The organism is Ornithinicoccus hortensis (assembly GCF_006716185.1).
Taxonomy (GTDB): Bacteria; Actinomycetota; Actinomycetes; order Actinomycetales; family Dermatophilaceae; genus Ornithinicoccus; species Ornithinicoccus hortensis.
Window position 1 is genome coordinate 1,941,160 of the sequence record NZ_VFOP01000001.1, and the last position, 54,984, is coordinate 1,996,143.

Genomic DNA, 54,984 nt, shown 5'->3' on the forward strand with positions numbered 1-54,984 from the left:
CCGAGGGGGTGGACGTCCCCCGGCTGTGCATCGGGGTGTACGCCACCTCCACGTCGACGCCCCTGTTCTTCGCCCAGGCGATCGGCCGGTTCGTCCGGGCCAGGCGCCGCGGCGAGACCGCCTCGGTCTTCCTGCCCAGCGTGCCGCTGATCCTGCAGCACGCGGCGAACCTGGAGCTGGAGCGGGACCACGCGCTGGACCGCAAGGGCCGGGCGGAGGAGGGCGATGAGGGGATCTGGGCCCCCGAGGAGGACCTGCTCGCGCGGGCCCAGGCGGCGGAGCAGGCGATGGACTCCACGGGCAGCTTCGAGGCGCTGCAGTCCGACGCCGAGTTCGACCACGTGCTCTTCGACGCCCAACAGTTCGGGATGGGGGCCATGCCCGGCAGCGAGGAGGAGCAGGACTACCTCGGACTGCCGGGACTGCTCGAGCCGGACCAGATGAGCCACCTGCTGCGGGAGCGGCAGCGCAAGCAGCAACGCAACGGTGGCGGCCGGGAGGCCGCGGCCCGGGTCTCCGCCCACCGGGCGCTGGCCCAGCACCGCAAGGAGCTCAACACCCTGGTCTCGGCATATGCCCGGAAGTCGGGTCAACCGCACGCCGTGGTGCACGCCGAGCTCCGGCGATCCTGCGGGGGCCCGGAGCTGGCCACCGCCACGACCGAGCAGGTGACCCAGCGGGTCGAGACCATCCGCCGGTGGATCGTGGGACGGCGCTGACCCATCCCGATGCCGCGCGGCTGCGGCCGGGCATTGCTACCGTGCCGGGATGAACGTGCCGGCGCCGCGGGGCGCGACCGGTCCGGAGACCGCCCAGACGCTCGACCGCGGCCTGCAGATCCTGGAGTTGCTCGGGGGACCCACCGGACACGGGGGCCTGACGATCAGCGAGCTGGCCGGCCGCCTCGGGGTCGGGCGCGCCGTGGTCTACCGACTCGTCGCGACCCTGGTGGCCCGGGACTTCGTGAGCCGCAGCCAGGACGGGCGGGTCCGGTTGGGGGTGGGGCTCACCCGGTTGTCCGTCGCGGTGCGACCGATGCTGGTGGAGGCGGCCCGTCCGGTGCTGCGCGACCTGGCCGACACGGCGGGCGCGACCGCCCACCTGACCATCGTCGAGGGGGCGGAGGCGGTGGCGCTGGTGGTGGTCGAACCGAGCTGGACCGACTTCCACGTGGCCTACCGGGTGGGGACCCGTCACGCGCTCACCCAGGGTGCGGCAGGGCGTGCGGTCCTCGCCGGCCGGGAGGGGCTGGACGAGACCGTCCTGACCCACGGCGAGCTCCAGTCGGGGGCCTACGGCGTCGCGGTCCCGGTGCTGGGGATCCCGGGGCTGGAGGCGTCCGTGGGCCTGGTGTCCATGGGGTCGCTAGAGGGGGCGGAGGTGGCGGCGGCGGTCCGTGCCGCGGCCAGCCGGGTGGCGCTTGCCCTCGGGGCGGGAGAAGCCGCCCAGGACGCGGGCCGTCCGTAGCAGGTGGGTCGTCCCGGGGACACGGACGGCGTCCGCGGTGGCCCGTTCCGGTTTCGGGTGCTCCGCGTGACACTCTTGGACCATGACACGTGAGGCAGGTTGGTACGACGATCCGCAGGATCCACAGATCATGCGTTACTGGGACGGGGTGCAGTGGACGAACCACACCAGCCCCAAGCACAAGCCGGACCTGGGTGACTCCTCGATCGGCTCACCCCCTCCGCAGGCCGGTGCGCCGGGTCAGCAGGGATACGGGCAGGGCCAGCAGGGCTATGGGCAGCAGGGGTACGGGCAGGGCCAGCAGGCGCCCTACGGCCAGCAGGGCCAGCAGGGCTATGGGCAGCAGGGGTACGGGCAGGGCCAGCAGGCGCCATACGGCCAGCAGGGCCAGCAAGGCTACGGGCAGCAGGGCGCCTGGGGGACCCCGATGCCCGGCGGCGGTGCGTATGCGGGGGCCGGTGGCCCGACGACCCCGGACGGTCAGCCGCTGGCCGGGTGGTGGATGCGGCTGCTCGCGCGCATCATCGACGCGATCCTGATGGGCGTCGTGATCGGTGGCCTCGCGTTCACCGTGGTCGCGCCCGACCTGATGGACAACATGGGGCAGTGGCTGGACTCGGTGTTCGACGCGGCGGAGGCGGGCTCCACGGTGACCCCGGCCGTCCCGGAGAGCATCAACTCCGACCTGCTCAAGGTGGGCATCTTCTCCGGCGTCCTCGGACTGGCCTACGAGATCCTGATGCTGAAGTACGTCGGGGCGACGGTGGGCAAGCTGGTCGCCGGCCTGCGGGTGCGGTTGCGGGACCAGCCCGGGCCGTTGCCCTGGGCCACCGCGGCCATCCGCGGTGCCATCTGGTCCGGCCCGAGCCTGATCAGCGGGCAGAACTTCCTTGGCACGCTGGCCGGCCTGTTCACCATCCTCAACGGGCTGTGGCCGCTGTGGGACCCCAACAAGCAGGCCATTCACGACAAGGTCGCCAAGACGAACGTCGTGCGCAAGCGCTGACGATGCAGTTCACCGAGCGGGAGCTGACCGCCGCGGTCGAGGCCGCGGCCCGGCTCACGATGGCGGCCAGCAGCCCGCCGTGGCGCCGCAAGGACGCGGACACGGCGTGGGAGGACGCCCCGGCGCTGAAGAAGTACCAGTACCGGGCCGCGGCGGGCGAGGTGGTGCTGCCGGCCCTCACCGCCCTGCCCGAGCGTCCCGTGGTCGGTGCCCGTCCGGAGTTCACCGAGCAGGAACTCGGCGAGGCCGCCGAGGGCGTGGTCCGCCACCAGGTCGAGGCCCGGCGGGAGGGCGCCTGGGAGAAGCTCTCGGACCGCAAGCGGGCCGCACTGGTGGCGTCCACGGTGGCCTTCGTCCGGGCCGCGCTCGCTGCGATGCCGGTGCGGCGCGACCCGGACGACCCGGAGAACTTCGTCGTCCCCGACCACCTGTAGGCCGTGGGCGGGCAGCCGCCCACCCACGGTCGGCCCGGTCGGCTTCCTCAGACGGCCGGGCGGATGGTCCCGGAGACCTCGCCCAGGCCGATCCGGGACCCGTCCGGTCCCGGGGCACTGGCCGAGATCGTCACGGTGTCGCCGTCCTCCAGGAAGGACCGGGTGGAGCCGTCCTCGAGGGTGATCGGTTCGGTGCCGTTCCAGGTCAGCTCGAGCAGCGACCCCCGGCTGGCGGGGTCGGTCCCGGACACCGTGCCGGAGGCGAACAGGTCGCCGTCGGACAGGGCTGCGCCGTTGACGGTCAGGTGCGCCAGCATCTGGGCGGGGGACCAGTACATCGTCCGGTAGGGCGGGCGGGAGACCAGGGTGCCGTTCAACCTCACCTCGAGGTCGAGGTCCAGGCCGAACGCGGACCCCTCGCTGCCGCGCAGGTAGTCCAGCGGGGTCGGGTCCTGGCCGGGCAGCGGCACCCGGGCGGCGGAGAGGGCCTCCAGGGGCGTGATCCAGGCGGCGATCGAGGACGCGAAGGACTTGCCCAGGAACGGGCCGAGCGGCACGTACTCCCAGGCCTGGATGTCCCGGGCCGACCAGTCGTTGAAGAGGGCGACGCCGAACAGGTGGTCCGCGGCCTCGTCGACGCCGACCCGGGAGCCCACCTCGGTGGCGCCCCCGACGACGAAGCCGACCTCGGCCTCGATGTCGAGCTTGACGCTCGGGCCGAAGACCGGTGCCGGGTCGTTCGGGCCCTTGCGCTGGCCGGTCGGTCGGACGATGTCGGTGCCGGAGACGACCACCGTGGAGGACCTGCCGTGGTAGCCGATCGGGAGGTGCTTCCAGTTGGGGGTGAGCGCGTCCCCGTCGGGGCGGAAGATCCGGCCGACGTTCGTGGCGTGGTGCTCGCTCGCGTAGAAGTCGACGTAGTCGGCGACCCGGAACGGCAGGTGCAGGGTGATCCCGTCCACCGGGTGCAGGTGGGGCTCGACCGCGCCCCGGGAGGCCGGGTCGGTCAGTGCCTGACGGGCCCAGGCGCGCACCGCGGACCAGGTGGCCCGGCCGGCGGCCAGGAGCGGGTCGAGCGATCCACCGGAGACGGTGTCCGCCCACTCCGTCCCGGCGGCCGTGGCGGCCGCCCCCAGGTCCAGCACGTGGTCCCCGATCCGGATGCCGAGGCTGCGGCGGTCGGGTGCGGCGCCGGTGCTGAACACCCCGTAGGGCAGGTGCTCGGTCCCGTAGGGGTGGTCGGCGGGAAGGTCGGGCCAGGTGGCGGTCATCGGTGGTCGGGCTCCTCGTGCCGTGGGGGACAGGTGGTGGTCGTGCGGTGCTCAGTCGCCGATCAGGCCGAGCTCGTGGAACTCCCCGACGGGGTCGAGCACACCGCAACAACCGTAGGAGGTGAACCGGCTGCGCGTCGCGCCGACCTCCTCGTCGGTGAGCGCGCTGAGCGACTCCACCAGGGTGTCCGGGTCCCGGACCAGCAGCGTCTCGACGAGGTCGTCGACCTCGTGGCCGGTCATGCCGCGGTGGGTCGCGAGCAGGACGTTGAGCGCACCGTGCTGCTCCTCGGTGCGGCCGTCGGGCAGGTCCACCGTCCGCGCGACGGCGTGGTGCAGCCCGCCGGTCAACTTGAACGGGAGGTCGAGACGCAGGCAGCCGAGCAGGAAGCCGGCCAGTTCCTGCGCGGTCGGTGGCGGGAGGTCCCCGGCCGACTGGGTGCGCAGCTTGGCGCGCAGGTCCACGGACTGGTCGGTGGCGCTGGCCAACGAGGCGAGGGCCGCGCGCTGTCCCTGGGGGTCGCGGCCGACCTCGACCGCGAGGGGGAGGTCGTGGCGCAGCGCGTGGGACCAGTCCGGCTGGTGGGCGACCTCGAGCCCGACCAGGGTGATGCCCCCGGTGCCGCGCAGGATGCTGAGCGCGATCTCGACCTGGTCCAGCGAGGTGCCGGGGCGGGCGATCAGCACGACCGGCAGGGGCCGGCGCACGGGGGTCTGGCCCATCACCTCGAGCAACTGGGCCGCCGCGGAGGCGGGGATCAACAGCGGACCCACCAGGTCGGCATACGGCCCGCGTCGCCGTGCCAGGTAGTCCGACACGGCGGTGTCGACGGCCGCCGACCCCGGCGGGAACACCGCGGCGTCGTCGATCAGCCGGGCGAAGAGGGACCGCTCGGTGTGGTGCTCGGCCTGGGTCGGGGTCCTCGTTGACACGATCGGCAGGCTACTGCATGGTGAGAGAGCCGGAGACACTCGTGTCCGGTAATCGGACGCGCAGATCCAGGAGCGAGCCATGGCCCACTACCGCAGCGTGGGGAACGTCCCGCCGAAGCGGCACACCCAGCACCGCACCCCAGAGGGGGAGCTGTACTACGAGGAGCTGATGGGCGAAGAGGGCTTCTCCTCCGACTCCTCGCTGCTGTACCACCGCAACATCCCCTCGGCCATCGCCGACGCGGCGGTCTGGGACCTGGGCGACATGGCGACCGTGCCGAACCACCCGATCACGCCGCGCCACCTGAAGCTGCACGACCTGTTCGCATCCGAGGAGGAGCGCCAGGGCGTCGACGTCGTCACCGGCCGGCGGCTGGTCCTCGGCAACGGCGACGTCCGGCTGCTGTATGTCGTGGCCGACACCGTGAGCCCGTGGTACCGCAACGGCATCGGCGACGAGTGCGTCTACATCGAGCGGGGGGCCGCGCGGGTCGAGACGGTCTTCGGGGCGTTCGAGGTCGCCCAGGGCGACTACATGATGATCCCGCGCGCCACCACCCACCGCTGGATCCCCGTGGTCGAGGGGGACGAGGGCTTCGCGGAGCCGCTGCGCGCCTACGCCATCGAGGCGAACAGCCACATCACCCCGCCCAAGCGCTACCTGAGCCGGTTCGGCCAGTTGCTGGAGCACGCGCCCTACTGCGAGCGCGACCTGCGCGGGCCGGACGGGCCCCTGCTGGCCGAGGACGTCGGGGAGGACGCCGCGGCCCACACCCAGGTGCTGATCAAGCACCGCGGGTCCGGGGAGCACTCGTCCGGGGGCCTGGTCGGCACCGCCTACACCTACCCCTACCACCCGCTCGACGTGGTCGGCTGGGACGGCTGCCTCTACCCGTACGTGTTCAACGTGGCCGACTTCGAGCCGATCACCGGGCGGGTGCACCAGCCGCCGCCCGTCCACCAGGTCTTCGAGGGCTACAACTTCGTGATCTGCAACTTCGTGCCGCGCAAGGTCGACTACCACCCCCTGTCGATCCCCGTGCCGTACTACCACTCCAACGTCGACTCCGACGAGATCATGTTCTACGTCGACGGCGACTACGAGGCGCGCAAGGGCTCGGGCATCGGCAAGGGCTCCATCTCGGTGCACCCCGGTGGGCACGCCCACGGGCCGCAACCGGGGGCCACCGAGAAGTCGATCGGCGTGGACTACTTCGACGAGCTCGCGGTCATGGTCGACACCTTCCGGCCGCTGGAGCTCGGTGAGGCGGGTCGGGCGGTCGACGACGGGCTCTACGCCCGGTCCTGGATCAAGGGGCTGAACCCGCAGGGTCCCGACGGGGACAACCCCGGCAGCGGCGAGGTGTTCAGCACCAGCTGAGCGCCCCGGGACCCCGCAGGTTCGGGGTCAGGCGGACGAGGTGCCGACGGTGACGCCGGCGGCCCGCAGCTCCTGGATCGCCGCCTCGGTGGACTCGGCCGCGACCCCGGCGGTGAGGTCGCGCAGGACGGTGGTCTCGAAGCCTTCCCTGGCGGCGTCGAGCGCCGTGGCGCGCACGCAGTGGTCGGTGGCGATGCCGACGACGTCGACCGCCTCCACCGACCGTTGCCTGAGCCAGTCGGCCAGGCCGACCGCGGCGCCGTCCACCTCGGCTGCCCCCTCGAAACCGCTGTAGGCCGCCTCGTACTGGCCCTTGCGGAACACCGCCTCCACCCGCTCCAGGGCGGGCGCCAGCTCCGGGCGGAAGCCCGCGCCCGGCGTCCCGACCTGGCAGTGCACCGGCCAGGAGTCCACGAAGTCCGGATCGTCCGACCAGTGGTCGCCCGGGTCGATGTGCCAGTCCGCCGTCGCGACGACGTGGTCGTATGCCGGGGCCGGCCGGTCCGTCCCCTCCCGGTGCCCCGTCGCGTAGCGGGCGATCGCCGACGCGACCTCCACCCCACCGGTGACGGCGAGGGAGCCTCCCTCACAGAAGTCGTTCTGGACGTCGACGATGATCAGTGCCCTGGCCATGTCCCCACCGTAGACCGGAACGGCGCCGACGACCTGGCCGTCCCGGGACGGTCAGTCGTCCTCGACTTCGGCCCGCGACCGCTCGTCCTGGTAGAGGGTGCGGATGGCCGGGTCCCCGGGGGACAGCCGGTGAGCCCGCGTCGGCAGCTCGGCCCGGGACATCGCGTGGTGCTCCCGGGCGGTCTCGGCGTCGGTGGGGGCCACCACGGTGCCCTGGCGGACCAGCTCCGCCAGGAGCAGCCGGTCGTCGCCGTCGTCCTCCGGCACGGTCCCGATCCCGAGCACCTCCGCCTCCGCGACGCCCGTGGCATTGCGGCGCCGGAGGGCGAACTTGCGGCCGCCGACCGAGACCTTGTCCTTGCTGGCCTTGGCCACGCCCTCCATCACGCCCTCGCAGTTCTCCCGGGCGACCAGCTTGTAGACCATGCCCGCCGCCGGTGCACCCGACCCGGTGACCACCTTGGTCCCCACGCCGTAGGCGTCCACCGGAGCCGCCTGCAGCGCGGCGATAGCGTACTCGTCCAGGTCGGAGGTGACCACGATCTGGGTCCCGGTCGCGCCGAGCCCGTCCAGCTGCCTGCGCACCTCGTGGGCCTGCTCGACCAGGTCCCCGGAGTCGAGCCGGACCCCGCCGAGCTCGGGACCGGCCAGCTCGACCGCGAGCTCGACGGCGGCCGTGACGTCGTAGGTGTCCACCAACAGCGTGGTCTTCAGGCCCAGGCTGTCCAGCTGGGCCCGGAAGGCGTCCCGCTCCTGGTCGTGCAGGAGCGTGAAGGAGTGCGCGGCGGTGCCCATCGTCGGCACGCCGAACGACCGTCCCGCCTCCAGGTTGGAGGTGGCGGTGAAGCCCGCGATGTAGGCGGCGCGGGCCGCGCTCACCGCGGACCACTCGTGGGTGCGCCGCGACCCCATCTCGAGGCACGGCCGGGTGTCCGCCGCCGCGGTCATCCGCGAGGCGGCCCCGGCCACCGCGGAGTCGTGGTTCAGGATCGACAGGGCCAGCGTCTCGAGCACGACCCCCTCGGCGAACGTGGACTCGACCACCAACACCGGCGAGCCGGGGAAGAAGCACTCACCCTCGGCATACCCCCAGATGTCGCCGGAGAACCGGTAGTCCGCCAGGAACTCCAGGGTCGGCTCGTCCACCACCCCGGTCCGCCGCAGGAAGTCCAGCTCGGCCCCGCCGAAGGTGAAATCGGCCAGCTCCTCCAGGAACCGTCCCGTGCCGGCGACCACGCCGTAGCGGCGGCCGTGCGGCAGCCTTCGGGCGAAGACCTCGAACACGCTGCGTCGGTGAGCGGTCCCGGCGGCCAGGGCCGCCTGGATCATGGTCAGCTCGTAGTGGTCGGTGAGCAGGGAGGTGCGCGGGCTGTTCAGTTCGGTCACCCGCAGCACTCTAGGGTGAGTCGGTGATTCTCGGGGTACAGGTGTGGGCGCTCCTGGTGATTGCGGTGGCCCTGTTCGCCGGGACCACGGTCCAGGGGCTGGTGGGGCTGGGCCTCGGCCTCGTCGGTGCGCCCATCGCCACCCTGGTCGCCCCGGAGCTGATGCCGGGCGTGCTGCTGTGGGCCGCGGCCCTGCTGCCGAGCCTGCAGCTGGCCAGCAACCGGGAGCAGATCGACTGGCGGGGGCTGGCCTGGGCGCTGCCGGCCCGCATCCCCGGGACGGTGCTCGGGGTCTGGCTGGTCATGGTGTTCACCGAGCGGGCGCTCTCGGTGGCGGTCGGGGTGATGGTGCTCCTGGCGGTGCTGCTCACCTGGCGCACGGTGACCGTGCCGATCAGCCGCACCAGCCTCCTCGGGGCCGGGACCATCTCGGGCGTCACCTCCACCGCGACCTCGATCGGTGGCCCCCCGATGGCGATCCTCTACCAGCACCGGACCCCGACCCAGATCCGCAGCACCCTGGCGGTGTACTTCGTGCTCGGCGCCGTGTTCAGCCTGTCCGGCCTGGGCATCAGCGGGCAGCTGCACGCCCGGGAGTTCTGGCTCGCCGTCCTGTTCACGCCGTTCCTCCTCGGCGGCCTGTGGCTCTCCCGGCACCTGGGTCGGCGGGTCTCCCCGATGCGGATCCGCAGCACCATGCTGCTGGTCTGTGCCGCGTCGGCGCTGGCCCTGCTGGTGCGCAGCCTCGCGGGATGAGGCCGCCCGGCCGGCCGTAGAGTGGGCGTCGTGTCCACCGACGTCCCTGTGCCGCCGAGCGGCCCCGCGAGCCCCGGTCCGCAGGAGGCCGGGCAGGTCGCGGTCCTGGACCGCCCGGAGGCCGACGTCCCCTGGGTGACCCTGGTCTGGAACGACCCGGTCAACCTGATGTCCTACGTCACCTGGGTGTTCCAGACCCACTTCGGCTACTCCCGGGCGAAGGCCGAGACGCTGATGATGCAGGTCCACCAGGAGGGCCGAGCGGCGGTGTCCCACGGCACCCGGGAGAAGGTTGAGGCGGACACCGAGGCGATGCACTCCTACGGCCTGTGGGCCACCTTCCAGAAGGACGACTGAGTGGCCAAGGCGTTTCACCGCGAGGGGCAGCGGGTGGTCGGCAGGATGGATGCCGAGGAGATCCTCGTCGTGGTCCACCTGCTGACCCTCACCCGCGACTTCGTCGCCCCGGAGCGGGAGGGCACCGGTGACCCGTTCCTGGACCTGATCGCCGGGCTGGGCGAGTCCGACCCGGACCCCACCGAGCCCAGCGACCCGGCCCTGCGCCGGCTGCTGCCCCCGGCGCACCGGACCGACACCGACCAGGCCGCCGAGTTCCGCCGGCTCACCGAGCACAACCTCCGCTCCCGCAAGGCCGCGAACCTGGCCACGGCCATCGCCGCCCTCGACGCGGCCGCGCCGCCGAAGGTCGACCTCGACCTGGACCAGGCCCGGGCGCTGTCCGTGGCGCTCACCGATGTCCGGCTGATCCTGGGGGAGCGCCTGGGGCTGCGCACCGACGAGGACTCCGACCGGCTGCACACCGCGCTGGAACGGGCCCTGTCCGGCGAGGAGGACCTGGACCCCGCCGTCGCCCAGCAGATGGCCTACTACGACTTCCTCACCTGGCTGCAGGAGACGGTGACGCTGGCCCTGATGGACTGAGCGTCGGCGGCGTCGGCGCCGGGCCTAGACTCGGTCGCACCATGAGCGACTCCACGACCTCCCGTCCCGTCCGCCTGCGCGTCGCGCCCTCGCCCACGGGGGACCCGCACGTCGGCACGGCCTACATGTCCATGTTCGACCTGGCCTTCGCCCGCCAGCAGGGGGGACAGTTCGTCCTCCGGATCGAGGACACCGACCGCGCCCGCTACCAGGCCGACAGCGAGCAGCAGATCTTCGACACCCTGCACTGGCTGGGGCTGGGCTGGGACGAGGGGCCGGACATCGGCGGGCCGTATGCGCCCTACCGCCAGTCCGAGCGGCTGGACACCTACCGCCCGTATGTCGAGCGGCTGCTGGCCGAGGGCAAGGCCTACCACTGCTGGTGCACGGGGGAGCGCCTGAAGGAGATGCGGGAGCGCCAGCAGGCGCTCAAGCAGCCCACCGGCTACGACCGGATGTGCCTGGGGAAGACGGCCGAGGAGCGGGCGCAGCTGCCCGGCTACAGCGAGACGCCGGTGGTGCGGATGCTGATCCCGGACGACGCCCCGACGACGTTCACCGACCTGATCCGTGGCGAGGTGTCCGCACCCCGACCCGACGACCAGGTGATCCTGAAGGCGGACGGCTTCCCGACATACCACCTGGCCGTCGTGGTCGACGACCACGAGATGGGGATCACCCACGTGGTGCGTGGCGAGGAGTGGATCTCCAGCACGCCCAAGCACGTGCTGCTCTACCAGTGGCTCGGGCTGCCCGAGCCGGCGTTCGCGCACATGCCGCTGCTGCGGGATGAGAAGAAGGCCAAGATCTCCAAGCGCAAGAGCCCGTGGGCCCGGCTCACCTGGTTCCGCGAGCAGGGCTACCTGCCCGAGGCGCTGCTGAACTTCCTGGCACTGCTCGGCTACCCGCCGGTGATCGAGCGGGGCGAGGACGGACAGCAGGTGGAGCGCGAGGTCTTCGACTTCGCCGAGTTCACCGAGCGCTTCGACTGGGCCAAGGTCAACACGGTCGGCCCGATCTTCAACCTGGAGAAGCTCAACTGGCTCAACGGCCACTACATCCGGGAGCTCGAGGTCGGGGAGCTGGCCAGCCGGCTGCTGCCCTTCCTGCAGGACGCCGGGGTGCTCGGGCCGCAGCCGACGCTGCCCGAGCTGGGCCGGCTGCGGGCCGTCACCGAGCTGGTGCAGACCCGGATCGTGACGCTGACGGAGGCCGTGCCGCTCATCGCGCCGTTCTACACCGGCGACGCCGACCTAGAGATCGCCGAGGACGCCCGCGGCCAGCTGAAGGACACCGCGGAGCAGGTGCTGACGGCGGCGCTGGCGGTCCTGGACCCGATCGACGGCACCGCCGGCACCCCGTTGGGGGAGGGCGTGGAGTGGACCACCGAGCGCATCGAGACGGCGCTGCGCGAGGCGCTGGTCGACGGTCTGGGGATCAAGCCCAGGTTGGCCTTCGGCCCGCTGCGCACGGCCGTCTCGGGGGCCCGCGTCTCCCCGCCGTTGTTCGAGTCGATGGAGATCCTCGGCAAGGCCTCGACGATGGCACGGCTGACGCGCCTGCGTGACGAGCTGGCCGCCACGTCGGACTGACCGGGAACCGTCCGGGCCGGACGCGGCGTCCCAGAGCCGTGAGCAGCGGCCCCCGAGAGGAGCAGTCCATGCGTCAGGTCGTCCGGTCCCCGCGAGTCCTTCTCGTGGCCGCGTTGCTCCTCCTCGTGGTCGGCGGCGCCGTGCTGGGCGCCTCGATGCGGGCCCAGCACGAGGCTCGTGGCGACCTGAACTGGTTGCGGGTGGCCAACGACAACCTGGAATTGGTGACCCAGGCCCGGGTCGATGAGACCCGCGGCCAGCAGAGCCTGGCCATCACGCCCGCGGACGACGCCGCCTACGCCAAGCACATCGACCTGCTCCGGGACCTGGCGGCCGATCGGGCCGAGCCCGGGCTGGCGGAGCTCCAACGCCTGGACGCGACGCTGGGCACCCCGCAGGAGTCGGAGTCTGTCCTGATGGGGCTGACGCTGACCCTGGACGGGCTGCGGGAGGCGACGACGGACCCGGTCATCGACCGGTTGGAGGCCGCCGGCACCCGCGCCTGGTGGGCCTTCTGGGCCACCGGCCTGTCGGTCGCCGGCCTGCTCGTCGGCGCCCTGGTCCGCGGCGGCAGGGGGGATTTGGGAAGTCCCTCATCGGACCGGTAAGGTAGGCGATCGGTCCGCCACCCGGAACTCCTTCTGGAGGAACGGCGGTGGTACCCCCTTGGGGTATGGTGTAATTGGCAGCACGACTGATTCTGGTTCAGTTAGTCTAGGTTCGAGTCCTGGTACCCCAGCGCCGCGACAGCGGCCGCACGGTGATTTCGGACTTCCCGATCCGGTGCGGTAATGTGTCGGCTCGGCTGCCCAGCAGCCGAACAGCTAGGGCCCCGTTGTGTAGCGGCCTAGCACGCCGCCCTCTCAAGGCGGTAGCGCGGGTTCGAATCCCGTCGGGGCTACCACTCGACCCCCGGTCGGCAGACGCCGACCGGGGGTCGTCTGTTTCTGCGGGCAGGTCGTGCGGGCAGGCGGCGGAACGGAACCCGTCCGGACTTCTGCCGCCAGGTAGTGGCCGTGGGTGCCCCGTTACCTCTACCTTTGGGTGAAGTCGATCACTCACCGTGACGAGGGTTCGACACCCCGGCAGGACGGAGCATCATGAACAAGGCTGATCTTATCGAGCGGCTGTCCGAAGAGTTGGGCGGAAGGACCCTGGCCACCACCGCCATCGAGGCCATGGTGGACGTGATCATCCGGCAGGTCGCTGCCGGGGGTCGGGTCACCATCACCGGGTTCGGCACCTTCGAGCGCGTCGATCGGGCACCCCGCACCGGCCGGAACCCCCGCACCGGTGAACTGGTCCCGATCGAGGGCACGAGCAGCCCGCGGTTCCGCCCCGGCACCTACTTCAAGGAAGTCGTCGCCGAGCCGGACCAGTTGCCGGCCGACGGTTTCGTCGGGGGCCGTGCCCCCAGCGGGAGCCGTTCGAGCTGACCGGGTCCGGGACGGTCAGCGGATGACCTCGCCCGTCCCGATCCCGACGAGCCACACGCGGGTCACCCGTGTGCCCTCCTGCTCGGGGTCGCCGTCGATCTCCAGGCTGAGGCGCTGCCCCACGCGAAGGTGCCGCAGCCCGCTCGCCGCGAAGACCGCGTCGTCGAAGGGCAACTCGCGCCCGGAGTCCAAGAGCACGCTGCCGTGGTCGGTCGCGGGGTCGAAGGAGTGCACGCTGCCCTGCATGGCCTCACCCTAACCGGCCGTCGCGGGCCGACCGGGTGATCCGGTCGAGGTGCGTGGTCCCCGGACGGTGGCCAACAGCGCGGCCGTATGCCGACCCGGTCCCAGTGCCGCCACCTCGGCCAGCGCCGCCGCGTCGTCGACGTCCCGACGCAGCCGGGGCAGCTGGAGTGGGAGGCGCACCGCGCCGGGCAGGTCGGCGTGCCGGGCGGCCGAGTCCGGGCCGAACCGGGGGCGCAGCGTGCTGCCCGCCGCCGCCGTCAGCAGGACCGTGCCGCCGCCCTCGGCGTCCGGCACCACCGCCACCGGGTGGGCCAGGCAGGCGGCCAGCGCCGCGCCCAGGTCCTCGGGGCGCAGCGCGGGGAGGTCGCCGAGCAGCACCCCCACGGGTCCGGTGTGACCGGTGCGGGCGGCGTCGAGCCCGGCGGCGACCGCGGCGTTGAGCCCGGCACCCGGGTCGGGCACCACCACGCAGCCGAGGCCGCGGGCGGTCCGCACCGCCGCCTCGTCGGAGCTAACGACGAGCACGTCCGCCGGGGGCAGCGCACGGCATACGGCCTCGAGGGTGTCCCGCGCCATCGCCCGGGCGAGGTCCGGACGGGTCAGCGGGGGCGGCGGTTCCAGCCGGGTCTTGGCCAGCCGGGCGTCCTTGACCGGCACCACGAGTCGCCAGGCGGGGAGGGGGGACACCACGCCAGTATCACCGCTCGGTGCTGCCAACCTGCGCCGGCCGGTGACAAGATGTGCCCGTGCGCCGTATGCCGAAGCGAACCAAAGTCCCCACGTCCTACGCGGCTGCGATCGCGACGTTGCGTCCGCCGCTGATGGCGCTGACGACGCGGGACTGGTCGGGAGGGGAGAACCTGCCCGAGAGCGGCGGGTTCGTCGCCGCGGCCAACCACCTCTCCGAGATCGACCCGCTGATCGTGGCCCACTACCTGGTCGACCACGGGTGCCCGCCCCTGTTCCTGGCCAAGGCGTCGCTGTTCAAGATCCCCCTGGTCGGGCCGGCACTTAAGGGGCTTGGCCAGGTGCCCGTGCACCGCGGCACCAGCCGGGCGGTCGACGCGCTCGCCGAGGCGGAGCAGGCGGTCCTGGACGGCAGCTGCGTGGCGATCATGCCGGAAGGCACGCTGACCCGGGACCCGGACCTGTGGCCGATGCGGGCCCACGTCGGGGTGGCCCGGCTGGCGCTGGTCACCCGGGCCCCCGTCATACCGATCGCGCAGTGGGGTGCCCAGAAGCTGTTGGCGCCGTATGCCAACCGGCCGACCGGGCTGTTCTCCCGGCACACCATGCAGGTCACGGCCGGTCCGGCGGTGCCGCTGGACGACCTGTTCGGGCGCGAGGACGACGCGGGCGCGCTGCGCGAGGCGACCGACCGGGTGATGGCCGCCATCACGGTCCAGCTCGCGCGGTTGCGGGGGGAGGAACCCCCGGAGAAGCCGTTCGTCTACCGGCGCACCGGCCAGGAGTCCGGACGGGAGAGCCTCAAGAAGGCACGGCGGTCGGCCCACCCGCCGGCTTCCGCGGAGTCACCGGAGTCACCGGGTGCGACGGATTCGTCGGGTTCGTCAGGTACTGAGGGGGAGCGGGAATGACCACCGCCGCGGTCTTCGGCAGCGGCTCGTGGGGCACCGCGTTCGCCGCGATCCTGGCCGACGCCGGGTGCACCGTGCGGCTGCAGGGTCGCCGACAGGAACTGGTCGACCGGATCAACCGGGACCGGGTCAACGCCGACTACCTGCCCGAGCTCAGCCTGCCCGACGGGATCCGCGCCACCACCGACCCCGCGGAGGCCGCCGACGGCGCCGACCTGGTCGTGCTGGCGATCCCCTCCCAGACGCTGCGGGACAACCTGGCGACCTGGGCGGACGTGCTGCCCGGGGACGCACCGGTGGTCTCCCTGATGAAGGGGATCGAGCTGGGGACCGGGTTGCGGATGAGTGAGGTGATCAGCGAGGCGGGCCACGTCGAACCGGACCGGGTCGCAGTCGTCTCCGGCCCGAACCTGGCGCGGGAGATCGCCGCGAAGCAGCCCGCCGCGAGCGTCGTCGCCTGTGCCGACATCGGCACCGCCGAGGTGGTGGCGCAGGCGTGCGCGGCGCCCTACTTCCGCCCCTACACCCAGACCGACGTCGTCGGCACCGAGATCGGTGGTGCCGTCAAGAACGTCGTGGCGCTCGCCGCCGGGATGGCCGAGGGCCTGGGGTTCGGGGACAACACCAAGTCCACCATCATCACCCGCGGGCTGGCCGAGACCGCACGGCTGTCCGAGGCGCTGGGTGCCGACCCGGCGACGCTGATGGGGCTGGCCGGGGTCGGCGACCTCATCGCCACCTGCATGTCGCCGCTGTCCCGCAACCACTCCTTCGGGCTCAACCTGGGCCGGGGCATGTCGGTGGCCGAGGTGGTCGCGGTGACCAAGCAGACGGCCGAGGGCGTCAAGTCCTGCCACTCGGTGCTCGAGCTCGCGCTCCGCAACGAGGTCGACATGCCGCTCGCGACCGGGGTGACCGCGGTCGTCGAGCAGGGGGTCCACCCGCGCCAGGTGGCCGAGGCGCTGATGGGACGGCCGCGCAAGCACGAGCGGCAGTAGGCCCGGCGACGCTGGTCCGACGCGGTCGCGGCGCCGACCCGGTCGGGGCGCGCCGACTGCACGCGTTGTTGCCGCTTTTCGCGCCGGAAGCGTGCACAACGCGTCCGCTCGGCGCTAGGAGGTCGGTGCCGGGGCCGGCCGTGTCCCGACGGGTCGGGGGAGTCACCGCCGGATAGGCTCGGCGACGATGGACAGCACGCCCACGCCCCAGAGCCCCCCGCCCGCCAAGCGCCCACGGGTGGCCATCGTCTTCGGTGGTCGCTCGCAGGAGCACGCCATCTCCTGTGCCACCGCTGCCAGCGTGCTGCGGGCCATCGACCGCGAGTCGTATGACGTCATCCCGGTGGGCATCACCCGGGACGGCTACTGGGTGCAGGCTGCCGACGACCCCGCGGCCCTGGAGATCAGCGGAGACCGACTGCCTGAGGTGGCCGACACCGGCACCCAGGTGGTGCTGCCGCTCGGTGTGCACGACCGGACGCTGACCGTGGCGCGTCCCGGTGAGGTGCCGGCGACCCTGGGCGAGGTCGACGTGGTCTTCCCGCTGCTGCACGGACCCTTTGGCGAGGACGGGACCCTGCAGGGCCTCCTGGAACTGGCCGACATCCGCTACGTGGGCTGCGGGGTGCTCGCGTCGGCGGCGATGATGGACAAGGCGATGATGAAGACCGTCTTCACCAGCGCCGGCCTGCCCGTCGGTCCCTACGTGGTGATCACGGACGCGCGGTGGCGCACCGACCGGGACGGCGTGCTCGCCGAGGCGGGCGCCCTGGACTTCCCGGTCTTCGTCAAACCGGCCCGGGCCGGGTCCTCGGTCGGCATCAGCAAGGTGACCGGACCCGAGGGACTGGCCGAGGCAATCGAGAGCGCACGGGAGCACGACCCCAAGGTGCTCGTGGAAGCGGGCATCGACGGACGTGAGCTCGAGGTCGGGGTGCTGCAGGGACGCGACCACGCGCCCCCGCGGGTCAGCGAGGTCGGCGAGATCGCGGTCACCGGTGGTCACGACTTCTACGACTTCGGCGCCAAGTACCTCGACGAGGGCAACGTCGAACTCTCCTGCCCGGCACAGGTGCCCGACGAGGTCCGGGAGGAGATCCGGCGCATCGCCGCGGTGGCCTTCGAGGCCGCCGGGTGCGAGGGGCTGTCCCGGGTCGACTGCTTCTACGCCGACGACGGGCGAGTGCTGATCAACGAGATCAACACCCTGCCCGGCTTCACGCCCTACTCGATGTATCCCCAGGTGTGGGCGGCCTCGGGCATCGCCTACCCCGACCTCATCGACGAGTTGCTGCAGCTGGCGCTGAACCGCCCGCTCGGTCTGCGCTGACCCGACCAATCTCAGGCCCGACCTGCCGGTCGGTCGATGTCGCCCGGTCGCACGTCCGGTGCGGGTTGGGGGCCGCCCGGTCGGACGTCTGGTGGGGGTGTGGGGCCGCCCGGTCGGACGTCCGGTCAGGTGCAGTGGGGGCCGGTCGGGGGGACGACCTCGGCGGCGGCACGGAAGGCCGACAGCAGGAGGGGCTCCGGGGCGTATGCCGACGGCACCAGGACCTCGATGCCGGGTTCGCGGCCGAAGGTGGTGAAGGCGTAGCCATCCTCCAACTCATGGGCCACCCAGTCCACGCCGTCCGCGTCGATGCAGGGGTCGGTCGTGGGGCCGGGGGAGGTCGCTCCACACCGGGCGATGATCGCCGGGTCCCCCCAGGCCGCTACGCCCTCGGACTGCACGGCCACCTCGCGCGGGGTCTGGCCGCCCACCGTGGCGGGCCAGGCGGCAGCGACCTCGCGGCAGACGGCGGAGTCGGAGTCCGCGAACGGCGTGGCCTTCACCGCCGAGGAGCATCCCGCCACGACCAGGAGGAGCCCGGCCGCCGCGAGCGGGCGGAGGGCCGTCAGCGCAGATGGACGACGGTGCATGTGGTGGTGCGCGTGATGTGCGGCACCTCCTGGATCTTGGCGATGACCTGTCGACCGAGGTCGTCGACGGACTCGGCCTCGATCAGCGCGATGACGTCGTACGGGCCGGTGACGTCCTCGGCGGACCGGACACCCGGCAGGTCGCCGATCGCGTGGGCGACCTGCGAGGACCTGCCCACCTCGGTCTGCACGAGGATGTACGCCTGAACCATGGGAGCCTCCTGTAGGGCGGGGTGCGTTGGGCGAGACGCTACCGTGCCGAGAGGATCTGCCGAACGAGAGGACCGGTATGTCGCAGGGCGAGTCGGGTCGACGGTCCACGCCAGAGCCCGGCGGGGCCCAGGGGCCCACGCTGGGCGAGCTGGGCGAGGACGGGATCCTGCGCGTCGTCTTCGCCGCCTTCCGGGACGAGGAGGCAGCCGGTGGGCGGGTCCTGGTCGGGCCGGGGGACGACACCGCCCTGCTGGCCACCGGCGGCGCCGTGCTGGCCACCACCGACACCGTCGTGGCGGGGCGGGACTGGCGGGACGACTGGTCGACGGGCCGGGACGTCGGGGCCAAGGTGGTGGCCCAGAACCTGGCCGACCTGGCGGCGATGGGCGGGGCCGGCACCGGACTGCTGGTCACCCTCGTCGCCCCTGGCCACACCCCGGCCGCGTGGGTCGAGGACCTCACCGCCGGTATCGCCGCGGCCGCCCGGGCCGCCCGCGTCCCGGTGATCGGCGGGGACCTGTCCTCCACCGAGGGGCCGGTGATGGTGTCCGTGACCGCGCTCGGGGAACTGACGGTGGCCCGGCCGGTGCTGCGGTCCGGCGCCCGCCCTGGGCACGTGCTGGCGGTGGCCGGCCCCGTCGGACGGTCCGCGGCCGGGCTGGAACTGCTGCGCGCCGGGTGGGACGGGACGACGCGGCGCGACCTGGTCGACTACCACCGCGCCCCGACCCCGGACCTGGCCGCGGGGCCCGCAGCGGCCGCGGCCGGGGCGAGCGCGATGATCGACGTCTCCGACGGGCTGGTGCGGGACGCCGGTCGCCTGGCCCGTGCCAGCGCCGTGCTCATCGACCTGGACGCCGACGCGGTCGGGGCCCACGCGGCGGCGCTCACCCCGGAGCTGCCCGAGGACGTGGCGCTGGACTGCGTGCTGCGGGGTGGGGAGGAGCACGAGATGCTCGCCACCTTCCCCGACGGCGCGCTCGGGGCACTGACCGGGTGGATGGTCATCGGACGGGTGCGCGAGGCTGGAGCCCAGGGGGAGGCGCCGGCGCCCGGGGTGCGCTACCGGGGAGAACCGCTCGCCGGCGGGGGATGGGACCACTTCGGCGGTTGACGCGCGACGCGGGCGGTGGGGGACAACGAAAGACCGGCACCCCGATCCGGGTACCGGTCATCGCGTCGCGGCCGTGGCCGCTGGGCTCAGCGGGTGGTGACCTTGCCGGCCTTCAGGCAGGAGGTGCAGACGTTGAGACGCTTGGGGGTCACGCCGCTCGGGCCGACCAGCGCACGGACGCGCTGGATGTTCGGGTTCCAACGACGCTTGGTCCGGCGGTGGGAGTGCGAGATGGTGTGACCGAAGCTCGGTCCCTTGCCGCAGACATCGCAAGTGGCAGCCACGGTGTTCTCCTGAGGTCGAATGTGAGCAAGTGCAGGTCCGTCCCCGCGACGAGGCGTCGCAAGGTCCGGGGAACCGGTCAAGCGTAGCCGACAGGCACTCCGCACACCAAAATGGGCGGGCGCTGGGGACGGCGTGTCCGGTCGGTCGGGCCCGGCCGCTACCCTGCGGGTGCGGGACCGACGTCCCCGCGATGGCGGGAACGATGACCGAGACCGATGGTACCGCCCGGTGCCCCGACCGAGGGAGCGAGGTGAGCGCGTGACCGATCCGGAGACCCCTCAGCCCCCGGTGCGGCTCGACCTCGCGGCCGCCCGGCGGTGGGCGCTGAGCGCCCGCTCGATGCTGGCCGACGCCCGGGAGAGGATCAACGCCCTCAACGTCTTCCCGGTGCCCGACGGGGACACCGGCACCAACATGTTCCTGACGATGGACGGCTCCCTCGACGTGCTCCGCGGGCACCACCAGGCCCGTACCGGCGAGATCAGCCTCACCGAGGGGCTGGCCCTGATCGCCCGCGGCATGCTGCTCTCCGCCCGGGGCAACTCCGGAGTGATCCTGAGCCAGCTGGTCCGCGGCCTGCACGAGGCGGTGGCGGCGGCCGGGCCGGACCTGACGGAGGTGGGCCCGGAGGTACTCGCCGACGCCTTCGCGCGGGCCGACCGGTTCGCCTGGGACGGCGTGAGCACCCCGGTGGAGGGCACCATCCTGTCGGTGTCCCGGGCGTCCGCCCTCGGCGCCGCGGCGGCGCTGTCGCCGGCGGCCGCGACACCGGACGGGCGCACCGTGCACGCGGTCGCGCAGGCGGCGCTGGAGTCGGCCCGCACCGCCCTGGCGCGGACCACGGAGCAGTTGCCGGTACTGGCCAGCGCCGGGGTGGTCGACGCCGGCGGCGCTGGTCTGGTCGTCGTGCTCGAGGCGCTGGAACGGGTGCTGGGCGAGACGGGGGAGGACGACCCGCAGGCCCTGCAGGACCTGCGCCACTGGCAGCTCGCCGGGGCACGGGCGGAGACCGCCGGGGCTGGGTCAGGGGGCGCCGGGGCACCATCCGGGCACGGTCCGGCGGGTGCCGGTCATCCGGGGGCCGACTGCTCGATGGAGGGCGGGGGCTATGAGGTGATGTACCTCCTCACCGGGTCCGACCCGGAACGGGCCCAGCACCTGCGCAGCCACCTGACCAACGTGGGGGAGTCCGTCCTGGTCGCCGGGGGTCCGGCGGAGTGGCGGGTGCACGTGCACCTCTCCGACACCGACGTCGCCCTGGAGGCGGGGGCGATGGCCGGCCGGGTCGAGCACGTGACGGTCATGGCACTGCCGGAACCGCTGGTCGGGGGCGGGGCCGGGGAGGTGGCGGCGCGGTCCGGCGACGGGGGGCCTGCTGCCGGTCCTGCCGAGGGTCAGGAGGCACCCCGGCCCGCGGTGGGCGTGGTCGCCTGCGCGGCCGGTGAGGGCATGCTCGAGATCCTGGCCGGCGCCGGCGCCGAGGTGGTCCGGTCCACACCCGGTGACCGCGCCTCCACCGGTCAGCTGCTCAGCGCGATCTGGGCGACCCGGGCCGGGTCGGTCATCGTGCTGCCCAACGACCCGGACACCCGGTTGGCCGCGGACGCCGCCGCGCAGGCGGCCGTCGAGGACGAACTGGCGGTCCACGTGGTGCCCTCGCGGGCGAGCGTCCAGGGGTTGGCGGCACTGGCCGTCCTCGACCCGGAGGGCAGCCTGGAGAGCAACCTGTCGGCGATGACCGAGGCGGTGCGGGCGACCCGGCACGGGGCGGTCACCGAGGCCAGCAAGGACGGACACACCCCGGTGGGGCCCTGCCGCCGGGGCCAGGCCCTGGGCCTGGTCGACTGGGACATCGCGGTCGTCGCCGACACGGCGGCCGAGGCGATCGCCGGCGTGCTGCGCCTCCTGCTGGCCGGGCCGGGGGCGGACACCGCGGGGCCGGGCGGGGACGCCGCGACCGCCGAGCTGCTCACCGTGGTCGTCGGGCTCGACGCCGACCGGGAGGCCGGGCTGGCGGTGGTCCGGGACGTGGCGGCCGCCCACCCCGGGGTGGAGGTCGAGGTGCTCGAGGGGTTGCAACGGACCTACCCGTGGGTGTTCGGGGTCGAGTGATGGGGGTGGCGTGATGGACGGACCCGGAGTCCGCACCGGGTTGGAAGCACCCCTGCGACCGGTCCTGGGCAAGCTGGCCGAGACGCTGGCCAAGCAGCGGCAGATCGGCACCATCGGGGAGCTGCTGGACTTCCTGCCCCGCACCTACCTGGACCCCTCCCGCGCGACCGACTTCACCCGGCTGCACGAGGGGGAGTATGTCGTGCTGCTGGCCGTCGTCCGGCACGCCAGCACCCGGCGGATGAAGGCCCGGCGCGGCACCATGCTCACCGTGGTCGTCGCCGACGAGCAGGGCGGCGAGCTGGACCTGACCTTCTTCCGCCCCTACGGCCACGAGCGGGCCCTGGTCCCCGGCCGGCGCGTCGTCTGCTCGGGGACGGTGACCCACTACGGCAGGCGGCTGCAGCTCACCCACCCGGAGTACCAGGTGCTGGGCGCCGACAGCGGCGCGCCCACGGCATACGGCGAGGGACCCATCCCGGTCTACACGGCGATCAAGGGCACCACGTCCATGAAGGTCTCGGGCGCGGTCGACCTCGCGCTGCACGCGATGGGCGAGGTGCCCGACCCGATCCCGGCGGCGGTGCGCCTGCGCCACGGACTGCCCTCGCTGGAGGAGGCCTACCGGCTGGTGCACCAGCCGAGCGAGGAGTCGGACCACCGGCGCGGCCGCTGGCGGCTGAAGTGGCAGGAGGCCTTCGTGCTGCAGGCCGCGCTGGCCCAGCGGCGCCGCTCCAGCCAGGCGGTCCCAGCGACCCCGCGACCGGCGGTCGATGGAGGCATCGCCGACGACTTCCGGGAGCGACTGCCGTTCGACCTCACGGAGGGGCAGGAGCAGGTGCTCGCCGAGGTGACCGCCGACCTGGCGCTCGAGGTGCCGATGCACCGGTTGCTCCAGGGGGAGGTGGGCTCCGGCAAGACCGTGATCGCGCTGCTGGCGATGCTCCGGGTGGTCGACGCCGGTGGTCAGGCAGCGCTGCTGGCCCCCACCGAGGTGCTGGCGACCCAGCACCACCGCTCGATCACGGCCATGCTGGGCCCGCTCGCCGAGGCCGGGCTGCTGGGCGGGGCCGACCACGGCACCCGGGTCGCGCTGCTGACCGGGAGCCAGTCGGCGGCCGAGCGCCGGGCCAACCTGCTGCAGGCGGCCAGCGGCGAGGCGGGCATCGTGATCGGCACGCACGCGCTGATCCAGGAGCACGTCCAGTTCGCCGAGCTCGGGCTGGTGGTCGTCGACGAGCAGCACCGCTTCGGCGTCGAGCAGCGGGACGCGCTGCGGGCCAAGGCCGAGACCGCCCCGCACACCCTAGTGATGACCGCGACCCCGATCCCGCGCACCGTGGCGATGACCGTCTACGGCGACATGGAGACATCCACGCTGTCCGAACTCCCCCGGGGGAGACAGCCGATCAGCACGCACGTGGTCACCTCCGACCGCCCGACCTGGATCTCCCGGACCTGGGAACGGGTCGCCGAGGAGGTGGCCGCCGGGGGCCAGGTGTATGTCGTCTGTCCCCGGATCGGTGACCCGGACGACCCGGACCTGCCGCACGGCAGCACGGTCGGGCCCGGCGGGCCGGTCGGCGCGGCGGGGGGCGTAGGTGACGACGAGGGGCTGGACCAGGTCGTGGACGAACCGGCCGGTGACGGTGCGGACGGCGCCGGTGACGGCGCGGCCGCCCCGCAGCTGCACGGGGTGCACCAGGTGGAACGCGCCCTGCGCCAGCTGCCGGCCACCCGGGACCTGCGGATCGCGATGGTGCACGGCCGGCAACCGGCCGAGGAAAAGGACGCCGTCATGCGCGCGTTCGGCCTCGGCGAGGTGGACGTGCTCGTCGCGACCACCGTGATCGAGGTCGGTGTGGACGTGCCGAACGCCACGCAGATGGTGATCCTGGATGCCGACCGCTTCGGCGTCTCCCAGCTGCACCAGCTCCGGGGGCGCGTCGGACGGGGCGGCAAACCGGGCCTGTGCCTGCTGGTCACCCAGGCCACCTCCGACCAGGCCCCGGAGCGGTTGACCGCGGTCGCGGGCACCACCGACGGGTTCGAGCTGGCCCGGTTGGACGTCGAGCTGCGCCGGGAGGGCGACGTGCTCGGCGCCTCCCAGTCCGGCGGACGCAGCACCGTCCGGTTCCTGCGCCTGGTCCGGGACGAGGATCTCATCGTCGCGGCCCACGAGGCCGCCTGGGAAGTGGTGGAGGCCGACCCCGAGCTGCGGCGCCACCCGGGGCTGCAGCAGGAGCTGGCCAGGATCGACGCCGAGCGCGCCGCCTTCCTGGAGCGGGGGTGAACAGGCCGTGACCCGGATCATCGCCGGGGCGCTGGGCGGTCGCCGGATCCGGACGCCGCGGGGGAGCGCGACCCGTCCGACCACGGACCGGGTGCGCGAGGCGCTGTTCGCCCGCCTCCAGGCGTGGACCGACCTGGACGGGGCGCACGTCCTGGACCTCTACGCCGGCTCGGGGGCCCTCGGCCTGGAGGCCGCCAGCCGCGGCGCGGCGACGGTCCTGCTGGTGGAGTCCGACCGGTCGACCGCGGCCCTGCTCCAGGACAACATCGCGGCCCTGGGGGTCGGCGACCGGTGCCGGGTGCGTCGGGACCGGGCGGAGCGGGTGGTCGCCGGCGGACCGCTCGGCACGGCCTACGACCTCGTACTCCTCGACCCGCCCTACCCGCTGGGGGAGGAGGGGCTCGCGGAGGTGCTGCGCGGCCTCGTCGGGCAGGGCTGGCTGGCCGAGCGGGCGCTGGTCGTGGTCGAGCGGTCGTCCCGGTCGGCCGGGCCGACCTGGCCCCCCGGTCTCGTGCCGCTGGACACCAAGACCTACGGGCAGACCACGCTGCACTACGCCGAGGAGTCGGCGCCGCCTCCGGACGGGGCGAGGGAGGCGACCAGCCCGAGCACGGCACCGAGCCCGTGAACCGGGCCGGCGGTGCGCGGCAGCAGCAGGGTGCGGATGCCCAGGCTCGCGGCACCACCGTCGTCCCGCCAGCTGTCCCCGACCATCAGCGACTCCTCCGGGCCCACCCCCAGGCGGTCCAGGGCCTGCTCGAAGATGCCGGGGTCGGGCTTGACGCTCCCCACGGCATACGACATCAGGACCGCGTCGACCAGCGGGGCGATCCCGGTCTCGGCCAGCCGCCCGGTGACGTCGAACCCGATGTTGGACACCACGGCCGTGCGGACTCCCCGGCGGCGCAGCTCCCGCAGCACCGGCACCGTGTCGTCGAAGGGCTCCCACCGGTCCGCCATCGTGCGGTAGAGGCCGGCCGCCAGGTCGGTGTCGATCCCGGGGCAGCGCGCCACGGTGGCCTCGAACACGGCCCGGTGGCGCCGCGGGTCCGTGTCGCGCTCGGCGTGCGGGTCCACCTCCCGCGCGTGCTCCCAGACCCGGTCCAGGAAGGCCGCGGCCTCCGCGGCGCCCGCGGCGCCCAGCCCGGCGACCGGGTCGCCCCCGCGCCCCGTGTCCGCCCAGCCGTCGGCGAGCCACCCGGCGGCGTCACCGCCGGTCACCAGGGTCTGGTGGAAGTCGAACAGGACCGCCGTGATCGGGGGCGCCGTCACCGGGAGACCAGGGCGTCGCGCACGGCGTCGGGGACCAGCCCGGTGACGTCGCCGCCCATCGAGGCCACCTGGGTGACCAGCGAACTGGAGACGTGCTCCAGGGCGGGGTCGCCCGGCAGGAAGACCGTCTCGATGCCGGTCAGGTGCCGGTTCATCAGGGCCATCGGGAGCTCGTAGGCGAAGTCGGTGCCGCCGCGCAGCCCCTTCACGATGGCGCCCGCACCCACCTCGGTGGCCACGTCGACCAGCAGCCGGTCGTGGAATGCCTCGACCCGGACCGGGAGGCACTCGGGCAGCGAGCCGCTGATCAGCTCGAGGCGTCGCTCCACCGGGAACCGGCCGGGTTTGTCCGGGTTGTGCAACACCGCGACCACGACCTCGTCGTAGAGTGCGGCGGCACGCAGGATGACGTCCAGGTGGCCGTTGGTCACCGGGTCGTAGGAGCCGGGGCAGATGCAGCGGCGGGTCATGGGCCCAACCTACCGGGCACCGGCCCCGGGGGATTTGAGGCTAGGCCCGTTGCTCCGGTACCGTGGTCCCTCGGCCTGCGCCTCGTGGCTCGGGCCGATCCACACGACTGTACGAGGGGTCTCATGCACGCGCAGGACGCCGCCCGGCCCTGGGTCTTCGACACCCGGGAACTGATCAGGCGGCCTGGCACCATGAAGACCCTGTCCAGGGTCGTGTCGGCTCCGGACCGCATCGGGACGGACGTGATCGCCATCGAGGCCGGGCAACCGGTCGAGCTCGAGGTGCGGTTGGAGTCCGTCGTCGAGGGTGTCCTGGCCAGTGGATCGGTCTCGGCCACCGCCACCGGGATGTGCGTGCGGTGCCTGGATCCCGTCGAGGAGGACCTCGACGTGACCTTCCAGGAACTGTTCGCCTATCCCGACCGGGCGGCCCACCACCGTGAGGTGGGGGACGCCGAGGAGCAGGACGAGGACCACCTGCTCGACGGGGACCTGATGGACCTGGAGAGCGTGGTGCGGGACGCGGTGGTGACCGCCCTGCCGTTCCAACCGGTGTGCCGGGACGACTGTCCGGGACTGTGCTCCGAGTGCGGAGCACGCCTGGCCGACGACCTCGACCACCAGCATGACCTGATTGACCCACGGTGGTCGGTCCTGAGCGAACTCGCCCAGGGTGCCGCCCCCGACGACGAGAAGAGGAACTGACGTGGCTGTCCCGAAGCGGAAGATGTCCCGCTCCAACACCCGCGCCCGCCGCTCGCAGTGGAAGGCCGCCCCGGTGGCGCTGACCAGCTGCCCGCAGTGCAAGGCCCCCAAGCAGCCGCACGTGGCCTGCCCGTCCTGTGGCACCTACGCCGGCCGCCACTACGGCACCGCCGAGCGCACCGAGCACCAGGGCTGACGAACGAGCCTGGCCCAGCGATGACTTCCGGAGACACGACACCGGCCGGTCACGCCCAGGAGCCCCAGCAGCGTCCCGTGACGGACCTGTCGGACTACCTCACCGAGGTGGTCGGTCAGGCCTGTGACGAGGCGCTGCTTCGGCGTGCCCTGACGCACCGGTCCTACGCCTACGAGAACGGCAACCTGCCGCACAACGAACGCCTGGAGTTCCTCGGCGATGCCGTCCTCGGCCTCGTCGTCACCGACACCCTGTTCCGCGCGCACCCCGACCTGCCCGAGGGGCAGCTGGCCAAGCTGCGGGCCGCGGTCGTGAACTCACGGGCCCTGGCCGACGTGGCCCGCACCATCGGTCTGGGCGACTACGTCCTGCTCGGCCGCGGCGAGGAGTCGACCGGCGGCCGGGACAAGGCCTCGATCCTGGCCGACACCACCGAGGCGGTCATCGGCGCCGTCTACATCTCGGTCGGGCTGGCCGCCGCGGACACCTTCGTGCACCACCTGCTCGACCCGCTGATGCAGCGCACCGCCAACCTCGGGGCCGCCCTGGACTGGAAGACCAGCCTGCAGGAACTCGCCGCCAACGGCGCCCTCGGGTCGCCGGAGTACCGGGTGGAGGACGAGGGGCCGGACCACGACAAGGTGTTCACGGCCAGCGCCGTGGTGGCCGAGGAGGTGCTGGGCACCGGCACCGGCCGCTCCAAGAAGGAGGCCGAGCAGAAGGCGGCCGCCAGCGCCTTCAGCACGCTGTCGGAACGGGCCGCCGAGATGGTGCAGACCGAGCCGTCGGCCGAACCTCCTGCCGGGTCGGACGACCCGGACACCCCCGACCGGCCCGCGGCCGACTGAACCCCCGTGCCGGAGCTGCCTGAGGTCGAGGTGGTCCGCCGCGGACTGGCCGACCACGTGGTGGGGCGCACCCTGGGGCGAGTGACCCTCACCGGCGCCCGGGTCGCCCGCCGGCACGTCGCCGGACCGGGGGACCTGGCCGACCGCCTCGCCGGGGCCCGGGTCGAGGCCGCCGACCGGCGTGGCAAGTACCTCTGGCTGGTGGTCGTGCCGCCCGCCGACGACCCGCACGCCCTCGTCATCCACCTCGGGATGAGCGGTCAGCTGCTCGTCGAGGACCCGCGGGCGCCGCGCGAGAAGCACCTGCACGCGGTCTTCGACTTCGCCGACGGCGGATCCCAGCTGCGTTTCGTGGACCAGCGCACGTTCGGTGGCCTGGCGCTCACGCCGCTGGTCGCCGACCCGTATGCCGTGGGGCCGGCGCGCGAGGGCGCGGCGGCGGCCCACCCGCACGGCGTCCCCGAACCGGTCGCGCACATCGGCGCCGACCCCCTCGAGCCGGGCTACGACCAGGCGGCGGTCGTGCGCCGGCTCAAGACCCGGCATACCGCCATCAAGCGCGCCCTGCTGGACCAGGGCCTGGTCAGCGGGATCGGCAACATCTACGCCGACGAGGCGCTCTGGCGGGCCAGGGTGAACGGCCGGCGGGAGACGGCGTCCCTCACCAAGCCGGTGCTGGGCCGGGTGCTCGACGAGGCGGCCGCCGTGATGCGCTCGGCGCTGGACCAGGGCGGCACCAGCTTCGACGCGCTCTACGTGAACGTCAACGGGGCCAGCGGCTACTTCGACCGCTCGCTGAACGCCTACGGGCAGACCGGACGGCCCTGCCCGCGGTGCGGCACCCCGATCCGGCGCGAGGAGTTCATGAACCGGTCCTCGCACTACTGCCCGCGCTGCCAGCGGAAACGGTAGTCGTCGACCGCTCGCTACACGGTGGCCGCCATAGGCATGGAGGTATGTTCACACCGGTCGAGCGCGAGCAGCTGCGCAAGGAGCTGATCGAGACTCGCGTGAGCGATTGATCCGCTGCGCGGCAACACCGTGAGCTGTTGGTGGTCGGCCTCGCCGAGGCGGTCGAACTGCTCGGCAGCGACATCGGTCGCTCGATGCGTGACTACCAATCCTTGGTACCATAGCGGTATGGCCCAGAACACGTCGATCAGCCTGGATGACCACTTCACGGATTTCCTCTCCCGTGCGGTCTCGTCCGGGCGCTACCGGTCCGCGAGCGAGGTCGTCCGTGCCGGTCTCCGGCTGCTGGAGGACCAGGAGACGCAGCTGGCCGCGCTTCGCGAGGCCCTCATCGCCGGCGAGGAGAGTGGAGCGGCGCAGCCCTTCGACTTCGACGCCTTCATCGCGGCGAAGAAGTCGTGAGTCGGTACCGGCTCACTCCGGCTGCGCAGCGCGACCTCTCCTCGATCTGGGACTACACGGAGGAGCGCTGGGACGTCCGCCAGGCGGAGACATACGTGACCGAGATCAGAGCCGCGATTGAGCGCGTCGCGGCTGACCCCGGCCGTGGGAGGGCCTGCGAAGAGATCCGGGAGGGCTACCGCCGGTACAGCATCGGCAGCCACCTGCTCTTCTACGTCGAGAGCGCCGACGGCGTGGACGTGATCCGGATCCTGCACCAGCGGATGGACCCGGCACGACATCTGTGAGGCAGGCGGGCTGCCCTTGGTCCGCCGACGGCCCGGTGAGTCAGTGGAAGGTTGCCCACGCTTGGACACGGATGGACAGCGGCAACGGTAGCCGGGTGTGCACCGAGTACTTCGAGGAGGGTTCTCGTGCCGGAGTTGACTATCCGACCGTCGATCGGTGCCGATGAGTACCCGGCGTTGGTGGCGATCTGGCGCAGTGCGGTCGACGCAACTCACGGCTTCGTGCACGAATCCCACCGCGACGAGATCGAGGCGCATCTGGCGTCGGAGTACCTCCCATCCGTCGCCCTCTCCGTCGCGGAGATCGGCGGTCTGCCGGTGGGGTTCGCCGGCACACTCGACGGCAACCTGGAGATGCTGTTCGTGGATGCCGCGCGGCGCGGTGATGGGATCGGGTCCGCGCTCCTGGCCCACGTCGTCCGACATCAGGACGTGTCCCGGGTTGACGTCAACGAGCAGAATGCGGCGGCGGTCGCCTTCTACGGCCGCCGCGGCTTCGTGGTCGCGGGTCGGAGCGAGGTCGATGAAGCGGGCCGGCCGTATCCGCTGCTCCATCTGCGTCTCTCCCAGGCGCAGCCGTCGGCCTCCACGGCCTCCACGGCCGCCACGCCGAGACGCAGGTAAGACCGACGGGCGATCTTCGGGCTTTACGCCTAAGGTAATCGTCACATCAGCACTTTATGACTGCTAGCCTCGTCATAGGTGACGGGAGTGTTTCATGGCTGGATACCGCATCGACCGAGAACTCACCGAGTTCGGCGAGCACGTGCGCGGCTGGCGTATGGTGCTCGGTCTGACAGCGCAGCAGGTGTCCGAGCGTGCCGGGATCACCCGGGACACCCTGCGCAAGATCGAGACCGGTGACCCGAGCGTGGGCTTCGGGAACGTCGCGCAGGTGCTGCGCGCCCTCGGTGTTCTCGATCAGGTGGTCACGGCCGTCGACCCGCTCGGCAGCGACATCGGCCGGCTACGCGCAGGCAACCTCGCGAAGAAGCGCGCGCGATGACCACGGTTGAGGTCCTCGTCGACGAAGCGGACAGCCTCTCGCCCGCGCAGGCCCGCGAGCGGATGGTGCGCGTGGCCGAATCGGTCGCCGGGTGGCGCGACGCCGCTCGGAGAAACGGCATCCGCGAGCAGGAGGTCACTTTGATGGTCGAGTCCATCGAGACGCGCTTGGACGCGGTGATCGCCACCGCGAGGTCGGCGGAGCCGTGAGCAGGGCGTGAACGTAGCCTCGACACCGTGAACAGCAATGTCGACGTACGGCGGGATGGGGCGACCACTGGAGGGACCCGGTGACCGGCCCCACACCCGGGGATCAGGCGCATCGCGCCCTTGTCTTCGTCCGGGGGCGGGTGCAGGGTGTCGGGTTCCGCTGGTGGACCCGGGCCCGGGCCCTGGAGCTCGGGCTGGTCGGGCATGCCCGCAACATGCCCGACGGGAGGGTCGAGGTGTGTGCCCAGGGCGAGGCGGACCAGATCGAGGCCCTCGTGGACCTGCTGAAGGAGACCCCGAGCCGGCACCGGCGCCCCGGACGGGTGGACTCCGTCGTGGTGCAGTGGCACGAGCCGCGCGAGGACCTGACGGGGTTCGCCGAGCGCTGAGCCTGGCGCCGGCGCCACGGAGGTGTCGGCAAGCAGTGGCCAGCCTGACCAGAAAGCCGGTTCCCCGCCGGTACAGTGACGCAGAGTCCGCCGCACTAGGAGACGTTGCCCGACGTGTATGTCAAGAGCCTGACCCTCAAGGGATTCAAGTCGTTCGCGTCGGCGACCTCGCTGCGGCTGGAGCCCGGCATCACCTGCATCGTGGGCCCCAACGGGTCGGGCAAGTCCAACGTCGTCGACGCGCTCGCCTGGGTGATGGGGGAGCAGGGGGCCAAGTCGTTGCGCGGCGGCAAGATGGAGGACGTCATCTTCGCCGGGACCTCCGGCCGCGCGCCGTTGGGTCGCGCCGAGGTCACGATGACCATCGACAACACCGACGGCGCCCTCCCGATCGACTACACCGAGGTCACCATCTCGCGGACGATGTTCCGCAACGGTGGCTCGGAGTACGCGATCAACGGCACCTCCTGCCGGCTGCTGGACGTCCAGGAACTGCTCTCCGACTCCGGCATCGGCCGGGAGATGCACGTCATCGTCGGCCAGGGACAGCTCGATGCGGTGCTGCGCGCCACCCCGGAGGAGCGGCGCGGCTTCATCGAGGAGGCCGCCGGGGTGCTCAAGCACCGCAAGCGCAAGGAGAAGGCGCTGCGCAAGCTGGAGACGATGGAGGGCAACCTGACCCGGCTCGGCGACCTGACCTCGGAGATCCGTCGTCAGCTCGGACCGCTGGGCCGGCAGGCCGAGACCGCCCGCCGTGCGGCGACCATCCAGGCCGAGGTCCGCGACGCCCGGTTGCGGATCCTGGCCGACGACCTCGTGCAGCTGACCGCCAACCTCGAGCAGGAACTTGCCGACGAGTCCGCCATGCTGGCGCGCCGGGAGAAGGTCGAGGCCGACCTGAGAGCCGCCCAGGCCGCCGTCGCCGAGCTCGAGCAGGCCTCCGAGCAGCAGCGGCCGCGGCTGACCGAGGCGCAGGACCAGTGGTATGCGCTGTCGGCGCTCGTCGAGCGGCTCGGCGCGACCGGGGACCTGGCCGCCGAACGGGTGCGCCTGCTCAGCAGCGAGGAGGAGGAAGAGGACGCCGCCTCCGGTAGCGGCCGGGACCCCGAGCAGCTGCGCCGCGAGGCCGCCGAGATGCGGACCCAGGAGCAGGCGATCGTGCAGCGGATCGCCGAGGCGGCCCGGGAGCTGGCCACGGCCGAGCAGGAGCGGGCGGACGCCGAGGAGGCCCACCAGGCCGAGCAGCAGCGGCTGGCCAGGCTGGCCCGCGCCGCGGCGGACCGCCGCGAGGGACTGGCCCGGCTCGCTGGGAAGGTCGGTGCCCTGCGCAGCCGGATCGAGGCCGAGGAGGCCGAGATCGGCCGGCTCCGGGACGGCCTGGGCGCCACCGCCGAGCGGGCCAAGGCCGCCGAGCAGGAGTTCGCCGCGCTGGAGGCCACGGTGCTGGACGCCGAGGAGGGGGAGGAAGGGCTGGACCAGGAGCACGAGGCCGCCGAGGCCGCCCGGGCTCGGGCGGCCGAGGACGTCGAGTCCTGGCAGGAGAAGCTGCGCGCCGCGGAGTCCGAGCGGGCCGGCCTGACCGCGCGCTGCGAGGCGTTGGAGCTGAGCCTGAACCGCAAGGACGGTGCCGCCGCGTTGCTGGCCGACGACTCGGTGCGCGGGGTCGTCGGGGCCGTCCCGGGTCTGATCACCGTGCAGGAGGGGTTCCAGACGGCGATCGCCGCGGCCCTCGGGTGGGCCGGGGATGCCCTGGTGATGGAGGACCTCGCCAGCGCCGGGAGCGCCGTCGGGGTGTTGCGGGAGGGCGACCACGGTCGGGCGGCACTCCTCGTCCCGGAGACCGCCCCCACGCAGTCCGGTGCGGCACCGGACACCGAACTTCCGGCGGGTGCCCGCTGGGCGGTCGACCTCGTCGACGTCGACGGGCGGGCCGGATCCGCCGTGGCCGCCCTGCTGCGCGGCGTTGCGGTGGTGCCGGACCAGGCGGCCGCGACGGCCCTCGTCGCCGCGGGGTCGGGACAGCTCACCGCGGTCACCGAGGACGGCGACGTCTACGGCCCCGGCTGGGTCCGCGGGGGCAGCAGCGCCGCACCCAGCCTGATCGAGATCCAGTCGGCGCTGGACGCCGCCCGGGAGAGCCTGGCCCGCGTCGACCAGGACCGGGAGCGGGCCACCTTCGAGCTGCACGGCGCCGGGGCCGCGCTCGTCGAGCAGACCGAACGCGCGGAGTCCGCGCTCGGCCGGCTGCACGAGTCGGACGCCCGGATGGCGGCCGTGAGCGAGAAGCTGGGCCAGCTCGGCACGGTGATGCGCTCCGCCGCCGGGGAGCGAGAGCGGTCCGAGAAGGCCATCGCCTCGGCCGAGCAGGGCGTCGCGCAGCGGCGCGAGGAGCTGGCCGCCCTGGAGGAGCGCCTGGCCGACGCCGAGGCGCAGCCGGATACCGAGGAGCCGGCCACCGACGACCGGGAGCGGCTCGCCATGGAGGCGGCCAGGGCCCGCAGCCGGGAGACCGAGGTGCGGCTGTCGTTGCGCACCCAGGAGGAACGGGTCCGGGCCATCACCGGACGGGCCGAGGCGTTGGAGACGGCCGCCCGCGACGAGATCGCCGCCCGGGAGCGGGCCGCCGCCCGCCGCGAACGCCGCCGCCAGGAGGCGCGCGTGGCCACCGCGGTCCGCAGCGGCGCGGCATACCTGCTCGAGCAGGTGCAGGGGATGGTGGGCCAGGCCGCCGAGCTGAGGGACCGGGCCCGTGCCGAGCAGGCCGAGCGCGAGGCTGGCCTGTCCCAGGCCCGCAGCCGGGTGGGTGTGCTGGGCGAGGAGCTGCGAGACCTGACCGACTCCGTCCACAAGGACGAGGTCGCCCGCGCCGAGCAGCGGCTGCGGATCGAGGCGCTGCAGGCCCGCGCCGTCGAGGAGCTCGGGATCGACCCGGAGGCACTGGTCGAGGAGTTCGGGCCGCACCAGCTGATCCCGCCGGTGCTGACCGAGGAGCAGGCGGCCGAGGCGGACGGCGAGACGCCTGAACCGGTGCCCTTCGTCCGCGAGGTCCAGGAGAAGCGGCTGCGCTCGGCCGAGCGCAAGCTGTCGGCCCTGGGCAGGGTCAACCCGCTGGCGCTGGAGGAGTTCGCGGCGCTGGAGGAGCGGCACAAGTTCCTCACCGAGCAGGTCGAGGACCTGCGGCGGTCCAAGGAGGACCTGCTGGCCATCGTCAAGGAGGTCGACGAGCGGGTGGAGCGGGTCTTCACCGAGGCCTTCCACGACACCGCGGCGCAGTTCGAACGCGTCTTCTCCCGGCTCTTCCCCGGTGGGGAGGGCCGACTCACGCTCACCGACCCGGACAACATGCTGACCACGGGCATCGAGGTCGAGGCGCGCCCGCCCGGCAAGAAGATCAAGCGGCTCTCGCTGCTCTCCGGCGGGGAGCGGTCCCTGACGGCCGTCGCCCTGCTGGTGGCGATCTTCAAGGCCCGGCCGAGCCCCTTCTACATCATGGACGAGGTCGAGGCGGCGCTCGACGACACCAACCTGGGTCGCCTGATCGTGCTCTTCGAGGAGCTGCGCGACTCCAGCCAGCTGATCGTGATCACCCACCAGAAGCGCACCATGGAGGTCGCCGACGCGCTGTATGGCGTGTCCATGAAGGGCGACGGCGTCACCACGGTGGTCTCCCAGCGGCTGCGGGACGTCCAGCCACAGCCCGCCTGACCTGCTCGCGCCCCGGGAGGCATTCCTCGGACACGCCGCGGCGAGCCTTGGTGTGGTTCGTCACATGGGTCACTCTGGTCCCATGGTCGTGTTGGTGATCTCGATGCTGGTGTGTCTCCTGCTGGGAGCCGTGGTCGTCGGGTACGTCGCGATGCAGGCGCGGCGTGACGGGCGCGATGTCCTGACCCCGCAGAGCGAGGAGTTCCTCGCCGGGGTGCGCCGCCGCGGTGACGACCTGCGCGGCCACGCCGAGCAGTTCCGCGGCAGCAAGCTGGCACCTGCCGGCCGCGAGTAGGGCCCGCGCCCACACCACCCTTGGACCGTCCGAGGACCGACGCCCAGCCCGGTAACCCCGAGGACCCCGCCGCCAGCCCTGCCGCGCTGCGCAGGGTCTTGGTGGCGCTCTGCATCACCCAGCTCACCGGATGGGGGATCCTCTACTACGCCTACCCGGTGATGCTCGCCGCGGTGACGGCCGACACCGGGTGGTCGACCAGCACCGCGTTCGGCGCGTTCTCCGCCGGCCTGCTCGCCTCCGCCGTCGCCGCACCGTGGGTGGGCCGGTTGCTGGACCGGGTCGGGCCCCGACCGGTGATGGCCTGGGGATCGGTGCTCGGAGCGGTCTCGCTGGTCGCCGTCGCGCTCGCCCCGGGCCTGCCCTGGTTCGTGCTGGCGTGGGTCGCGGTCGGGCTGGCGCAGTCGGCGGTCCTCTACCCACCGGCGTTCGCCGCGCTGACCCGCTGGTACGGCCCCCGGAGGGTCTCGGCGATCACCACCCTGACCGTGATGGGAGGTCTGGCCGGCACGGTCTTCGCCCCGGTCACCGCGCTCCTGCTGCGCCACCTCAGCTGGCAGGCCACGACCCTGGTCCTGGCGGGCGTGCTCGCCGCCGTGACGATCCCGCTGCACGCCCGCTACCTCAACCTGCCCTGGCCCGCGGCCGGCTCGCGGGGCGAGGAAGGCGGCACCGACGGCTCGACCGGCTACGTCCGTCAGACGGCTACCAGCCGACCCTTCGTCCTCCTGCTGGTGGTGCTCGGGCTCGCCGGGTTCGGCCTGTTCGGGGCGACCCTCAACCTGATCCCGTTCCTGGCCGAGCACGGCGTCAGCAACGAGGTGGCCGCCGTCGTCTTCGGACTGGTCGGGATCGGCCAGTTCGTCGGGCGGTTCGGCTACCCGCGGCTCTCCCGGCGACTGGCGGCGCCGGTGCGGGCCACCCTGGTGCTCGGGGTCGGGGCGCTGATGCTCGCCACGCTGGCCACCGTGCCCGCGGTGCTGGCCGTCGTGGTGGTCGCCACCATCGGCGCGGGCGCCGCCCGGGGCATCTACACGCTGCTGCAGGCCACCAGCGTGAGCGACCGGTGGGGCACCCGCAGCTTCGGCAGCCTCAACGGGATCTCCACCGTCCCGACCACGGCGGCGATGGTCGTGGCCCCGGCGGGAGGCGCCTACCTGGCCGAGCTGGTCGGCAGCTACACCACCGCCTTCTACCTGCTGGCGGCCATGACCGCGCTGGGTGCCCTGATCGCCCTGGGCACCGGACCCAGGGGCCCCGTGACCCCCGTCGGCACCGGCCCGGCGACGGAGTGACCATTCTCACTTCCGCAACGGGGGAATGGATTTGGTGGCGCACCGGGCGGGGAGTCACCCTGGGAACATGATCGTCCTGCTGATCGCCGTCCTGGCCTGCTCCGTGCCCGCGGCCCTCGTCGTGGGCTACGTGGCCGTGGAGGCCCGACGCGACGGACGAGACCTCTTCACGCCCCAGGGGGAGCAGATCCTGGCCGACGTCCGTCGGCGCGGGGACCACCTGCGGGACCGCGGGGAGGCGCTGCGGCAGAAGACCGCCGACGCCGTGTCGCGCCGCTCCGCGTCCTGACGAGGGGCGCACCGGCGCACCCCGCCGGTCTGGGAGACTGTGGGGGTGGACAATCTCTGGGAAATTCTGACCGTCGCCACGGTCATCGCACTGGCCGGACTGGCCCTGCTGGTCGGCCTCGTGCGGGGGCGCGGGCGATCCGGGTCCAAGACCATCGAGCGGCCCACGACGCCGCCCGCGCAGCCGGAGCGCACCCCGGAGGGGCAGCCTCCCGACGGTGAGGGCGACGGCGGCTACGCCGGCGGGACCGGGGTCGGCACGGACGTGCTGGAGCCCCCGGAGACGGTCGAGCCCGAGGTCCTCGAGCCCACGCCGACGCTGGACAGGCCCGCCTCGGCGCGAGGCCGGTTGCAGCGGTTGCGGGCCCGGCTGGCCCGCTCGAACTCCGCCATCGGCTCCGCCCTGCTCGGGCTGCTCTCCCGTGGCGGGCTCGAGGAGGAGGACTGGGAGGACGTCGAGGACACCCTGCTCCAGGCCGACCTGGGGGTCGAGGCCTCCCAGGAGCTGGTCGAGGCGCTGCGCACCCGGGTCAAGGTGGACGGCACCACCGATCCCGACACCGTCCGCGGGTGGCTGCGCGAGGACCTGCTGCGGCTGGTCGACCCGACCATGGACCGCCGGATCGCCGCGTCCCGGGTGGAGGACCGCCCCGCCGTGGTCCTGGTCGTCGGGGTGAACGGCACCGGCAAGACGACGACGGTGGGCAAGCTGGCCCGCGTGCTGGTCGCCGAGGACAAGGACGTCGTGCTGGGCGCCGCCGACACCTTCCGGGCCGCGGCGGCGGACCAGCTGCAGACCTGGGGCGAGCGGGTCGGGGTCCCGACCGTCCGCTCGGACCGGGAGGGTGCCGACCCCGCGTCGGTCGCCTTCGACGCGGTCAGCGCAGCGCAGGAGATGGAGGCCGACGTCGTGCTGGTCGACACCGCCGGCCGGCTGCACAACAAGGTCGGCCTGATGGACGAGCTGGGCAAGGTCAAGCGGGTCATCGAGAAGAAGAGCCCGATCGACGAGGTGCTCCTGGTGCTGGACGCCACCACCGGCCAGAACGGCATGCGCCAGGCCGAGGTCTTCGGGGAGGCCGTGGCCGTCACCGGGATCGTGCTGACCAAGCTGGACGGCACCGCCAAGGGTGGCATCGTGGTCAACGTGCAGCGCAAGCTGGGCGTCCCGGTGAAGCTGGTCGGCCTCGGGGAGGGGCCGGACGATCTGGCCCCGTTCGACCCGCAGGCCTTCGTCGAGGCCATCGTCGACTGAGACAGCAGTTAGCCTTGGGTCGTGTTCAACAGCCTCTCTGACCGCCTGTCCAACACCTTCCGCAACCTCAAGCGGAGGGGGACCCTCTCGGAGTCCGACGTCAACGCCACGGTCCGGGACATCCGCGTGGCGCTGCTCGAGGCGGACGTCGCGCTGCCCGTGGTCAAGCAGTTCACCGGGCGGATCCGGGAGCGGGCCCTCGGGGCGGAGGTCTCCGAGGCGCTCAACCCGGCGCAGCAGGTCGTCAAGATCGTCAACGAGGAACTCGTCGGCATCCTGGGCGGTGCGACCCGGCGGTTGAACCTGGCCAAGAACCCGCCGACCGTGATCATGCTGGCGGGTCTGCAGGGTTCGGGTAAGACCACCCTGGCCGGCAAGCTCGGCTACTGGCTCAAGGAGCAGGGGCACGCCCCGCTGCTCGTGGCCGCCGACCTGCAGCGCCCCAACGCGGTGACCCAGCTGGAGGTCGTGGGGGAGCGGGCCGGCGTGCCGGTCTTCGCCCCGGAGCGCGGGAACGTCTTCGGCCACGACGCGGCCCTGGAGACGGGGGAAGGCACCCGGTCCTTCGGTGACCCGGTCGACGTGGCGGTCGACAGCGTGACCCACGCCCGCGACAAGGGCTACGACATCGTCATCATCGACACCGCCGGCCGGCTCGCGGTCGACGTGGACCTGATGCGCCAGGCGCACGACATCCGGGTGGAGACGGCGGCGCACGAGGTGCTGTTCGTCATCGACGCGATGATCGGCCAGGCCGCGGTGGAGACCGCCAAGGCGTTCGCCGACGGTGTCGGGATCACCGGCACGGTGCTGACCAAGCTCGACGGCGACGCCCGCGGTGGTGCCGCGCTGTCGGTGGCGACGGTGACCGGGGAGCCGATCCTGTTCGCCTCCACCGGTGAGCAGGTCAAGGACTTCGAGATCTTCCACCCGGACCGGATGGCCGGCCGGATCCTGGACATGGGTGACGTGCTCACCCTGATCGAGCAGGCCGAGAAGGCGTTCGACCAGGTGCAGGCCAAGGAGATGGCCCGCAAGTTCATGGCCGCGGAGGACTTCACCTTCGAGGACTTCCTGCAGCAGATGCAGGCGATCAAGAAGATGGGCTCGCTCAAGCAGATGCTCGGGATGATGCCCGGGATGCAGCAGATGCGGGCCCAGCTGGACGCCCTGGACGACCGCGAGTTCGACCGGGTCGAGGCGATGGTCCACTCGATGACGCCGTTCGAGCGCAACCACCCCAAGCAGATCAACGGCTCCCGCCGGGCCCGCATCGCCCGGGGCTCGGGGGTCACCGTCTCGGAGGTCAACCAGCTGCTGGAGCGGTTCGGTCAGGCGCAGAAGATGATGAAGCAGATGAGCAAGGGCGGTGGTATGCCGGGGATGCCCGGGATGCCGGGCATGGGCGGCGGCAAGGGCAAGGGGAAGGGCAAGGCGCCGCAGCGCAAGAAGTCGCGCAGCGGCAACCCCGCCAAGCGGGCGGCCGAGGAGAAGGCGGCCCAGGAGAAGGCACAGGCCTCCCAGGGCAACGCCTTCGGCCTCGGGGCCGGCCAGGGCCAGGACGGGGCGCCGGACATGTCCAACCTACAGCTGCCCAAGGGCTTCGAGAAGTTCCTCGACCAGGGCAAGTAGCGCTCGCCGCGGGGGACCCAGGGACGCGGTTCCCACGCGGGACCGGGCGCCGGTCACCCGGCCCGGCCCACGGCATACGGTGGTGCCCCGACCACTCCCCGAGGAGGACCGTATGGCCAGCAGGACCCACCGCATCGCCGTCATCGCCGGTGACGGCATCGGCACCGAGGTGATGCCCGAGGGCGTCAAGGTGCTGCGCCGTGTCGCGGACAGCTACGACGTCGGGCTGGAGTTCGAGGAGTTCGACTGGTCCTCCGCCGACTACTACGAGCGCACCGGCGCGATGCTGCCGGAGGGGTGGAAGGAGACCCTGTCCGGCTTCGACGCCATCTACTTCGGCGCCGTCGGCTGGCCGGCCGCGATGCCGGATCACGTGTCCCTGTGGGGCAGCCTGCTGCAGTTCCGCCGCGAGTTCGACCAGTACGTCAACCTGCGACCGGTCCGCCTGATGCCGGGCGTGCGCTCCCCGCTGGCGGACAAGGAGCCGGGCGACATCGACATGATGATCGTGCGGGAGAACACCGAGGGCGAGTACTCCAGCGTGGGCGGCCACATGTTCCCCGGCACCGACCGCGAGGTCGTCCTCCAGGAGACGGTGATGACCCGCACCGGGGTGGACCGGGTGCTGCGGTATGCCTACGAGCTCGCCGCGACCCGTCCGCGGAAGAAGCTGACCTCGGCGACCAAGAGCAACGGCATCGCGATCACCATGCCGTTCTGGGACGAACGGGTGCGCGCGGTGGGGCAGGAGTACCCCGACATCGAGGTCGACAGCTACCACATCGACATCCTGACCGCCCGGTTCGTGCTCAGCCCGGAACGCTTCGACGTGGTCGTGGCGAGCAACCTGTTCGGCGACATCCTGTCCGACCTGGGCCCCGCGTGCACCGGCACGATCGGGATCGCGCCCAGCGCCAACATCAACCCCACCCGCCAGCACCCCAGCCTCTTCGAACCCGTCCACGGGTCCGCACCGGACATCGCCGGGCAGGGGATCGCGAACCCGGTCGGTCAGATCTGGTGCGGCGCGATGATGCTCGACCACCTCGGTGAGACCGAGGCGGCGGCCGCGACGGTGCGGGCGGTGGAGGCGGCACTGGAGAGCGGCGTCGCCGACGGCACCGCCACGCCGGACCTCGGCGGGACGGGGACCACCCAGTCCTTCGGCGATGTCGTGGCCCAGGCGGTGGCGCAGGCGTGAGCGGGGCGGGGGTCACCGGCTTCTTCTTCGCCCACCAGGACGACGAGACGCTGCAGGGGGCAGCGGCCGTGGCCAACCAGGTGCAGACCGGCAGGTCGGTCCACCTGGTGTGCCTCACCGACGGCTCGGCCGCCGTGGTGCGCACCCGGGAGCTGGCCGAGATCCTCGGCTACACCCCGACCCGGCAGGAGTTCGCCGAGGCCCGTTGGGCCGAGTTCGACGAGGCGGGCTCCCGGCTGGGGGTGCCCCGGCCGCGACGGCATACCACCGGGATCCCGGACAAGGAGGTCACCGTCGCCGCCGCCCGCGAGGTCATGGAGGCCTTCCTCGGGGAGCATCCCGGCGCCGACCTGGTCGCCCACTCCTTCCTGGACGCGCACCCCGACCACCGCAACATCGGCAAGGCGCTCGACGACCTGCGTGCCGAGGAGGGGGTGTCGGCGCGGTTCTGCTTCTCCCGCCGGTACGACGGGGTGGTCCCCACGCCGCGCCGGTGGCTCGAGCGGGCCGAGGCGCTGGACCCGGCGGTCGTCGCCGAACGGTATGTGACGCTGGACCTGGACCGCCGGTGGTGGTCGGTGGGAGCCCTCAGCTCCGGGGGCTACTTCGACTCCTGGCTGGCCGACCCCTACGCCATCGTGCACCTGGGGTCCGATGCCTTCGGCTCCGCTGAGGAACGGGCGGCGGCCTTCGACTGGGTGGAGAAGCAGGGCGGCTACCGCTAGCCCACGGCCTCCTCGCCGAGCGCGGCGGCGACCGCGTTGCGCCCCGGGATCCCGCTGACCCCGCCGCCGCGCCGGGCGCCGGCGCCGCAGACGAAGACGTTCGGGTATGCCGTCTCGACTCCCCACCGGCCGACGTCCCCGGTGGTCTCCGCGAACGGCCACTGCAGGTCGCCGTGGAAGATGTGGCCGCCGGGCATCCCGACCGAGGACTCGATGTCCAGCGGGCTGCGCACCTCGATCGTCGCCTCGTCGAGCAGACAGTCCTCGATCGGCTCGGCGAGCACGCTGTCGATGGAGGCCAGGGTGGCGGCCAGCGCGCGCTCCCGGGCGCCCTCGGGGTCCTCCCGGAACAGGCGGGCGGGCATGTGCAGGCCGAACAGGGTCAGTGTCTGGGCGCCCGCGGCCACCAGGTCGGGGCCCAGGATCGAGTCGTCGGACAGGCTGTGGCAGTACACCTCGCAGGGCGGCAGGTCCGGGATCTGCCCCGCGCCCGCCTGGGCGCGGGCCGCCTCCAGGGCCTGATAGCCCTCGTTGATGTGGAAGGTCCCCGCGAAGGCCTGCTCCGGGGTGACCGAGTCGTCCCGGAGGGCCGGGAGGCGGGAGAGCAGCATGTTGACCTTCAGCTGGGCGCCCTCGGGGGCCGGGCCCGGCGGGGCCTCGCCCAGCAGACCGGCCAGCACCGACGGTGCGGCGTTGCTGAAGACGAGCCCGGCGGTGATCTCCTCGCCGTCGGCGGTCCGGACGACCGCCTCCGTGCCGTCGGTCGAGATCCCGGTGACCGTGGTAGAGGTGCGGACCTGCGCCCCGGCAGCCTCGGCCGCCGCGAGCAGTCCGTCGGTGACCGCCCCCATCCCGCCGACCGGCACGTCCCAGTCGCCCGTGCCCCGGCCGATCACGTGGTAGAGGAAACAGCGGTTGGCGAGCAGGTCGCGCTCGCGGGCGCCGGCGAAGGTCCCGATGAGGCCGTCGGTGAGCGCGATGCCGCGGACCGTGTCGGAGGTGAACCGGCGCTCGAGTGCCTCCCCGAGCGGACGTTCGAAGACGTCCTCCCACGCGGTGGCCCCGACCAGGGCCCGCACGTCCTCGCGGGAGCGCAGGGGCTGGGTGACGGTCGGGAACAACCGTCGGGCCAGCTCACCGGTCATCCCGTAGAAGTCCTCCCACGCCTGGGCGTCGGGCCCCAGGTCGGCGGCCGTCCTGGCGGGGTCGCCGTTGTCGACGAGGATCCCGCCGTCGCCCACCGGGGTGTAGGAGGAGATCCGGCGGCGGCGCAGGTCCAGTTGCAGCCCCAGCTCGTCGATGATCTGCTGCGGCAGCAGGCTCACCAGGTAGCTGTAGGCCGACAGGCGGGCGTCGTGCGCCGGGAACACCCGGTCCGAGCGGGCCGCGCCCCCGATGTGGTCCGACCGCTCCAGCACCAGCACCGACCGGCCAGCCCGGGCCAGGTAGGCGGCACTGGTCAGCCCGTTGTGGCCGGCCCCGATGACGACAGCATCCACTCGCATGGGGGTCACGCTAGCCCGATATCGTGCCCACACGGCATACCGAGGGAGGAACAGATGGGCGCGCCCGCACTGCACATCCGTGGCCAGGTCCTGGTGGGACCGGAGGAGACCCTCGGGGAGGTCTGGGCCATCGACGGACGGATCAGCCTGACCCCGCCGACGTCCGGCGAGGTCGAGACGATCCAGGGGTGGGCGCTGCCCGGCCTGGTCGACGCGCACTGCCACGTCGGGCTGGAGATCGAGGGGGCGGTGGGACAGGACCGTGCCGAGGAGCACGCGCTCGCCGACCGGGACGCCGGGGCCCTCCTGCTGCGCTCCCCGGGGTCACCGGCGGACACCTCGTGGATGGCGGCCCGGGAGGACATGCCCGTGATGCTCCACGGCGGCACGCACCTGGCCCGCCCGAAGCGGTACCTGCCCCGTTTCGCGCACGAGATCGAGCCCGCGGACCTGGTGGAGTATGCCCGGGCGGAGGCCCGCGCCTCGGACGGCTGGGTGAAGTTCGTGGGGGACTGGATCGACCGGGAGGTCGGCGACCTCGCGCCGCTGTGGCCCGCCGACGTGCTGGCCGAGGCGGTTGCTGCCGTGCACGAGGAGGGGGCCCGGACCACGGCGCACTGCTTCGCCGAGCAGTCGCTCAGGGACTTCGCGGCCGCCGGCACCGACTGCATCGAGCACGCCTGCGGGTTGCAGGAGGACACCATCGCCCGCTTCGCCGAGCAGCAGATCGCGATCGTGCCCACCCTGGTCAACATCGCCAACTTCCCGAAGTTCGCCGACGCGGGGGAGGCCAAGTTCCCGGCCTACGCCGCCCACATGCGGGACCTGCACGCCCGGCGCTACGAGACCGTCGGGTTGGCCCGGGAGGCCGGGGTGCCGGTGTATGTCGGGACGGACGCCGGCGGACAGCTGCCGCACGGGCTGGTGGCCCGGGAGGTCGCGGAACTGACCCGGGCCGGCTTCACCGCGCTCGAGGCGATCGACGCGGCCACCTGGTCGGCCCGACGGTGGCTCGGCCACCCCGGCATCGAGGAGGGCGCACCGGCCGACCTCGTGGTGTACGCCGCGGACCCCCGCGAGGACCTGCGGACCCTCGCCGACCCCCACCGGGTGGTCCTGCGCGGCCGCGCCCACGAATCCTTGGGGCGGCACCGGCACGACGCGGTGTAGGGCCGGTCCCTCAGGCGGCGGACCCGTTGCTGCTGCCCGCGGGTGCCCCGGACAGCAGCACGGCATACGCCCGCTGGGACAGGAAGGCCAGCGGCGGCACGATCTCGAAGGCCTCGGTGAGCAGCTCGGCGGCCCGGTCGATCCGGTCGTCGGCCGTGGCGAGGCGGCGGCGCAGGGTCGCGGCCTCCTCGCCGACGACGCGGGCGATCAGCAGCGGGCCGACGGTCGGCCCCTCGGCGAGCCGGACCCCGTGGTGGGCCCACTGCCAGACCTGCATCCGCGCCAACTCGACGGTGCCGAAGTCCTCCAGGTGTCCCTCGATGACACAGGTGCCCTGGCCGGACAACCAGCCGGTCAGGAAGGTGAGCGAGGCCCGGATGTTGTAGCGCAGGCCGCTCAGCGTCGCGGTGCCCGGGAGCTTGCTGATGTCGCGCAGCGCCTCCCCGTCGACCACGACCGGGCCGGTGTGGTCCGGGAGGTCGTGGGACCCGACCTGCTCGAAGGCCTCGCGGGCCACCGGGACCAGGGCCGGGTGCAGCACCCAGGCGCCGGCAAACCCCTGGCGGGCCTCGCGCAGCTTGTCGCGGCGGACCCGGGCCCCCGCGCGCAGCGTGGCCTCCTCGAACGGGCCGCCCGGCACGTCGGCCACCGGTCCGCCGATGGCGAGGAGGCCGCGGCGCCCACACGTGCGCACGATGAGGTCGGTGTAGCTGCGCAGGAACCGGGTGTTCATGGTGAACGAGTCGCGGTCCGGCACCACCTGGTCCGGCCGCGTGGCATAGGTGCGCAGGTGGGAGAAGACGTAGTCCCAGCGGCCGGCCGCCAGGGCGGTCACCCGGTGCCGCAGGGCGTGCACGATCTCCTCCAGCTGGTATGCCGCCTGGACCGTCTCGACGAGCACGCTCACCCGGACGCTGTGCGCCGGGAGGTCGAGCAGTTCCTCGGCGCGGGTGAGCAGCGCGTCCCACCAGGTCGCCTCGGCATGGGACTCCAGCTTCGGTAGGTACAGGTGCGGGGTGCGCCCGGCCTCCAGCAGCGGACGGGCGCAGTGCGCGAGGAACAACCCGACGTCGGCGACCGGCGCACTCACCGGGGCCCCGTCGTGCTGCAGGTGCCCCTCGTCCAGGTGCAGGCCGCGGGGCCGCACGACGAGGGCCGGTGAGGGCTGGTCCGCCTCCGGCGCGGTGGCGACGCCCGCGAGCACCCGCTGGGCGGCGACGAGCCGGTCCCAGGTGGGGACCAGCCCGTCCTCCAGGTCGGCCACCCAGGTGTCGGCACCGCTGGACAGCGCCGCCCGGGCGTCGGCCTCGGTGGCGGGGGAGCAGAGCTCGACCTGCCGCCGGGGAAGGTCGTCGGGGGCCGGTGCGGCCCGCCACGTGGCGTCCTCGCGGATGGACGCCGTGGCGGGATCCACCGCCAACTCACCCCCCGCGAGGACCGAACGGGCCAGGTCCTTGCGGGCCCGGAGCAGGTCCGCCCGACCGGACCTGGACGCCGCCTCGAGCCCGGCCAGGACGTGCCTGGTCGGCCCGTCCAACAGGTCGGTCGCCCGGTCGGTGCCGGGTGCGGCGAGGTTCAGGTCCGGTCGGTCCATGGGGATCTCCTCACGGTGGGTGGGTCGGCGGGGTGGGTCCGCTGCGGGGACCCGGTGGGCGGCTTAGTGGAACTGCTCGGTCTCGGTGGACCCGGACAGAGCGGTGGTGGCGCTGTCCGGGTTGATCACCTTGCTGACCTCGTCGAAGTAGCCGGTGCCGACCTCGGCCTGGTGCTTCACCGCGGTGTAGCCCTGGGCCGCGGCCGCGAACTCGCGCTCCTGCAGCTCCACGTAGGCCGACATGCCGGTCCGCGCGTAGCCGTGGGCCAGGTCGAACATCGAGTGGTTCAGCGCGTGGAAGCCGGCCAGGGTGATGAACTGGAACTTGTAGCCCAGCGCGCCCAGCTCGTCCTGGAAGGCGGCGATCTCGGTGTCGTCCAGGGCGGACTTCCAGTTGAACGACGGCGAGCAGTTGTAGGCCAGCATCTGGTCCGGGAAGTCCTTGTGCAGCTCCTGCGCGAACTCGCGGGCCAGGCCCAGGTCGGGCTTGCCGGTCTCCACCCAGATCAGGTCGGCGTAGGGCGCGTAGGCCTTGGCGCGGGCCAGCACCGGCTCGATGCCGTTGCGCACCCGGAAGAAGCCCTCGGCGGTGCGCTCGCCGGTGGTGAACTCCTGGTCGATCGGGTCGACGTCGCTGGTGAGCAGGTCCGCGGCCAGCGCGTCGGTCCGGGCGATCACCAGGCTGGGGACGCCGAGCACGTCGGCGGCCAGCCGGGCCGAGGTCAGGGTCCGCACGTGCTGCTGGGTCGGGACCAGCACCTTGCCCCCCAGGTGACCGCACTTCTTCTCGGACGCGAGCTGGTCCTCCCAGTGGACCCCGGCGGCACCCGCGGCGATCATCGACTTCATCAGCTCGAAGGCGTTCAGCGGGCCGCCGAAGCCGGCCTCGGCGTCGGCCACGATCGGGGCGAAGTAGTCGGTGTCGGTCTCCCCGTTGGACCAGGCGATCTGGTCGGCACGCTGGAGCGCGTTGTTGATCCGGCGCACCACGGCCGGGACCGAGTTCGCCGGGTAGAGGCTCTGGTCCGGGTAGGTCTGGCCGGCCAGGTTGGCGTCGGCGGCGACCTGCCAGCCGGACAGGTAGATGGCCTCGAGCCCGGCCCGCACCTGCTGCACCGCCTGGTTGCCGGTGAGCGCCCCGAGGGAACGCACGAACGGCTTGGTGCGCAGCGCCTCCCACAGCCGCTCGGCACCGCGCCGGGCCAGGGTGTGCTCCTCCACCACCGAGCCGCGCAGCCGCACCACGTCCTCGGCGGAGTAGCGCCGGTCGATGCCCGCCCACCGGGGGTCGTTGATCCACTGCTGACGCAGCTCCTCGGCCTGCTGGGCGAACGGCTCCTGGCCGGGCTGGGTGCCCTGGGTCGGCTCCGTTGTCTGCTCGGTGATGGTCATGGGTCCTCCTGTGTGGTTCTCCCCGGGTCGGGAAGATCGGTGAATCGCCTGGTTCTCCACACACTGAGCCACGTTTCGGGTCGATCACCCCGGAAACTCCTGTCAATTTTCTGGCTTCTTGCGCTAGCGTGACGGACATGAGCATCGAGGCGGCCCCGGGCCGGTTGTTGCCGTTCGTGCCGGACGGGGCGGTGGCCGAGGAGTCCACCGCGCCCGACGGCGCCCCCGACCCGCTGGCGCTCGGTCGCCGGCTGCGGCACTTCCGCCAGCAGCGGGGGATGACGCTGGCCGACCTGGCCGGCGCCGTCGACCTGTCGCCGTCGGCGTTGTCGCTGATCGAGAACGGCAAGCGGGAAGCCCGGCTGTCCGTGCTGGGTCGCGTCGCCTCCGCGCTCGGCGTCCAGCTGGGCGACCTGCTCTCCGGGGCGGCCCCGTCCCGGCGCGCCTCGCTGGAGGTGAAGTGGGAGCGGGCCCAGCGCTCCCCGGGGTTCGAGGCGCTGGGGATCCCCTCGGTCAAGGCCGGTCCCGGCCTGCCGACCGACGCGCTGGAGGCCCTCGTCGGGCTGCACGAGACGGTGACCTCGTTGCAGCGGCAGCGCGCCGCGACCCCCGAGTACGCCCGGCTGGCCAACAGCGACCTGCGCCGACGGATGCGCCAGGCGGACAACTACTTCCCCGAGATCGAGGCGGAGGCGAGCCGGTTGCTCCGCGCGATCGACTACGCCGGCGGTCCGGTGACCCGGTCGGAGGTGGACCGGATCGCCGCGCACATCGGGTTCACCGTGGTGCCCACCGACGGTCTGCCACCGTCCACCCGGACGGTGTCCGACCTGGCCAACCACCGGATCTACCTGCCGCACCCCAAGCCCGGCGGGCGGGACGGGCGCGGGCTGGCACTGCAGGCGGTGGGCCACCTGGTGCTGGGGCACGAGCCGCCCCGCGACTACGCCGAGTTCCTGGCCCAGCGGGTCGAGATCAACTACTTCGCCGCGGCGGTGCTGCTGCCGGAGACCAGCGCCGTGCCGATGCTGCAGCGGGCCAAGGCCGCCCGGGACATCGCCATCGAGGACCTGCGGGACGGGTATGCCGTGTCCTACGAGACGGCCGCCCACCGGTTCACCAACCTGGCCACCCGGCACCTGGGACTGCCCGTGCACTTCATGCGGATCAGCAGCGACGGGGTCATCTACAAGGCCTACGAGAACGACGGCGTGCGCTTCCCGATGGACGACACCGGCGCCATCGAGGGTGCGCGGGTCTGCCGGCACTGGACCGCCCGGGTGGTCTTCGACCAGCCGGGTGGCGATGCCTACCAGCAGTACACGGACACCGGCCGCGGCAGCACCTACTGGTGCACCGCCATCGTCGAGCAGACCGCCGCCGGCCGGTTCTCGGTCAGCGTCGGGGTGCCCTACGCCCATGTCAAGTGGATGCGGGGCAGGGACACCGACGCGCGGGGAGCATCCCGGTGCCCGGACCCCTCCTGCTGCGCGACGCCGCCGGAGGCGCTGGCCCGGGCGTGGTCGGGGCAGGTGTGGCCGAGTGCCAGGGCCCACTCTCACCTGCTCGCGGTGATGCCGCCCGGGGTCTTCCCGGGTGTCGACGAGACCGAGGTGCTGCAGTTCGTCGCCGACCACGCACCGGAGTAGGTCCGGCGCCGAGGATCTGGCACAATACCCGGGTACCCATCTGCCGTGGCCCCTCTCACCGCGGTCGGATGTGTCCATCTGCAGCGGTCGCTCCACGCGTGTTTTCCCCACGTGGGACGGCGTCCGCTCACCCAGACCAAGAATGAGGAGACACCGCACACGTGGCTGTCAAGATCCGCCTGAAGCGCATGGGCAAGATCCGTGCACCGTTCTACCGCGTCGTCGTGGCCGACTCGCGCACCAAGCGCGACGGCCGTGCGATCGAGGAGATCGGCAAGTACCACCCGACCGCCGAGCCCTCGTTGATCGAGATCGACTCCGAGCGCGCCCAGCACTGGCTGTCCGTCGGCGCCCAGCCGACCGAGCAGGTCATGGCGCTGCTGAAGGTCACCGGCGACTGGCAGAAGTTCAAGGGTGAGCCGGGTGCCGAGGGCACCCTGAAGTTCGCCGAGCCGCGCCCCGACAAGAAGGCGCTGTACGAGGCCGCCCTCGCCGCTGCCGGCGGGGACGACTCCGGGTCCTCCGCGACCACCCCGAAGAAGAGCCGCAAGGCCGAGGAGCCCAAGGCCGACAAGCCGAAGGCCGAGGAGGCCAAGGCGGAGGAGCCGAAGGCCGACGCCAAGGCCGAGGAGCCCGCTGCCGCGGCGACCGACGGTGGCTTCGGCCCCGACTCGGCCCCGGCGACCGAGGACGGCTCGGCCCCCGAGGGTTTCACCGTCAAGGGCAACAAGGACTCGATGAAGTACCACACCGAGGGCTCGCAGTGGTATGACGCCACCGTCGCCGAGGTGTGGTTCCGCTCCGCCGAGGCCGCCGCCGCGGCCGGGTTCGAGCCCGCCGGTGGCGCCGCCGCCCAGGGCGCGGACGCCGGTGCCGACCTGGGCTCCGCGAAGTCCGAGGACTGACCCGTGCTGGAGGAGGCCCTGGAGCACCTGGTCAAGGGCATCGTCGACCATGACGGCGACGTCGTCGTGCGTCGCAAGAACGTCCGGTACGGCGACGTCCTCGAAGTCCGGGTCCACCCCGAGGACCTCGGCCGGGTGATCGGCCGCCGCGGCCGCACCGCCAGCGCCCTGCGCACCGTGATGGGTGCGCTGTCCGGTGGGGACAACGTGCGGGTCGACATCGTCGACACCGACCGGCTCCGCTAGGCCAGGCCCAACGCACCACCCACTCAGGAGGGGTATGTCGCAGCGCCAGCTGTCGGCATACCCCTCCTGAGCCGTTTCTCCCCACAAGTCCCCGATCGTCCGTCGCCCAGGAGGCCCCGTGTACGTCGCAGCCCGGATCGGCAAGGCCCACGGCCTGCGTGGTGAGGTCACCGTGCAGGTGCACACCGACGACCCCCAGGGTCGGTTCCTGGTGGGCGCGGAGTTCGCGACGGAGTCCCCCTCCGGTGCAGCGGGGGAGCCGCTGGTGCTGCGCAGCGTGCGGGTGCACCAGGGCACCTACCTCCTCGGCTTCGAGGGGATCCCGGACCGGACCGCGGCCGAGGCGCTGCGCAACACCCGCCTGCTGCTGACCGACGGCGCGGCGGACGAGGACGCCGACGACGGGTGGTACGAGGAGGACCTGCTGGGGTTCACCGTGCTCGACACCGACGGCACCGAGGTCGGGACGGTGAGCGCGCTGCACCTGCGCCCGGTGCAGGACCTGCTGGAGGTGCGGCTGCCCGGCGGCGGGACCGCGCTCGTGCCATTCGTCGACGAGTTGGTGCCCGAGGTGGACGAGGACACGCGGAGGGTCGTCATCGACCCGCCCGAGGGGCTCCTCGACCTTCCCGGGTCCGACCGGCAGGAGTGAGCGTGCGGATCGACGTCGTCACGATCTTCCCGGACTACCTGGCCCCGCTGGACCTGTCGCTGATCGGGAAGGCGCGCCGGGACGGCCTCATCGACCTGGCCGTGCACGACCTGCGCGACAGCACCCACGACCGGCACCGGACCGTGGACGACACCCCCTACGGCGGCGGTGCCGGCATGGTGATGAAGCCCGAGCCCTGGGCCGAGGCCCTGGACGCCGTACTCGCCGCGGGGGCGGCCGCGTCGGTGCCGGATGGCGCCGTCCCGCACCTGGTGGTCCCCGGCCCGGGCGGGGTGCCGTTCACCCAGGCGATGGCCCGTCAGTTGGCGACCGAACCCTGGTTGGCCTTCGCATGTGGGCGCTACGAGGGGATCGACGAGCGGGTCTACGAGTACGCGGCCGAGCGGATGCCGGTCACCGTCGTCTCGCTGGGAGACTACGTGCTCAACGGCGGTGAGGTCGCCGTGCTCGCGATGGTGGAGGCGGTCGCCCGGCTGCTGCCCGGCGTCATCGGCAACGAGGCGTCGCTGGTCGAGGAGAGCCACGAGGACGGGTTGCTGGAGTACCCGGTCTACACCAAGCCGGCCTCCTGGCAGGGCCGCGACGTCCCGGCCGTGCTGCTCTCCGGGGACCACGGGGCCATCGCCCGGTGGCGGCACGAGCAGCGCCTGGAGCGCACCGCCGCGCGCCGGCCGGACCTCTTGCCGGCCGCGGCCACGCTGGCCGGGCTGGAGGAGGCCGAGGTGCGGCCCGCCGTGCCCGCCGACGCCGGGGAGATCCTGATCCTGTCCCGGGCCTGCTGGCTGCAGGAGGCGATCGACAACGACACCTTCGCGATCCCCGCCCTGCAGGAGGACGTCGAGGACGTGCGCGGCTGGATCGGGGAGTGGGACACCTGGGTGGTCCGGGCCGAGGGCCGCTTGGTCGGGGCGGTGCGCGGCCGGCAGGAGACGGGGCCGGACGGTGCGCCGGTGTGGGACGTGGGCCGGCTCATGGTCGCCCCCGACCTACAGGGGCGCGGCCTGGGGCGGGCGCTGCTGGAACTCACCGAGCGACGCGCACCCGAGGAAGTGACGGCATACGTGCTGTTCACCGGGGCCCGGTCGACGGCCAACATCCGGCGCTACAAGCGGGCGGGTTACCGCAAGGTCCCGGGCACGCCGGTCCCGGGTGCTGTGGCGATGCGCAAGGAGCGCAGGCGGACCGGCGGGGTGCCGCCGGCCTAGCCGGGACGCGCCGACTGCACGGGTCGTGCACGGTGATTCGAGGACCGGGTGGCCACAGCGCGTCCACTCGGCGCCCCGGTCAGCGGTCGCTCCAGGCGCGGGGGAGGGACTCCAGGCGCTCGAGCAGGCGCGCGGCCTCGCCCGCGCCCAGCGGCTGCGGGAAGCCGTCGACCAGGCGGACGGGCTCGGTCGTCACGTCGGTGACCCCGTCCCGGTCCAGGGTGATCGACAGGACGACCGACTCCACGCCGCGGTCCCCGTAGTAGCCGTCGAACCCGTCGAAGACGAAGTTGCCCAGGCTCCAGGCGACCAGCTGCCCGTCGTGCACCTCGATCGCCTGGAGCACGTGCGGGTGCGAGCCCAGCACCAGCGTGGCGCCCGCGTCCAGCGCCGCCCGTGCCGCCCGCCGCTGCGCCTCGTCGGGCTCGTCGGAGCCCTCGGTGCCGCTGTGCAGCAGCACCACGACGTGGTCGTGCCGGCGTGCCAGGTCGGCCACGGCGGTGCTGATCTCCTCCGGGTCCGCCCACGCGATGCCGGGGGAGGACCCGGTCGCCGTCCAGGTCGACATCGGGTAGCCGCCGGACTCCTCCGGCACGTCCGCGTAGGCCAGGAAGGCCACGGACAGCCCGTTCCGTTCCAGCACGACGGGGGCGTGCGCGGCTGCAGCGTCCGCCCCCGCCCCGACGTGCCCGATCCCCGCGGCGTCCAGCACCTCGATGGTCTGGGCCAGTCCGTCGGCGCCGAAGTCCATGGAGTGGTTGTTGGCCAGGGTGAGGACGTCGAAGCCGCCGTGCTCCAGGGTGGCGACGCTCTCGGGCGGTGCCTGGAAGGTGTAGGCCTTGGGTTCCGGTGCACCGGCGGTCCCGATGGCCGTCTCCAGGGTCCCGACCGTCAGGTCGGCCTCGTCCAGGAGGGGCTGCACCGCGACCAGCGGCGCCTCCGGCCCGTCCGAGAGGATCCGGTCACCGGCGGTCCGGCCCAGCATCAGGTCGCCGACGACGGCGAGGGAGACCACCCCGGGCTCCGGCTCCGGCTCCGACGTCGGGTCGGGCTCCGGTTCCGTCGTCGGGTTGGGCTCCGGCTCCGACGTCGGGTCGGGGTGCGCGGTGGGGCCCGGCACGGTGTCTGCGCCGGTGGACCGGGTGCCGGCGTCCGGGTCCGGACCACCGCCGCACGCGGCCAGGGTGAGTGCCCCGGCGAGCAGCAGCGCGGTCGCCGCCCCACGGCATACCGACTCGCGTGACTGACCCGGCACGATGCCTCCGCTCCGATTTCGACCTGCTGCCCCCGCTGTGGCAAACTTGATCCTTGCGTCCACGTCGGACCGAACCATCGCGCCCCTGCCACAGGGGGAAGTGTGCGACTGACCGGTGTGACGCGCCCTAACCGTAACCATCCGATGACGGATGACGACAGCCGTGGGTGACCTGTGGCACCTGCGAGAAAGCGAACGATCATGCACACGCTCGACGACCTGAACGCCGAGAGCCTGCGGGACGACATCCCGGACTTCCGCGCCGGCGACACCATCAAGGTCCACGTCAAGGTCATCGAGGGTTCGCGCTCCCGTATCCAGGTCTTCCAGGGCGTCGTGATCCGCCGCCACGGTGGTGGCATCGGTGAGACCTACACCGTGCGCAAGGTCAGCTTCGGCGTCGGCGTCGAGCGCACCTTCCCGGTGCACTCCCCGAACGTGGACAAGGTCGAGCTGGTCACCCGCGGTGACGTCCGTCGCGCCAAGCTGTACTACCTGCGCGAGCTGCGCGGCAAGGCCGCCAAGATCCGCGAGAAGCGCGAGACCCCCAGCAACTGAGTCCCCGCCGCCGGAAACATCCGGCCCGGTGACGCACGCGATGTCCACCCGATGGCCCCGGCCCGGGTGGACATCGCATTCCGGGGGCGGGTGCCCCGCCGCGGCGCGGCCCGCGGGGTCACGCGGCCACCCACAGCCCGCGGTACTAGGGTCGCTGGCAGGCCTCCCGCCACGGGGCGCCGCGAGCGGACGGACCGAGGTCCCGGACAGAGGAGACAGGACGTGACAGGTGCCACCTGAGCAACCCGAGGACCTGCCCGGGCCCGACCGGACGTCCGACGCGGACCTCCCGGAGACCGACCTCCCGGAGACCGACCTCCCGGACACGGACCCCGCCGGGACCGGGCCCGGGCCCGAGGACGAGGTCGCCGCCACCCGGCGGCCCGCCCGGCGCCGGAGGTCGGGGTTCGGGTCCTTCCTGCGCGAGGTCCTCATCGTGGGCGGGACGGCACTGGTCATCTCCTTCCTGATCAAGACCTTCGTGGTGCAGGCGTTCTGGATCCCGTCCGGCTCGATGGAGGACACCCTGATCTACGGTGACCGGGTGATGGTGGCCAAGATCCAGGCGGGGCCGACGCAGATCGAGCGCGGCGACATCGCCGTCTTCGTGGACCCGGGTGGCTGGCTGATGCACCAGGAGGTGGACACCGACCGGGGGCCCATCCTGAACCCGGTGATGGACGCCCTGGAGTTCGTGGGCCTGGCCCCCGCGGGGGAGAGCAACCACCTGATCAAACGGGTCATCGGGATGGGTGGGGACCACATCGTCTGCTGCGACGAGCAGGGCCGGATCACGGTCAACGGGGAGCCGCTGGACGAGACCTACCTCTACCCCGGTGACGAACCCAGCCTCGAGGCGTTCGACGTTGTGGTGCCGGAGGACCACTACTGGATGATGGGCGACCACCGCTCCAACTCGCGGGACTCCCGGGCCAACGACGACGGCACCGGTGCCGCCGGGTCCGTGCCGGCCGACCACATGGTCGGTCAGGCGATGGTCCTGGTGTGGCCGCTGGACCGGTGGAACTGGTTCGGCGACGGCGCCGGGGACGTGTTCGCCGACGTGCCGGCCCCGGAGGGAAGCGCGGCGCCGTGACCGTCACCCGTCGCCGCCGACCGGCCCGCCCGCCGAGCGGGAAGCCCAGCCTGCGCCTGGAACGGGCGCTGCAGCGCGAGGGCTACCCAGTGCTGGTCGGGATGGACGAGGTCGGACGGGGCGCCCTCGCCGGGCCCGTCTCGGTCGGTGTCGTCGCGATCGACGAGACCTGCCGGAGCGCCCCGCAGGGGGTCAAGGACTCCAAGCTGCTCACCCGCCCCGCCCGGGAGCGCCTGGTGCCCGCCATCCAACGCTGGTGCCTCGGCTGGGGGGTGGGTCACGCCTCGCCGGAGGAGATCGACGAGGTCGGGATCATGGCCGCCCTGCGCCTGGCCGGCCAGCGCGCCCTCGCCCACCTGCCCACCGCCCCCGACCTGGTCATCCTGGACGGCAACCACGACTGGCTCACCGACCCGTCCCGGGAGGGGCTGCTCGGCCTGCTGGACCCCGCCGTCGCTCCGCCGGTGCCGGTGCGGACCCTGATCAAGGCGGACATGACCTGCTCCTCGGTGGCCGCCGCCAGCGTGCTGGCCAAGGTGACCCGCGACAACCAGATGATCGAGAAGGCG

At 72.9% G+C, this 54,984-nt stretch carries 59 protein-coding genes, 2 tRNA genes and 2 pseudogenes (2 of these 63 cut by a window edge); 48 read left to right on the forward strand and 15 right to left on the reverse strand.

Annotation, left to right across the window (positions count from 1 at the left end; genetic code table 11):
• The 4 genes from FB467_RS08985 to FB467_RS09000 form a co-directional block, all read left to right on the forward strand.
• On the forward strand, positions 1 to 719 hold the 3' portion of the coding sequence (locus FB467_RS08985) for a DEAD/DEAH box helicase (protein ID WP_141784797.1). Its footprint begins 1,036 nt before the window's first position; only the last 719 of its 1,755 coding nucleotides appear in the window; its start codon lies beyond the left edge, outside the window; its stop codon occupies positions 717 to 719.
• A gap of 49 nt (positions 720 to 768) precedes the next feature.
• Positions 769 to 1,467, forward strand: coding sequence for an IclR family transcriptional regulator (locus tag FB467_RS08990; protein WP_141784798.1), 699 nt, complete (start codon positions 769 to 771; stop codon positions 1,465 to 1,467).
• Positions 1,468 to 1,549: 82 nt separating this feature from the next.
• Positions 1,550 to 2,473, forward strand: coding sequence for an RDD family protein (locus FB467_RS08995; RefSeq protein WP_141786568.1), 924 nt, complete (start codon positions 1,550 to 1,552; stop codon positions 2,471 to 2,473).
• Between the two features lie 2 nt (positions 2,474 to 2,475).
• The gene (locus FB467_RS09000) at positions 2,476 to 2,907 is read left to right on the forward strand and encodes a hypothetical protein (protein ID WP_141784799.1); all 432 of its coding nucleotides are present in this window, start codon (positions 2,476 to 2,478) and stop codon (positions 2,905 to 2,907) included.
• Positions 2,908 to 2,954: 47 nt separating this feature from the next.
• Here the strand turns inward: FB467_RS09000 and fahA are convergent, their stop codons facing one another.
• Together fahA and FB467_RS09010 are read right to left on the reverse strand one after the other, a co-directional pair.
• Positions 2,955 to 4,178, reverse strand: coding sequence for a fumarylacetoacetase (gene fahA / locus FB467_RS09005; RefSeq protein WP_141784800.1), 1,224 nt, complete (start codon positions 4,176 to 4,178; stop codon positions 2,955 to 2,957).
• 51 nt (positions 4,179 to 4,229) lie between these two features.
• Complete coding sequence (locus FB467_RS09010) at positions 4,230 to 5,111, reverse strand: hypothetical protein (RefSeq protein WP_141784801.1); 882 nt, start codon at positions 5,109 to 5,111, stop codon at positions 4,230 to 4,232.
• Positions 5,112 to 5,190: 79 nt separating this feature from the next.
• Here FB467_RS09010 and FB467_RS09015 point away from each other — a divergent pair, with 79 nt between their 5' ends.
• Positions 5,191 to 6,492, forward strand: coding sequence for a homogentisate 1,2-dioxygenase (locus FB467_RS09015; RefSeq protein ID WP_141784802.1), 1,302 nt, complete (start codon positions 5,191 to 5,193; stop codon positions 6,490 to 6,492).
• 27 nt (positions 6,493 to 6,519) lie between these two features.
• Here FB467_RS09015 and FB467_RS09020 read toward each other — a convergent pair whose 3' ends face one another.
• Positions 6,520 to 7,125, reverse strand: coding sequence for an isochorismatase family protein (locus FB467_RS09020; RefSeq protein WP_141784803.1), 606 nt, complete (start codon positions 7,123 to 7,125; stop codon positions 6,520 to 6,522).
• Positions 7,126 to 7,176: 51 nt separating this feature from the next.
• The gene (locus FB467_RS09025) at positions 7,177 to 8,511 is read right to left on the reverse strand and encodes a nicotinate phosphoribosyltransferase (RefSeq protein ID WP_141784804.1); all 1,335 of its coding nucleotides are present in this window, start codon (positions 8,509 to 8,511) and stop codon (positions 7,177 to 7,179) included.
• A gap of 23 nt (positions 8,512 to 8,534) precedes the next feature.
• Between FB467_RS09025 and FB467_RS09030 the strand changes: the two genes are divergently transcribed.
• The 8 genes from FB467_RS09030 (at position 8,535) to FB467_RS09065 (ending at position 13,236) form a co-directional block, all read left to right on the forward strand.
• Entirely contained in the window at positions 8,535 to 9,266 is a 732-nt protein-coding gene (locus tag FB467_RS09030) for a sulfite exporter TauE/SafE family protein (RefSeq protein WP_211350580.1), read from the forward strand.
• A 105-nt stretch (positions 9,267 to 9,371) separates the two neighbouring features.
• The gene (clpS, locus tag FB467_RS09035; RefSeq protein ID WP_228393091.1) at positions 9,372 to 9,623 is read left to right on the forward strand and encodes an ATP-dependent Clp protease adapter ClpS; all 252 of its coding nucleotides are present in this window, start codon (positions 9,372 to 9,374) and stop codon (positions 9,621 to 9,623) included.
• Positions 9,624 to 10,208, forward strand: a complete 585-nt coding sequence (locus FB467_RS09040; protein ID WP_141784806.1) for a DUF2017 family protein — start codon at positions 9,624 to 9,626, stop codon at positions 10,206 to 10,208.
• 41 nt (positions 10,209 to 10,249) lie between these two features.
• Positions 10,250 to 11,800 (forward strand): glutamate--tRNA ligase, encoded by a 1,551-nt coding sequence (gltX, locus tag FB467_RS09045; protein ID WP_141784807.1) that lies wholly within the window; start codon positions 10,250 to 10,252, stop codon positions 11,798 to 11,800.
• Positions 11,801 to 11,868: 68 nt separating this feature from the next.
• On the forward strand, positions 11,869 to 12,408 hold the full coding sequence (locus FB467_RS09050; RefSeq protein ID WP_141784808.1) for a hypothetical protein: 540 nt from the start codon (positions 11,869 to 11,871) through the stop codon (positions 12,406 to 12,408).
• Positions 12,409 to 12,467: 59 nt separating this feature from the next.
• Positions 12,468 to 12,539 (forward strand) — tRNA-Gln (locus tag FB467_RS09055).
• Positions 12,540 to 12,628: 89 nt separating this feature from the next.
• Positions 12,629 to 12,704: transfer RNA gene (locus FB467_RS09060), tRNA-Glu, on the forward strand.
• Between the two features lie 196 nt (positions 12,705 to 12,900).
• Positions 12,901 to 13,236 carry an HU family DNA-binding protein gene (locus FB467_RS09065; protein WP_141784809.1) on the forward strand — a complete coding sequence of 112 codons (336 nt, stop codon included), beginning with the start codon at positions 12,901 to 12,903 and terminating at the stop codon, positions 13,234 to 13,236.
• Positions 13,237 to 13,251: 15 nt separating this feature from the next.
• On the opposite strand, the gene FB467_RS18735 is transcribed toward FB467_RS09065, so the two are convergent.
• On the reverse strand, positions 13,252 to 13,482 hold the full coding sequence (locus FB467_RS18735) for a hypothetical protein (RefSeq protein WP_153390192.1): 231 nt from the start codon (positions 13,480 to 13,482) through the stop codon (positions 13,252 to 13,254).
• A 9-nt stretch (positions 13,483 to 13,491) separates the two neighbouring features.
• Positions 13,492 to 14,169 carry a 2-phospho-L-lactate guanylyltransferase gene (gene cofC, locus FB467_RS09070; RefSeq protein WP_211350581.1) on the reverse strand — a complete coding sequence of 226 codons (678 nt, stop codon included), beginning with the start codon at positions 14,167 to 14,169 and terminating at the stop codon, positions 13,492 to 13,494.
• A gap of 134 nt (positions 14,170 to 14,303) precedes the next feature.
• Between cofC and FB467_RS09075 the strand changes: the two genes are divergently transcribed.
• The 3 genes from FB467_RS09075 (at position 14,304) to FB467_RS09085 (ending at position 17,408) form a co-directional block, all read left to right on the forward strand.
• Positions 14,304 to 15,080 (forward strand): lysophospholipid acyltransferase family protein, encoded by a 777-nt coding sequence (locus tag FB467_RS09075; protein ID WP_244932734.1) that lies wholly within the window; start codon positions 14,304 to 14,306, stop codon positions 15,078 to 15,080.
• Positions 15,077 to 16,078: an NAD(P)H-dependent glycerol-3-phosphate dehydrogenase gene (locus FB467_RS09080; RefSeq protein WP_141784810.1), complete on the forward strand. Its 1,002-nt coding sequence runs from the start codon at positions 15,077 to 15,079 to the stop codon at positions 16,076 to 16,078. Before FB467_RS09075 ends, FB467_RS09080 begins: the two co-directional genes overlap by 4 nt.
• A 187-nt stretch (positions 16,079 to 16,265) precedes the next feature.
• On the forward strand, positions 16,266 to 17,408 hold the full coding sequence (locus FB467_RS09085) for a D-alanine--D-alanine ligase family protein (RefSeq protein ID WP_141784811.1): 1,143 nt from the start codon (positions 16,266 to 16,268) through the stop codon (positions 17,406 to 17,408).
• 125 nt (positions 17,409 to 17,533) lie between these two features.
• Here FB467_RS09085 and FB467_RS09090 read toward each other — a convergent pair whose 3' ends face one another.
• Together FB467_RS09090 and FB467_RS09095 are read right to left on the reverse strand one after the other, a co-directional pair.
• Complete coding sequence (locus tag FB467_RS09090) at positions 17,534 to 17,998, reverse strand: DUF3515 family protein (protein ID WP_141784812.1); 465 nt, start codon at positions 17,996 to 17,998, stop codon at positions 17,534 to 17,536.
• A complete protein-coding gene (locus FB467_RS09095) occupies positions 17,974 to 18,210 on the reverse strand; it encodes an Lrp/AsnC family transcriptional regulator (protein WP_141784813.1) in 237 nt (78 codons plus the stop codon). Before FB467_RS09095 ends, FB467_RS09090 begins: the two co-directional genes overlap by 25 nt.
• Positions 18,211 to 18,287: 77 nt before the next feature.
• On the opposite strand from FB467_RS09095, the gene thiL reads away from it, so the two are divergent.
• Positions 18,288 to 19,325 carry a thiamine-phosphate kinase gene (thiL, locus tag FB467_RS09100; protein WP_141784814.1) on the forward strand — a complete coding sequence of 346 codons (1,038 nt, stop codon included), beginning with the start codon at positions 18,288 to 18,290 and terminating at the stop codon, positions 19,323 to 19,325.
• An 86-nt stretch (positions 19,326 to 19,411) separates the two neighbouring features.
• Here thiL and rpmB read toward each other — a convergent pair whose 3' ends face one another.
• Positions 19,412 to 19,609 (reverse strand): 50S ribosomal protein L28, encoded by a 198-nt coding sequence (gene rpmB, locus FB467_RS09105; RefSeq protein WP_141784815.1) that lies wholly within the window; start codon positions 19,607 to 19,609, stop codon positions 19,412 to 19,414.
• A gap of 259 nt (positions 19,610 to 19,868) precedes the next feature.
• Between rpmB and FB467_RS09110 the strand changes: the two genes are divergently transcribed.
• Genes FB467_RS09110 through rsmD form a run of 3 tightly spaced genes read left to right on the forward strand, consistent with a single transcriptional unit; the run spans position 19,869 to position 24,643 of the window.
• Positions 19,869 to 21,722: a DAK2 domain-containing protein gene (locus tag FB467_RS09110; RefSeq protein WP_244932735.1), complete on the forward strand. Its 1,854-nt coding sequence runs from the start codon at positions 19,869 to 19,871 to the stop codon at positions 21,720 to 21,722.
• A gap of 13 nt (positions 21,723 to 21,735) precedes the next feature.
• The gene (locus tag FB467_RS09115; RefSeq protein WP_141784816.1) at positions 21,736 to 24,015 is read left to right on the forward strand and encodes an ATP-dependent DNA helicase RecG; all 2,280 of its coding nucleotides are present in this window, start codon (positions 21,736 to 21,738) and stop codon (positions 24,013 to 24,015) included.
• A gap of 7 nt (positions 24,016 to 24,022) precedes the next feature.
• Positions 24,023 to 24,643 carry a 16S rRNA (guanine(966)-N(2))-methyltransferase RsmD gene (rsmD, locus tag FB467_RS09120; RefSeq protein ID WP_141784817.1) on the forward strand — a complete coding sequence of 207 codons (621 nt, stop codon included), beginning with the start codon at positions 24,023 to 24,025 and terminating at the stop codon, positions 24,641 to 24,643.
• On the opposite strand, the gene FB467_RS09125 is transcribed toward rsmD, so the two are convergent.
• Entirely contained in the window at positions 24,568 to 25,287 is a 720-nt protein-coding gene (locus FB467_RS09125; RefSeq protein ID WP_141784818.1) for an HAD family hydrolase, read from the reverse strand. The genes rsmD and FB467_RS09125 overlap by 76 nt on opposite strands.
• Entirely contained in the window at positions 25,284 to 25,757 is a 474-nt protein-coding gene (coaD, locus tag FB467_RS09130; protein ID WP_141784819.1) for a pantetheine-phosphate adenylyltransferase, read from the reverse strand. Before coaD ends, FB467_RS09125 begins: the two co-directional genes overlap by 4 nt.
• A gap of 123 nt (positions 25,758 to 25,880) precedes the next feature.
• Between coaD and FB467_RS09135 the strand changes: the two genes are divergently transcribed.
• From FB467_RS09135 to FB467_RS09220, 18 genes are all read left to right on the forward strand, one after another.
• Positions 25,881 to 26,462 (forward strand): YceD family protein, encoded by a 582-nt coding sequence (locus FB467_RS09135; RefSeq protein ID WP_141784820.1) that lies wholly within the window; start codon positions 25,881 to 25,883, stop codon positions 26,460 to 26,462.
• Position 26,463: 1 nt separating this feature from the next.
• Entirely contained in the window at positions 26,464 to 26,658 is a 195-nt protein-coding gene (gene rpmF / locus FB467_RS09140) for a 50S ribosomal protein L32 (protein WP_141784821.1), read from the forward strand.
• 20 nt (positions 26,659 to 26,678) lie between these two features.
• Positions 26,679 to 27,506 (forward strand): ribonuclease III, encoded by an 828-nt coding sequence (gene rnc, locus FB467_RS09145; protein ID WP_141784822.1) that lies wholly within the window; start codon positions 26,679 to 26,681, stop codon positions 27,504 to 27,506.
• A gap of 6 nt (positions 27,507 to 27,512) precedes the next feature.
• Complete coding sequence (mutM, locus tag FB467_RS09150) at positions 27,513 to 28,418, forward strand: bifunctional DNA-formamidopyrimidine glycosylase/DNA-(apurinic or apyrimidinic site) lyase (protein WP_141784823.1); 906 nt, start codon at positions 27,513 to 27,515, stop codon at positions 28,416 to 28,418.
• Between the two features lie 228 nt (positions 28,419 to 28,646).
• Positions 28,647 to 28,880 carry a type II toxin-antitoxin system ParD family antitoxin gene (locus tag FB467_RS09155; protein WP_141784824.1) on the forward strand — a complete coding sequence of 78 codons (234 nt, stop codon included), beginning with the start codon at positions 28,647 to 28,649 and terminating at the stop codon, positions 28,878 to 28,880.
• Positions 28,877 to 29,167, forward strand: a complete 291-nt coding sequence (locus FB467_RS09160) for a type II toxin-antitoxin system RelE/ParE family toxin (RefSeq protein ID WP_141784825.1) — start codon at positions 28,877 to 28,879, stop codon at positions 29,165 to 29,167. Before FB467_RS09155 ends, FB467_RS09160 begins: the two co-directional genes overlap by 4 nt.
• 180 nt (positions 29,168 to 29,347) lie before the next feature.
• Positions 29,348 to 29,791: a GNAT family N-acetyltransferase gene (locus tag FB467_RS09165; RefSeq protein WP_228393366.1), complete on the forward strand. Its 444-nt coding sequence runs from the start codon at positions 29,348 to 29,350 to the stop codon at positions 29,789 to 29,791.
• A gap of 94 nt (positions 29,792 to 29,885) precedes the next feature.
• Positions 29,886 to 30,173 carry a helix-turn-helix domain-containing protein gene (locus FB467_RS09170; protein WP_141784827.1) on the forward strand — a complete coding sequence of 96 codons (288 nt, stop codon included), beginning with the start codon at positions 29,886 to 29,888 and terminating at the stop codon, positions 30,171 to 30,173.
• Positions 30,170 to 30,382, forward strand: coding sequence for a hypothetical protein (locus tag FB467_RS09175; RefSeq protein ID WP_141784828.1), 213 nt, complete (start codon positions 30,170 to 30,172; stop codon positions 30,380 to 30,382). The genes FB467_RS09170 and FB467_RS09175 overlap by 4 nt, the downstream gene beginning before the upstream one ends.
• Positions 30,383 to 30,462: 80 nt before the next feature.
• Positions 30,463 to 30,771, forward strand: coding sequence for an acylphosphatase (locus FB467_RS09180; protein ID WP_141784829.1), 309 nt, complete (start codon positions 30,463 to 30,465; stop codon positions 30,769 to 30,771).
• A 114-nt stretch (positions 30,772 to 30,885) separates the two neighbouring features.
• Positions 30,886 to 34,476, forward strand: a complete 3,591-nt coding sequence (gene smc, locus FB467_RS09185; RefSeq protein WP_194288353.1) for a chromosome segregation protein SMC — start codon at positions 30,886 to 30,888, stop codon at positions 34,474 to 34,476.
• A gap of 82 nt (positions 34,477 to 34,558) precedes the next feature.
• Positions 34,559 to 34,771, forward strand: a complete 213-nt coding sequence (locus FB467_RS09190) for a hypothetical protein (RefSeq protein ID WP_141784830.1) — start codon at positions 34,559 to 34,561, stop codon at positions 34,769 to 34,771.
• A gap of 20 nt (positions 34,772 to 34,791) precedes the next feature.
• Positions 34,792 to 36,066 carry an MFS transporter gene (locus FB467_RS09195; RefSeq protein WP_228393367.1) on the forward strand — a complete coding sequence of 425 codons (1,275 nt, stop codon included), beginning with the start codon at positions 34,792 to 34,794 and terminating at the stop codon, positions 36,064 to 36,066.
• Positions 36,067 to 36,133: 67 nt separating this feature from the next.
• Positions 36,134 to 36,355, forward strand: coding sequence for a hypothetical protein (locus FB467_RS09200; protein WP_141784831.1), 222 nt, complete (start codon positions 36,134 to 36,136; stop codon positions 36,353 to 36,355).
• A 45-nt stretch (positions 36,356 to 36,400) separates the two neighbouring features.
• Positions 36,401 to 37,609 (forward strand): signal recognition particle-docking protein FtsY, encoded by a 1,209-nt coding sequence (gene ftsY / locus FB467_RS09205; protein WP_425325830.1) that lies wholly within the window; start codon positions 36,401 to 36,403, stop codon positions 37,607 to 37,609.
• A gap of 21 nt (positions 37,610 to 37,630) precedes the next feature.
• On the forward strand, positions 37,631 to 39,241 hold the full coding sequence (gene ffh, locus FB467_RS09210; protein ID WP_141784833.1) for a signal recognition particle protein: 1,611 nt from the start codon (positions 37,631 to 37,633) through the stop codon (positions 39,239 to 39,241).
• A 112-nt stretch (positions 39,242 to 39,353) separates the two neighbouring features.
• Positions 39,354 to 40,442, forward strand: a complete 1,089-nt coding sequence (locus FB467_RS09215; RefSeq protein WP_141784834.1) for a tartrate dehydrogenase — start codon at positions 39,354 to 39,356, stop codon at positions 40,440 to 40,442.
• Complete coding sequence (locus tag FB467_RS09220; RefSeq protein WP_141784835.1) at positions 40,439 to 41,167, forward strand: PIG-L deacetylase family protein; 729 nt, start codon at positions 40,439 to 40,441, stop codon at positions 41,165 to 41,167. The genes FB467_RS09215 and FB467_RS09220 overlap by 4 nt, the downstream gene beginning before the upstream one ends.
• On the opposite strand, the gene FB467_RS09225 is transcribed toward FB467_RS09220, so the two are convergent.
• Positions 41,164 to 42,672, reverse strand: a complete 1,509-nt coding sequence (locus FB467_RS09225; protein ID WP_141784836.1) for a phytoene desaturase family protein — start codon at positions 42,670 to 42,672, stop codon at positions 41,164 to 41,166. The two genes, FB467_RS09220 and FB467_RS09225, sit on opposite strands and share 4 nt — an antisense overlap.
• 54 nt (positions 42,673 to 42,726) lie before the next feature.
• On the opposite strand from FB467_RS09225, the gene FB467_RS09230 reads away from it, so the two are divergent.
• Complete coding sequence (locus FB467_RS09230; protein WP_141784837.1) at positions 42,727 to 43,842, forward strand: amidohydrolase family protein; 1,116 nt, start codon at positions 42,727 to 42,729, stop codon at positions 43,840 to 43,842.
• A gap of 10 nt (positions 43,843 to 43,852) precedes the next feature.
• Here the strand turns inward: FB467_RS09230 and FB467_RS09235 are convergent, their stop codons facing one another.
• Both FB467_RS09235 and aceA read right to left on the reverse strand, forming a co-directional pair.
• A complete protein-coding gene (locus FB467_RS09235; RefSeq protein ID WP_141784838.1) occupies positions 43,853 to 45,436 on the reverse strand; it encodes an aldolase/citrate lyase/malate synthase family protein in 1,584 nt (527 codons plus the stop codon).
• A 63-nt stretch (positions 45,437 to 45,499) separates the two neighbouring features.
• Positions 45,500 to 46,828, reverse strand: a complete 1,329-nt coding sequence (aceA, locus tag FB467_RS09240; protein ID WP_141784839.1) for an isocitrate lyase — start codon at positions 46,826 to 46,828, stop codon at positions 45,500 to 45,502.
• Between the two features lie 137 nt (positions 46,829 to 46,965).
• Between aceA and FB467_RS09245 the strand changes: the two genes are divergently transcribed.
• The 6 genes and pseudogenes from FB467_RS09245 to trmD all read left to right on the forward strand — a co-directional run bounded on the left by FB467_RS09245 (position 46,966) and on the right by trmD (position 51,506).
• Positions 46,966 to 48,477 carry a helix-turn-helix domain-containing protein gene (locus FB467_RS09245; protein WP_141784840.1) on the forward strand — a complete coding sequence of 504 codons (1,512 nt, stop codon included), beginning with the start codon at positions 46,966 to 46,968 and terminating at the stop codon, positions 48,475 to 48,477.
• 161 nt (positions 48,478 to 48,638) lie between these two features.
• A pseudogene (gene rpsP / locus FB467_RS19310) lies at positions 48,639 to 49,124 on the forward strand (30S ribosomal protein S16); the annotation flags it as partial.
• 81 nt (positions 49,125 to 49,205) lie between these two features.
• Positions 49,206 to 49,382, forward strand: a pseudogene (locus FB467_RS19575) (sunset domain-containing protein); the annotation flags it as partial.
• Positions 49,383 to 49,385: 3 nt separating this feature from the next.
• The gene (locus FB467_RS09255) at positions 49,386 to 49,628 is read left to right on the forward strand and encodes an RNA-binding protein (protein ID WP_141784842.1); all 243 of its coding nucleotides are present in this window, start codon (positions 49,386 to 49,388) and stop codon (positions 49,626 to 49,628) included.
• Positions 49,629 to 49,746: 118 nt separating this feature from the next.
• Positions 49,747 to 50,280: a ribosome maturation factor RimM gene (gene rimM / locus FB467_RS09260; RefSeq protein ID WP_141784843.1), complete on the forward strand. Its 534-nt coding sequence runs from the start codon at positions 49,747 to 49,749 to the stop codon at positions 50,278 to 50,280.
• Positions 50,281 to 50,282: 2 nt separating this feature from the next.
• Complete coding sequence (gene trmD, locus FB467_RS09265; protein ID WP_141784844.1) at positions 50,283 to 51,506, forward strand: tRNA (guanosine(37)-N1)-methyltransferase TrmD; 1,224 nt, start codon at positions 50,283 to 50,285, stop codon at positions 51,504 to 51,506.
• 79 nt (positions 51,507 to 51,585) lie between these two features.
• On the opposite strand, the gene FB467_RS09270 is transcribed toward trmD, so the two are convergent.
• Entirely contained in the window at positions 51,586 to 52,761 is a 1,176-nt protein-coding gene (locus FB467_RS09270; protein WP_170230642.1) for a CapA family protein, read from the reverse strand.
• A 201-nt stretch (positions 52,762 to 52,962) separates the two neighbouring features.
• Between FB467_RS09270 and rplS the strand changes: the two genes are divergently transcribed.
• The 3 genes from rplS to FB467_RS09290 form a co-directional block, all read left to right on the forward strand.
• Complete coding sequence (rplS, locus tag FB467_RS09280) at positions 52,963 to 53,319, forward strand: 50S ribosomal protein L19 (RefSeq protein ID WP_141784846.1); 357 nt, start codon at positions 52,963 to 52,965, stop codon at positions 53,317 to 53,319.
• Between the two features lie 229 nt (positions 53,320 to 53,548).
• Complete coding sequence (gene lepB, locus FB467_RS09285) at positions 53,549 to 54,415, forward strand: signal peptidase I (protein ID WP_228393368.1); 867 nt, start codon at positions 53,549 to 53,551, stop codon at positions 54,413 to 54,415.
• Positions 54,412 to 54,984, forward strand: the 5' portion of a protein-coding gene (locus tag FB467_RS09290; RefSeq protein WP_228393369.1) for a ribonuclease HII. Its footprint extends 156 nt past the window's final position; 573 of the gene's 729 nt are visible here — the first part of the coding sequence; its start codon is at positions 54,412 to 54,414; its stop codon lies beyond the right edge, outside the window. Before lepB ends, FB467_RS09290 begins: the two co-directional genes overlap by 4 nt.

Excerpts from the sequence above, each read along its gene's own strand:
- FB467_RS08990 (WP_141784798.1), top strand. The coding sequence starts at position 769 with ATGAACGTGCCGGCGCCGCGGGGCGCGACCGGTCCGGAGACCGCCCAG.
- FB467_RS08995 (WP_141786568.1), top strand. The coding sequence starts at position 1,550 with ATGACACGTGAGGCAGGTTGGTACGACGATCCGCAGGATCCACAGATC.
- FB467_RS09000 (WP_141784799.1), top strand. The coding sequence starts at position 2,476 with ATGCAGTTCACCGAGCGGGAGCTGACCGCCGCGGTCGAGGCCGCGGCC.
- fahA (WP_141784800.1), bottom strand. The coding sequence starts at position 4,178 with ATGACCGCCACCTGGCCCGACCTTCCCGCCGACCACCCCTACGGGACC.
- FB467_RS09015 (WP_141784802.1), top strand. The coding sequence starts at position 5,191 with ATGGCCCACTACCGCAGCGTGGGGAACGTCCCGCCGAAGCGGCACACC.
- FB467_RS09020 (WP_141784803.1), bottom strand. The coding sequence starts at position 7,125 with ATGGCCAGGGCACTGATCATCGTCGACGTCCAGAACGACTTCTGTGAG.
- gltX (WP_141784807.1), top strand. The coding sequence starts at position 10,250 with ATGAGCGACTCCACGACCTCCCGTCCCGTCCGCCTGCGCGTCGCGCCC.
- FB467_RS09050 (WP_141784808.1), top strand. The coding sequence starts at position 11,869 with ATGCGTCAGGTCGTCCGGTCCCCGCGAGTCCTTCTCGTGGCCGCGTTG.
- FB467_RS09065 (WP_141784809.1), top strand. The coding sequence starts at position 12,901 with ATGAACAAGGCTGATCTTATCGAGCGGCTGTCCGAAGAGTTGGGCGGA.
- FB467_RS18735 (WP_153390192.1), bottom strand. The coding sequence starts at position 13,482 with ATGCAGGGCAGCGTGCACTCCTTCGACCCCGCGACCGACCACGGCAGC.
- FB467_RS09075 (WP_244932734.1), top strand. The coding sequence starts at position 14,304 with ATGGCGCTGACGACGCGGGACTGGTCGGGAGGGGAGAACCTGCCCGAG.
- FB467_RS09080 (WP_141784810.1), top strand. The coding sequence starts at position 15,077 with ATGACCACCGCCGCGGTCTTCGGCAGCGGCTCGTGGGGCACCGCGTTC.
- FB467_RS09085 (WP_141784811.1), top strand. The coding sequence starts at position 16,266 with ATGGACAGCACGCCCACGCCCCAGAGCCCCCCGCCCGCCAAGCGCCCA.
- FB467_RS09090 (WP_141784812.1), bottom strand. The coding sequence starts at position 17,998 with ATGCACCGTCGTCCATCTGCGCTGACGGCCCTCCGCCCGCTCGCGGCG.
- FB467_RS09095 (WP_141784813.1), bottom strand. The coding sequence starts at position 18,210 with ATGGTTCAGGCGTACATCCTCGTGCAGACCGAGGTGGGCAGGTCCTCG.
- thiL (WP_141784814.1), top strand. The coding sequence starts at position 18,288 with ATGTCGCAGGGCGAGTCGGGTCGACGGTCCACGCCAGAGCCCGGCGGG.
- FB467_RS09115 (WP_141784816.1), top strand. The coding sequence starts at position 21,736 with ATGGACGGACCCGGAGTCCGCACCGGGTTGGAAGCACCCCTGCGACCG.
- coaD (WP_141784819.1), bottom strand. The coding sequence starts at position 25,757 with ATGACCCGCCGCTGCATCTGCCCCGGCTCCTACGACCCGGTGACCAAC.
- FB467_RS09135 (WP_141784820.1), top strand. The coding sequence starts at position 25,881 with ATGCACGCGCAGGACGCCGCCCGGCCCTGGGTCTTCGACACCCGGGAA.
- rnc (WP_141784822.1), top strand. The coding sequence starts at position 26,679 with ATGACTTCCGGAGACACGACACCGGCCGGTCACGCCCAGGAGCCCCAG.
- FB467_RS09155 (WP_141784824.1), top strand. The coding sequence starts at position 28,647 with ATGGCCCAGAACACGTCGATCAGCCTGGATGACCACTTCACGGATTTC.
- FB467_RS09170 (WP_141784827.1), top strand. The coding sequence starts at position 29,886 with ATGGCTGGATACCGCATCGACCGAGAACTCACCGAGTTCGGCGAGCAC.
- FB467_RS09175 (WP_141784828.1), top strand. The coding sequence starts at position 30,170 with ATGACCACGGTTGAGGTCCTCGTCGACGAAGCGGACAGCCTCTCGCCC.
- FB467_RS09190 (WP_141784830.1), top strand. The coding sequence starts at position 34,559 with ATGGTCGTGTTGGTGATCTCGATGCTGGTGTGTCTCCTGCTGGGAGCC.
- FB467_RS09200 (WP_141784831.1), top strand. The coding sequence starts at position 36,134 with ATGATCGTCCTGCTGATCGCCGTCCTGGCCTGCTCCGTGCCCGCGGCC.
- FB467_RS09215 (WP_141784834.1), top strand. The coding sequence starts at position 39,354 with ATGGCCAGCAGGACCCACCGCATCGCCGTCATCGCCGGTGACGGCATC.
- FB467_RS09225 (WP_141784836.1), bottom strand. The coding sequence starts at position 42,672 with ATGCGAGTGGATGCTGTCGTCATCGGGGCCGGCCACAACGGGCTGACC.
- FB467_RS09230 (WP_141784837.1), top strand. The coding sequence starts at position 42,727 with ATGGGCGCGCCCGCACTGCACATCCGTGGCCAGGTCCTGGTGGGACCG.
- FB467_RS09235 (WP_141784838.1), bottom strand. The coding sequence starts at position 45,436 with ATGGACCGACCGGACCTGAACCTCGCCGCACCCGGCACCGACCGGGCG.
- aceA (WP_141784839.1), bottom strand. The coding sequence starts at position 46,828 with ATGACCATCACCGAGCAGACAACGGAGCCGACCCAGGGCACCCAGCCC.
- FB467_RS09245 (WP_141784840.1), top strand. The coding sequence starts at position 46,966 with ATGAGCATCGAGGCGGCCCCGGGCCGGTTGTTGCCGTTCGTGCCGGAC.
- rplS (WP_141784846.1), top strand. The coding sequence starts at position 52,963 with ATGCACACGCTCGACGACCTGAACGCCGAGAGCCTGCGGGACGACATC.